This is a genomic window from Chryseobacterium sp. S90, assembly GCF_047444895.1.
GTDB lineage: Bacteria > Bacteroidota > Bacteroidia > Flavobacteriales > Weeksellaceae > Chryseobacterium.
This window is the reverse complement of sequence record NZ_JBLGCX010000005.1, coordinates 288,357-346,027: the sequence shown is the minus strand read 5'-3', so window position 1 is coordinate 346,027 and position 57,671 is coordinate 288,357. Positions and strand designations below refer to the sequence as shown.

Annotated in this window: 55 protein-coding genes and 1 tRNA gene (2 of these 56 cut by a window edge); 23 read left to right on the top strand and 33 right to left on the bottom strand. The window is 36.6% G+C overall.

Annotated elements, in window-relative coordinates; genetic code table 11:
• The 5 genes in view from ACLMCG_RS15430 to ACLMCG_RS15410 are tightly spaced (at most 59 nt apart) and all read left to right on the top strand, a layout consistent with a single transcriptional unit that may run on beyond the window.
• Positions 1-278: the 3' portion of a 3'-5' exonuclease gene (locus ACLMCG_RS15430; protein ID WP_047378883.1), read on the top strand. 487 nt of this gene lie to the left of the window's left edge; only the last 278 of its 765 coding nucleotides appear in the window; its start codon lies beyond the left edge, outside the window; it ends in the stop codon at positions 276-278.
• Positions 279-280: 2 nt separating this feature from the next.
• The gene (locus tag ACLMCG_RS15425) at positions 281-679 is read left to right on the top strand and encodes a hypothetical protein (protein ID WP_413960000.1); all 399 of its coding nucleotides are present in this window, start codon (positions 281-283) and stop codon (positions 677-679) included.
• 8 nt (positions 680-687) lie between these two features.
• Complete coding sequence (locus tag ACLMCG_RS15420) at positions 688-1,248, top strand: hypothetical protein (protein ID WP_413960001.1); 561 nt, start codon at positions 688-690, stop codon at positions 1,246-1,248.
• A gap of 7 nt (positions 1,249-1,255) precedes the next feature.
• The gene (locus tag ACLMCG_RS15415; protein WP_413960002.1) at positions 1,256-1,861 is read left to right on the top strand and encodes a fumarylacetoacetate hydrolase family protein; all 606 of its coding nucleotides are present in this window, start codon (positions 1,256-1,258) and stop codon (positions 1,859-1,861) included.
• A gap of 59 nt (positions 1,862-1,920) precedes the next feature.
• Positions 1,921-2,358, top strand: a complete 438-nt coding sequence (locus tag ACLMCG_RS15410) for a universal stress protein (protein WP_142717734.1) — start codon at positions 1,921-1,923, stop codon at positions 2,356-2,358.
• A gap of 83 nt (positions 2,359-2,441) precedes the next feature.
• Here the strand turns inward: ACLMCG_RS15410 and ACLMCG_RS15405 are convergent, their stop codons facing one another.
• Positions 2,442-2,675 carry a DUF6341 family protein gene (locus ACLMCG_RS15405; protein WP_149833408.1) on the bottom strand — a complete coding sequence of 78 codons (234 nt, stop codon included), beginning with the start codon at positions 2,673-2,675 and terminating at the stop codon, positions 2,442-2,444.
• 42 nt (positions 2,676-2,717) lie between these two features.
• Here ACLMCG_RS15405 and ACLMCG_RS15400 point away from each other — a divergent pair, with 42 nt between their 5' ends.
• On the top strand, positions 2,718-3,623 hold the full coding sequence (locus ACLMCG_RS15400; RefSeq protein WP_047386638.1) for a DUF6427 family protein: 906 nt from the start codon (positions 2,718-2,720) through the stop codon (positions 3,621-3,623).
• A gap of 6 nt (positions 3,624-3,629) precedes the next feature.
• Complete coding sequence (locus ACLMCG_RS15395) at positions 3,630-4,214, top strand: DUF3109 family protein (RefSeq protein ID WP_047378893.1); 585 nt, start codon at positions 3,630-3,632, stop codon at positions 4,212-4,214.
• A gap of 75 nt (positions 4,215-4,289) precedes the next feature.
• Here ACLMCG_RS15395 and ACLMCG_RS15390 read toward each other — a convergent pair whose 3' ends face one another.
• From ACLMCG_RS15390 to ACLMCG_RS15320, 15 genes are all read right to left on the bottom strand, one after another.
• Positions 4,290-7,154, bottom strand: a complete 2,865-nt coding sequence (locus tag ACLMCG_RS15390; RefSeq protein ID WP_413960003.1) for a M16 family metallopeptidase — start codon at positions 7,152-7,154, stop codon at positions 4,290-4,292.
• Between the two features lie 151 nt (positions 7,155-7,305).
• Entirely contained in the window at positions 7,306-7,992 is a 687-nt protein-coding gene (locus tag ACLMCG_RS15385; protein ID WP_223599972.1) for a hypothetical protein, read from the bottom strand.
• A gap of 160 nt (positions 7,993-8,152) precedes the next feature.
• Positions 8,153-9,487, bottom strand: coding sequence for a trigger factor (locus ACLMCG_RS15380; protein WP_413960004.1), 1,335 nt, complete (start codon positions 9,485-9,487; stop codon positions 8,153-8,155).
• 136 nt (positions 9,488-9,623) lie between these two features.
• A complete protein-coding gene (locus ACLMCG_RS15375; protein ID WP_223599970.1) occupies positions 9,624-10,196 on the bottom strand; it encodes a hypothetical protein in 573 nt (190 codons plus the stop codon).
• Positions 10,197-10,248: 52 nt separating this feature from the next.
• Positions 10,249-12,633, bottom strand: coding sequence for a TonB-dependent receptor (locus ACLMCG_RS15370; RefSeq protein ID WP_413960005.1), 2,385 nt, complete (start codon positions 12,631-12,633; stop codon positions 10,249-10,251).
• 252 nt (positions 12,634-12,885) lie between these two features.
• A complete protein-coding gene (locus ACLMCG_RS15365; RefSeq protein WP_184557038.1) occupies positions 12,886-13,242 on the bottom strand; it encodes a hypothetical protein in 357 nt (118 codons plus the stop codon).
• A 145-nt stretch (positions 13,243-13,387) separates the two neighbouring features.
• Positions 13,388-15,313 (bottom strand): ABC-F family ATP-binding cassette domain-containing protein, encoded by a 1,926-nt coding sequence (locus tag ACLMCG_RS15360; RefSeq protein ID WP_413960006.1) that lies wholly within the window; start codon positions 15,311-15,313, stop codon positions 13,388-13,390.
• A 136-nt stretch (positions 15,314-15,449) separates the two neighbouring features.
• Positions 15,450-15,698 carry a hypothetical protein gene (locus ACLMCG_RS15355; RefSeq protein ID WP_223599967.1) on the bottom strand — a complete coding sequence of 83 codons (249 nt, stop codon included), beginning with the start codon at positions 15,696-15,698 and terminating at the stop codon, positions 15,450-15,452.
• A 42-nt stretch (positions 15,699-15,740) separates the two neighbouring features.
• Positions 15,741-16,478, bottom strand: coding sequence for a hypothetical protein (locus ACLMCG_RS15350; protein WP_223599966.1), 738 nt, complete (start codon positions 16,476-16,478; stop codon positions 15,741-15,743).
• Between the two features lie 253 nt (positions 16,479-16,731).
• On the bottom strand, positions 16,732-18,084 hold the full coding sequence (locus tag ACLMCG_RS15345) for a T6SS phospholipase effector Tle1-like catalytic domain-containing protein (protein WP_413960007.1): 1,353 nt from the start codon (positions 18,082-18,084) through the stop codon (positions 16,732-16,734).
• Positions 18,085-18,234: 150 nt separating this feature from the next.
• Complete coding sequence (locus ACLMCG_RS15340) at positions 18,235-18,912, bottom strand: response regulator (protein ID WP_223599964.1); 678 nt, start codon at positions 18,910-18,912, stop codon at positions 18,235-18,237.
• Positions 18,881-19,462, bottom strand: a complete 582-nt coding sequence (locus ACLMCG_RS15335) for a sensor histidine kinase (protein ID WP_223599963.1) — start codon at positions 19,460-19,462, stop codon at positions 18,881-18,883. The genes ACLMCG_RS15340 and ACLMCG_RS15335 overlap by 32 nt, the downstream gene beginning before the upstream one ends.
• Before the next feature lie 200 nt (positions 19,463-19,662).
• Positions 19,663-20,292, bottom strand: coding sequence for a hypothetical protein (locus ACLMCG_RS15330; RefSeq protein WP_413960008.1), 630 nt, complete (start codon positions 20,290-20,292; stop codon positions 19,663-19,665).
• Between the two features lie 17 nt (positions 20,293-20,309).
• On the bottom strand, positions 20,310-21,089 hold the full coding sequence (locus ACLMCG_RS15325) for a hypothetical protein (RefSeq protein ID WP_223599961.1): 780 nt from the start codon (positions 21,087-21,089) through the stop codon (positions 20,310-20,312).
• Between the two features lie 63 nt (positions 21,090-21,152).
• On the bottom strand, positions 21,153-21,773 hold the full coding sequence (locus ACLMCG_RS15320; RefSeq protein WP_413960009.1) for a DUF5715 family protein: 621 nt from the start codon (positions 21,771-21,773) through the stop codon (positions 21,153-21,155).
• A gap of 217 nt (positions 21,774-21,990) precedes the next feature.
• Between ACLMCG_RS15320 and aqpZ the strand changes: the two genes are divergently transcribed.
• Entirely contained in the window at positions 21,991-22,707 is a 717-nt protein-coding gene (aqpZ, locus tag ACLMCG_RS15315) for an aquaporin Z (RefSeq protein ID WP_413960195.1), read from the top strand.
• A 295-nt stretch (positions 22,708-23,002) separates the two neighbouring features.
• Here the strand turns inward: aqpZ and ACLMCG_RS15310 are convergent, their stop codons facing one another.
• From ACLMCG_RS15310 to aceB, 9 genes are all read right to left on the bottom strand, one after another.
• On the bottom strand, positions 23,003-23,548 hold the full coding sequence (locus ACLMCG_RS15310) for a hypothetical protein (RefSeq protein WP_413960010.1): 546 nt from the start codon (positions 23,546-23,548) through the stop codon (positions 23,003-23,005).
• A gap of 236 nt (positions 23,549-23,784) precedes the next feature.
• Positions 23,785-24,777, bottom strand: coding sequence for an acyl transferase (locus ACLMCG_RS15305; protein ID WP_413960011.1), 993 nt, complete (start codon positions 24,775-24,777; stop codon positions 23,785-23,787).
• Positions 24,778-24,970: 193 nt separating this feature from the next.
• Positions 24,971-25,741, bottom strand: a complete 771-nt coding sequence (locus tag ACLMCG_RS15300) for a UDP-2,3-diacylglucosamine diphosphatase (protein WP_223599959.1) — start codon at positions 25,739-25,741, stop codon at positions 24,971-24,973.
• Positions 25,742-25,761: 20 nt separating this feature from the next.
• Positions 25,762-26,208 (bottom strand): 6-pyruvoyl trahydropterin synthase family protein, encoded by a 447-nt coding sequence (locus ACLMCG_RS15295; protein ID WP_142717749.1) that lies wholly within the window; start codon positions 26,206-26,208, stop codon positions 25,762-25,764.
• A 73-nt stretch (positions 26,209-26,281) separates the two neighbouring features.
• Positions 26,282-27,724 (bottom strand): serine hydrolase, encoded by a 1,443-nt coding sequence (locus ACLMCG_RS15290; protein ID WP_413960012.1) that lies wholly within the window; start codon positions 27,722-27,724, stop codon positions 26,282-26,284.
• 129 nt (positions 27,725-27,853) lie between these two features.
• On the bottom strand, positions 27,854-28,240 hold the full coding sequence (locus ACLMCG_RS15285) for an acyl-CoA thioesterase (protein WP_413960013.1): 387 nt from the start codon (positions 28,238-28,240) through the stop codon (positions 27,854-27,856).
• A gap of 139 nt (positions 28,241-28,379) precedes the next feature.
• Positions 28,380-28,952 (bottom strand): OmpH family outer membrane protein, encoded by a 573-nt coding sequence (locus tag ACLMCG_RS15280; protein ID WP_413960014.1) that lies wholly within the window; start codon positions 28,950-28,952, stop codon positions 28,380-28,382.
• 168 nt (positions 28,953-29,120) lie between these two features.
• Positions 29,121-30,401 (bottom strand): isocitrate lyase, encoded by a 1,281-nt coding sequence (gene aceA, locus ACLMCG_RS15275; protein ID WP_413960015.1) that lies wholly within the window; start codon positions 30,399-30,401, stop codon positions 29,121-29,123.
• A gap of 119 nt (positions 30,402-30,520) precedes the next feature.
• Positions 30,521-32,095, bottom strand: a complete 1,575-nt coding sequence (gene aceB, locus ACLMCG_RS15270; protein WP_413960016.1) for a malate synthase A — start codon at positions 32,093-32,095, stop codon at positions 30,521-30,523.
• A 126-nt stretch (positions 32,096-32,221) separates the two neighbouring features.
• Here aceB and ACLMCG_RS15265 point away from each other — a divergent pair, with 126 nt between their 5' ends.
• The 3 genes from ACLMCG_RS15265 (at position 32,222) to ACLMCG_RS15255 (ending at position 35,669) form a co-directional block, all read left to right on the top strand.
• Positions 32,222-33,700, top strand: coding sequence for a helix-turn-helix domain-containing protein (locus ACLMCG_RS15265; protein ID WP_413960017.1), 1,479 nt, complete (start codon positions 32,222-32,224; stop codon positions 33,698-33,700).
• A gap of 454 nt (positions 33,701-34,154) precedes the next feature.
• Positions 34,155-34,808 carry a ComF family protein gene (locus tag ACLMCG_RS15260; RefSeq protein ID WP_413960018.1) on the top strand — a complete coding sequence of 218 codons (654 nt, stop codon included), beginning with the start codon at positions 34,155-34,157 and terminating at the stop codon, positions 34,806-34,808.
• Positions 34,809-34,982: 174 nt separating this feature from the next.
• Entirely contained in the window at positions 34,983-35,669 is a 687-nt protein-coding gene (locus tag ACLMCG_RS15255) for an alpha/beta fold hydrolase (RefSeq protein ID WP_413960019.1), read from the top strand.
• 1 nt (position 35,670) lies between these two features.
• On the opposite strand, the gene upp is transcribed toward ACLMCG_RS15255, so the two are convergent.
• Positions 35,671-36,321, bottom strand: coding sequence for a uracil phosphoribosyltransferase (upp, locus tag ACLMCG_RS15250; protein ID WP_047420720.1), 651 nt, complete (start codon positions 36,319-36,321; stop codon positions 35,671-35,673).
• Between the two features lie 243 nt (positions 36,322-36,564).
• A complete protein-coding gene (der, locus tag ACLMCG_RS15245; RefSeq protein WP_413960020.1) occupies positions 36,565-37,875 on the bottom strand; it encodes a ribosome biogenesis GTPase Der in 1,311 nt (436 codons plus the stop codon).
• A 372-nt stretch (positions 37,876-38,247) separates the two neighbouring features.
• Between der and ACLMCG_RS15240 the strand changes: the two genes are divergently transcribed.
• Together ACLMCG_RS15240 and ACLMCG_RS15235 are read left to right on the top strand one after the other, a co-directional pair.
• A tRNA-Gln gene (locus tag ACLMCG_RS15240) sits at positions 38,248-38,318 on the top strand.
• A 142-nt stretch (positions 38,319-38,460) separates the two neighbouring features.
• The gene (locus ACLMCG_RS15235; protein ID WP_413960021.1) at positions 38,461-38,712 is read left to right on the top strand and encodes a hypothetical protein; all 252 of its coding nucleotides are present in this window, start codon (positions 38,461-38,463) and stop codon (positions 38,710-38,712) included.
• A gap of 102 nt (positions 38,713-38,814) precedes the next feature.
• Here the strand turns inward: ACLMCG_RS15235 and katG are convergent, their stop codons facing one another.
• On the bottom strand, positions 38,815-41,094 hold the full coding sequence (katG, locus tag ACLMCG_RS15230) for a catalase/peroxidase HPI (protein WP_413960022.1): 2,280 nt from the start codon (positions 41,092-41,094) through the stop codon (positions 38,815-38,817).
• A 372-nt stretch (positions 41,095-41,466) separates the two neighbouring features.
• Here katG and ACLMCG_RS15225 point away from each other — a divergent pair, with 372 nt between their 5' ends.
• Positions 41,467-41,934 carry a heme-binding domain-containing protein gene (locus ACLMCG_RS15225; RefSeq protein ID WP_413960023.1) on the top strand — a complete coding sequence of 156 codons (468 nt, stop codon included), beginning with the start codon at positions 41,467-41,469 and terminating at the stop codon, positions 41,932-41,934.
• 4 nt (positions 41,935-41,938) lie between these two features.
• A complete protein-coding gene (locus tag ACLMCG_RS15220; protein WP_223599946.1) occupies positions 41,939-42,349 on the top strand; it encodes a thiol-disulfide oxidoreductase DCC family protein in 411 nt (136 codons plus the stop codon).
• A 243-nt stretch (positions 42,350-42,592) separates the two neighbouring features.
• Here the strand turns inward: ACLMCG_RS15220 and ACLMCG_RS15215 are convergent, their stop codons facing one another.
• On the bottom strand, positions 42,593-44,032 hold the full coding sequence (locus ACLMCG_RS15215) for an alpha-amylase (RefSeq protein WP_413960024.1): 1,440 nt from the start codon (positions 44,030-44,032) through the stop codon (positions 42,593-42,595).
• Positions 44,033-44,219: 187 nt separating this feature from the next.
• Here ACLMCG_RS15215 and ACLMCG_RS15210 point away from each other — a divergent pair, with 187 nt between their 5' ends.
• Complete coding sequence (locus ACLMCG_RS15210) at positions 44,220-44,891, top strand: DUF4290 domain-containing protein (RefSeq protein WP_149833446.1); 672 nt, start codon at positions 44,220-44,222, stop codon at positions 44,889-44,891.
• A complete protein-coding gene (murA, locus tag ACLMCG_RS15205; protein ID WP_223599944.1) occupies positions 44,891-46,198 on the top strand; it encodes a UDP-N-acetylglucosamine 1-carboxyvinyltransferase in 1,308 nt (435 codons plus the stop codon). The genes ACLMCG_RS15210 and murA overlap by 1 nt, the downstream gene beginning before the upstream one ends.
• A 222-nt stretch (positions 46,199-46,420) precedes the next feature.
• Here murA and ACLMCG_RS15200 read toward each other — a convergent pair whose 3' ends face one another.
• Both ACLMCG_RS15200 and ACLMCG_RS15195 read right to left on the bottom strand, forming a co-directional pair.
• A complete protein-coding gene (locus ACLMCG_RS15200; RefSeq protein ID WP_047378941.1) occupies positions 46,421-46,732 on the bottom strand; it encodes an NIL domain-containing protein in 312 nt (103 codons plus the stop codon).
• Between the two features lie 157 nt (positions 46,733-46,889).
• Positions 46,890-47,558 carry a YiiX/YebB-like N1pC/P60 family cysteine hydrolase gene (locus tag ACLMCG_RS15195; protein ID WP_413960025.1) on the bottom strand — a complete coding sequence of 223 codons (669 nt, stop codon included), beginning with the start codon at positions 47,556-47,558 and terminating at the stop codon, positions 46,890-46,892.
• A 101-nt stretch (positions 47,559-47,659) separates the two neighbouring features.
• Between ACLMCG_RS15195 and ACLMCG_RS15190 the strand changes: the two genes are divergently transcribed.
• On the top strand, positions 47,660-48,364 hold the full coding sequence (locus ACLMCG_RS15190; RefSeq protein WP_413960026.1) for a response regulator transcription factor: 705 nt from the start codon (positions 47,660-47,662) through the stop codon (positions 48,362-48,364).
• A gap of 24 nt (positions 48,365-48,388) precedes the next feature.
• Positions 48,389-49,750: an ATP-binding protein gene (locus ACLMCG_RS15185; protein WP_413960027.1), complete on the top strand. Its 1,362-nt coding sequence runs from the start codon at positions 48,389-48,391 to the stop codon at positions 49,748-49,750.
• Positions 49,751-49,834: 84 nt separating this feature from the next.
• Here ACLMCG_RS15185 and ACLMCG_RS15180 read toward each other — a convergent pair whose 3' ends face one another.
• Entirely contained in the window at positions 49,835-50,686 is an 852-nt protein-coding gene (locus ACLMCG_RS15180; RefSeq protein ID WP_413960028.1) for an EamA family transporter, read from the bottom strand.
• A gap of 404 nt (positions 50,687-51,090) precedes the next feature.
• On the opposite strand from ACLMCG_RS15180, the gene ACLMCG_RS15175 reads away from it, so the two are divergent.
• From ACLMCG_RS15175 to ACLMCG_RS15160, 4 genes are read left to right on the top strand one after another with little or no spacing between them, the layout of a single operon-like run.
• Positions 51,091-51,573, top strand: coding sequence for an MgtC/SapB family protein (locus ACLMCG_RS15175; protein WP_413960029.1), 483 nt, complete (start codon positions 51,091-51,093; stop codon positions 51,571-51,573).
• 4 nt (positions 51,574-51,577) lie between these two features.
• Positions 51,578-52,678, top strand: a complete 1,101-nt coding sequence (locus ACLMCG_RS15170) for an efflux RND transporter periplasmic adaptor subunit (protein ID WP_413960030.1) — start codon at positions 51,578-51,580, stop codon at positions 52,676-52,678.
• 26 nt (positions 52,679-52,704) lie between these two features.
• Positions 52,705-55,800, top strand: coding sequence for an efflux RND transporter permease subunit (locus ACLMCG_RS15165; RefSeq protein ID WP_413960031.1), 3,096 nt, complete (start codon positions 52,705-52,707; stop codon positions 55,798-55,800).
• Entirely contained in the window at positions 55,790-57,055 is a 1,266-nt protein-coding gene (locus ACLMCG_RS15160; protein WP_413960032.1) for a TolC family protein, read from the top strand. The genes ACLMCG_RS15165 and ACLMCG_RS15160 overlap by 11 nt, the downstream gene beginning before the upstream one ends.
• A 298-nt stretch (positions 57,056-57,353) precedes the next feature.
• Here the strand turns inward: ACLMCG_RS15160 and ACLMCG_RS15155 are convergent, their stop codons facing one another.
• Positions 57,354-57,671 carry the 3' portion of a DUF1801 domain-containing protein gene (locus tag ACLMCG_RS15155; RefSeq protein WP_413960033.1) on the bottom strand. 138 nt of this gene lie beyond the right edge of the window, so 318 of the gene's 456 nt are visible here — the last part of the coding sequence; the start codon falls outside the window, past its right edge — the gene reads right to left on this strand; it ends in the stop codon at positions 57,354-57,356.

The following is a 57,671-nucleotide window of genomic DNA, read 5'->3' as shown; positions in this document are numbered from 1 at the left end:
AAGTTCTAGATGCACAAGTAGGAAAATACGATGATATTCCGAATGAAATAGCACCGCTAAGTGAGTTTACATTCCATAATAAGAATGCAGATCTTGCCGGATTTATCGGATATAACGAAAAAATGGAAGAAGTTTTCAACTTTGGAAAATATAAAGGCCAGGGCGTGAAAGCGGTATTCCAAAAAGATTTAGGATATTTCGGATGGCTTCAGAATGCTGACTTTCCGTTGTATACGAAGAAAGTTTTTACAAAAATTCAACTCTCAAGCAGATTTTAAATATGTCTGATCTGGTTCGTTTTAAATTTTATGAAACTGCCCTTGAAGCTAACAGGGACAAACAGATATTGGCTGAAAACGATATCAACAGCTTCATTGCGAATGAACAGCTTATCCAGTCGGATTGGCTTTTGTCACAAGCGGTAGGCGGAATACAACTTCAGGTTTTTGAAGAAGATCTGGCAAAGGCCAAGCAGGTATTGCAGGATTATAAGGACAATGAACAGTATTCGCTGGAAGTAGAACACACCATTGAAGATCCTGAGTTTGATTTTGTCTGCCCGAAATGCGGTTCCAATCATATTTACAGAGATGACAGCGCCACCAGCTTCTTTGGAATTTCTTTTCTGACGAGTCATAAATTCAAATGTTACTATTGCGGAAATGAGTTCTCCCATTAAGGTTTAATATGGTCAAAAAAATTGGAAAGATTTTTCTCATTGTTATTCTTGGCTTTCTTGTTTTCATAATAGGAAAATTCTTATTGGTATGGAACAGTGTAGAAGTTGATCGTAGTTTAAGCCAGAAACCTCTTTTTAAATCTTTTGATCAGCAAAAACAAACAAATATCTGGGGTTCAGAGAGTGAAGATATTAAAACCAATGATTTTAAGACAAAATCAGACAGTATAAGTCCAGCATATTATATGTGCTCTATTAATGAAAATCCAATGCTAAACGTTACATTTTCTGTTGGAGATGGTTTCAGCGGTGGTGGTTTTCAGATAGATATTTTTCAAAACAGATATAAAATCTCTCCCTATTCTTATACTGACGATATAAAACTTTTTGATTTTTTGGACACGGGAGAATATTATAAAGTTTTGGACAGTAAACTTATTCTGGATAAAGAATCTTATCAAAAAGGAGATAGCATCTTCGGATATACTGAACTCAAAGTTCAAAGAAGATATGGTCCTGAAAAATATATAGAAGAAGGTAAAGGATATTTTAAAGGTAAAGTAAATTAATTAAGTTATGAAAATAATCTGCATAGGAAGAAACTACAGTGAACACGCGAAAGAATTAGGAAATGAAATTCCTGAAAATCCCGTTATTTTTATGAAACCGGATACAGCGGTTCTGAAAGGAAATGATTTTTACATCCCTGAATTTTCAAATGACATTCACTACGAACTTGAAGTGGTATTAAAAATTTCCAAAGGGGGAAAATATATTCAGAAAGAAACAGCCAATAAGCATTATGAGGAAATAGCTCTGGGAATAGATTTCACAGCGAGAGATCTTCAGAGTGAGCTAAAATCAAAAGGGCTTCCATGGGAGCTTGCTAAAGGTTTTGACGGTTCTGCAGTAGTAAGCAGTTTCTTTAAAAAAGATAACTTCAGCCTTGAGACCCTTCAGTTTTCATTGTTAAAGAACAAAGAGAAAGTACAGGATGGTAATACAAAGGATATGATGTTCAATTTTGATGAAATCATTGCCTTCGCTTCTCAGTATTTTACGTTAAGAGTAGGTGACCTTATCTTCACAGGAACTCCAAAAGGAGTTGGAAAAGTAGATGAAAATGATATTCTGGAGGCTTATCTTGAAGAAGAAAAAATCCTTGATATCCGAATATTATAAGTATTTAACATCAGAGTCTGACAAATTTTCCCTATCTTTAGGTAACAAAATTAGAGGTTATGATAAATATTGTAGTACCCGTAGATTTTGGGGACAAGACAGACCAATTGGTAGACGGTGCCATAAAATTTGCAAAACAGCTTAACGGCAGAATTTACCTGATTCATGTAGCGCCATCAGATATCGGCTTTGCCATTGGCGATATGGGATTTCAATATTTTCCTGAAGTAGAAGCCAATGAAATCAGAGAAGAGCTGGTACAGCTTAATAAAATTGAGCAGAGAATCATTGCTCATGATATTGATTGCGAACACCTTTTAAAACAAGGGCTTGCCAAAGACATCATTCTGGAACATGCAAAGGCAAAAAATGCAGATTATATTGTGATGGGATCTCATGGCAGAAGCGGAATTTATGATGTATTCGTGGGAAGCTTAACCAAAGGAATTACTAAAAGTTCAAGTATTCCTGTTTTGGTACTTCCAATTCACGACTAAGAAAAAGAAATTTTAATCGTTAGTAATAAAAAAACCGATCAGAGCATATTGTCTGATCGGTTTTTTACTATATAACCAATTAATTAACCTTCTTTTTTGTAGATATTCGGATCGTAGTAAGGGTGCTTACCTTCCGTTGGAGAATAATAGTCTTTGTCTTTGTCTCCACCTAATGTTACTACAAGTACATAGCACCAATAAGTAAATAATACACAGCAAACTGCAAATAAGATCCAGTTTAAAACATTACCGAAAGTATCAAAGAAACCGAAAGTCCATTTGAAAACTTTACTTAAGAATAGAAAGAAAGACGTCATTATTTTCCTTTTTTAAATTAACTTTGTACAAATTTATAAAAAATGTTTAAATTACTTTCAAAAGAAAGCAATATTTTTTCAATTCCTGTTTATATTGGTTTTCTTCTTTTAGTAGTCATAATATTTAACATACTGAATTTCAACACTTATGAAGCCATTGTTGCCGGAATAACTTTTCTGGGAATTGCTTTGGGATATTTTTGTTTTCACAGTATTGCCCTTAATTATCAGACGCATCTCCCATTATTTTTATATACTTTTTTCATTTTCGGGCTGTATCCCGGAAATCTGGATATAGGAATTGCGGTTTCGCTGCTTACAAACTCCTTTCTTATCCTTCTTCTGACCAGTGCGGATGAAGATATCAGAAAGAAGTCGTATGTATTGGTAGGATCTATTGTAGCATTAAACTTTATTTTCCTTCCTACCACGTGGCCGATGGCTGTTTTTGTGATCATTCATGTGATTGCGACCTCTGCTAAAATCACATTGAACCTTTTCAGATTCCTGCTGGGAATTGTTCTGATTACCTTCAGTTATTTCTCTGTGATGTATTTTGTTCAGTTTACTTCCTGGAATATAGATTATTTCCCGTTTGGAAAGATGAAACCAGTAACGGATTATACGGAGCTTCTGCCACTGATCCCTGTGGTTCTGATGCTTATTTATGCAGTATATGACCATTTTAAAAATTATAATAAAAAAAGCCCGATAAGCAGATATAAATATACTTTCCTGTTGGTCTTTTCGATGGCACAGCTTGTTTCCATCATCCTGTATATGAATAAGAGCTATGAATATCTGCTGCTTCTGGCATTTCCTTCAAGCATTATCTTAAGCAGAATGATGAGATTTTTGCCTAAATACTGGATGCGTGAAGCCAGTGTATGGCTTATTATTATTAGTTTACTGACCTTTAAAGCAGGTACAGTTTTTGATTTATTTTAGAAAATTATGATTCAGATAGACGATAAATTGATTTCTGAGGAAATTTTTTCCGAAGAATTTGTTTGCAACCTTACAAAATGTAAAGGTGCATGTTGTGTGGAAGGAGATGTAGGAGCTCCGTTGGATAAAAACGAGCTTGAAATATTGGACAGTATTTTTGATAAAATAAAACCTTACCTTACTCAGGAAGGCATCAAAGCCCTTGAAGAGCAAGGAACATGGACTACTGACCCGCACGACGGAATGTATGTTACTCCTATGGTAGAAAACCGCGAATGTGCTTATGTAACATTCGACGAAAAAGGAATTACCAAATGTGGTATTGAAAAAGCCTATGAAGATGGTGCTGTAGACTGGCAGAAGCCAATTTCCTGCCATCTCTATCCTATTCGCGTTACAGAATATTCTGCATTCACTGCTTTGAATTATCATGAATGGAATGTATGCAGCGATGCGTGTACGCTTGGAAAAGAACTTCAGGTTCCTGTCTATAAGTTTTTAAAGACTCCATTGATCAGAAAATATGGCGAAGAATTTTACAATGTTCTGAGCGGGGCTGCTGATGAATGGAAAAAAGAATATGGTTCTTAACCGATCAGGATTTGAATTAAATAACAAAAACCGCAGATTTCTCTGCGGTTTTCTTATTGTAAGTAAAAAGTATGACTAGTTAACAGCTCCTGCTTTTACAGTAGTAACTTCTGCTTTTTTAGTTTCCTCTTTTTTAGCTTTTTCCCAACCGTCTTCCGGCATCAAAGTCGCTACAATTCTACCTTTTGTAAGATATTTTTTAGCGACATCCTGAAGATCCTTTACGGTAAGCGCTTTTACTTTTTCCTGATAATTCAGGATGTCATATTTATCACTTCCGTCTAGCTGGTTTTTAGCAATAGCATTCATCCAGAACATATTGTCTTTCAATTCTGTTTTATTGTCATTGTATTCTCCTTCTTTGTACTTATCCAGATCTTTTTGCTCCGGGCCATTATCAATCAGCTTCTGAAGCTCAGTAATAGCACTCTTTGTCAGTTTATCTGCATTTTCCGGACCACAAGGGAAGTTAATTCCAAAGCTGTAAGTACCATAAGGAATTTTGTTCATACCTCCTCTTGCACCTCCACCGTAGATACCGCTTTCGTCTTCTCTAAGTTTTTCGATAACTTTTATGGTAGCCACTTCTCCAAGAGCTGATAATGCTAAAGCTTCTTTTTCATTGTACGGAGCTTCTCCACTATACGAGATAGATACCATACTCTTAGGATCTTTTCCTTTTTTATACACTTTTGTATAATCTCCGGTCATTGTTCTGTATCCGGTATCTTTGAACATTGTAGCTTTCCCTGATGATGGTAAGCTTGCAATATACTGAAGGACTTCATTTTTAAACTTCGCTTCGTCAATATTTCCTACAAAATAGAACTGGAAGTTTCCGGCATTGGCAAATTTATCTTTATAGATATCGTATGCTTTTTTATAGTCGGTATTGGCCCAGTCTTTTTCCATTGGGAATACACCAATAAATCTAGGGTTCTTTTGATTCATGAATTTAGCATGCTCGTTAGAGAAATAAGCCTGAGGGTTAGACAACAGGTTATTCAGCATTGCAGACTGCTTTTCTTTGTATGCATTGAATGAAGCCGGGTTGTAATTTAAGTTTGTAAAATAAGCATACATCAGCTCCATGGCTGTTCCTAAATCTTTTTGGGTTGTTCTTCCGGAAACCCCCTCAAAAAGTGAGGTTACCATAGGATTTACATTCACCTGCTTACCGGCAAGATAGTTGGTAAGATCCGCTTTTGAGAATCCGCCTACTCCAGCTTCTGTTAATGCAGAGAAAGCAAATTGTGTCTTATTGTAATCTGCATCCGGAATAAGAGAACTTCCTCCTAAGCTTCTTGCAGTAAATACAATTTCGTCATCTTTAAAATCAGTTTTCTTGAAAGTTACTTTAGCACCATTACTTAATGTCCAGGTTGTTGTTCCCAGCTTGGTATCCGTTTCTGTTTTAGCAATTTTTCCTTCAGATTTGAAAGGTTTTACTAAATTTTTGATGGTAGCCTTTTCTTCATAAGGTTTCAGATCAGCCATTTTTACAGCGTCGAATGTATTCAGAACCATTGCTTCTGTAGGCATGGTAATATTATCTTTTTTAGGACCTGTAATCACAATCACCCTGCTGTCATCTTTCACCATTTTTTTGATGATTTCGTTGGTCTGTGCAAGGGTAACCGATGGTAAGAAAGACTTGGTGTCTTCATATTCCCACGCAATTCCAGGTATTGGCTCCTGCTCCAGGAAATTTCTTACATACTCACCTACCAGCATATCGCTTTCTGTCTTATCTCTGTTGTTATAAGATCTCTCAAGGTTGGATAATACCTGAGATTTCGCTCTATCGAGTTCAGATTGGGTAAATCCGAATCTTTTTGCTCTTTCAACCTCTTCCAGTAAAACTTTCAGTGCATTCAGCTGGTTTCCTTCTTTCACCATGGCAAATCCCTGGAAAGCTTCCTTGCTTCTTGCATAAGTTCCTCCGTGATATACTGATCCGAAAGTAAAAGGCGGGTTTGTAGAATTGATCAGTTCTCTCAATCTATTGTTAAGCATCGTTGTTGAAAGATTTTCAACAAGACTCTGATTGTACTGCTCTACCGTTACATCCGGTTTGTAGGCATCAGCATCTTTCATGATAAACTGTACCATAGAATTGGTAGCATCAGGATCTGTTTCAATAGCTACCAGAGTTTCTTTGTGGTTCGGAAGATCGAAAGATTTTCTTTCTCTGGGTTTTGAAGGGTTTTTATATTTGCTGAAGTTATCTTTTATCTTTTTTTCAATTTCATCCACGTTGATATCTCCTACAACAATGATGGCCATCAGATCCGGTCTGTACCAATCCTGGTGAAATTTTCTGATCACATCAGGTTTGAAGTTTTCCAACACTTCTTTTTTGCCAATCGGAAGTCGGTCTGCATATTGAGATTTATATAAAAACTTCGGAAGATATTTATCCATCATTCTCTTATCAGCTCCAAGACCCAATCTTAGCTCTTCCAATACTACTCCTCTTTCTTTATTGATCTGTTCATCAGAAAGGGTTGCATTGAAGGCCCAGTCTTCCATTACTTTCAGTCCGGCATCCAGGTTTCCTGGTTTATCCAATGGAACGGGAAGCATATAAACCGTCTCGTCAAAGCTGGTATAAGCGTTAAGGTGCTGTCCGAATTTCACTCCGATAGACTGTAAAAAGTCTACTAATTTATTATCTGGAAAGTTTTTAGTTCCGTTGAAGTTCATGTGCTCCATAAAGTGAGCCAATCCTCTTTGATTTTCATCTTCAAGAATAGATCCGGCATTGATAGCCAGACGGAAATCTACTTTCTTTTCCGGTAACGTATTTTTTTTGATGTAGTACTTCATTCCGTTGGAAAGGGTACCAATTCGTACAGAAGGATCCACTGGAATATTCTGTCCAAAGGCATTTACTGACATCAAAAAGATGACCGCAAATGAAGATAAGACTTTTTTCATGGTATTTGATTTTATTTACGGCTTAAAACTAACAATTATCCACAATGTGAAGAAATTACAGAATTCATTTTATAGTTAAATTTGAGTTAAACTTCTCCATATACAAAAAAAACCGGGAAATACCCGGTTTAATATCTTTAAAAGCGATTTTCTATTTAAAATCAGCATCCGTAACTCCGGAGTTGATTACAACTTTGTTCGTTTTAATTGTCATTTTCTGACCTCCACCTTCAGCATCCAGTTCAGCAGGGAACTGTATTCCATCTACAGTCATATAACTTTTAATGGTTGCATTTCCTTCTCCTGCATCCGTCTTATATAAAAGTCCGGTTCCTGCATCAAAATAAAACTTTCCTTTATCCGAAGACAATACATTATAGTCTTTTCCGTCTAATTTCTCTGTAGATACAGTCTGGAAGTTTGAAGCATCAAAGGCCAGAGCATCAATGGGTTTTCCTTTTTTCAGGTCAGCGATCTTATCAGCAGGAATATCTGTTTTAGTTCCCATCTGATCAAAGTATCCTTTCTCACCGTCAAACAACTGAATCATTTCCTTCCCCATAAAAGCTTGTACGGATTTGAATTTATTTCCTAATTTCTTAGTTGTCATTTGGATTTCCATTCCCTGTACAGCTACTGTGTTGTCAGTAATGGTAGATTTTACAGCTTCCAGTTTATCTTTCCCTCCTAATGCCTTGAAATAATTATCAATAACTTCTTTAGAGGTAAGTTTGGATTTTACAGCTTCTGTTTTAGCAGATGCAGCTCCTTTCTTCTGAGCGGCTGCCGGTACCGAAAAAAGTACAGCACAGAAAAACGGAATGATGATCTTTTTCATATTTATAATAAAGTTTAAAGGGTAAATATAGGAATATTGGCGGACATACGGATAAATAATGAATGATGAATGATAAGTGATGAATGATGAGTGATTAATATTTACATCATAAAAAAAACCGCCAAAAATGACGGTTTTCAAATATTTATATCAGATATAATTATTTCTTAAGTTCTTCTAAAAATTCGTCGTGAGAAATTTTAGTTTCTTTTTTGCTGGCTTTTTCAAGAATTACATCTTTCAATTTAGCCATAGCTACTTCAGAAGAAATTTGTCTTACCTGCTCCTGGTCTTTCAACATTTCAACAGCATATTTCTGGATTTCTTCATCACCTAAGTGGTGGATTCCGTAGATTGCCAATTGATTTTTAACTAACTGTTCAGCCTGAGCCAATACATCAGCATAGTCAAGGTTGATTTCGTTTTCAGTCATCAGTTTACCTTCGATGATCTGATATCTCAATTGGTTTTTCTCAGCTTCAAGAATTTCTTTAGCCTGATCTTCAGACTGGATGTTCTGGTTAGAGAATAATAACCACTTCACAAGGAATGATTCAGGAAGTTTTACTTCTTCTTTATCAGTTACCTGCTCTAATACTTTATTCACAAAGTGAACATCAGCATTTTGCTGGAAGTACTCGTCCAATTCAGTTTTCACTTTATCTTTAAGTTCTTCTTCAGTCTTGATATTTCCTTCTCCGTATACTTTATCGAATAAGTCCTGGTTAAGTTCAGCTAAGTTTAATGTATAGAAATCTTTTACTTTTACTTCTAATTCATTGTGGTGTAGGTGCTCTACTTCTTCTTTGCTGAATCCTAATTCTTTAGCTAATTCTTCGTCACCTGCAAGAGTTTCTTTCGTTACTTTTACAGAACCTTCCATTTTCAAACCTTTTACCAATTTGAAAGCTTCTTTGTTTTCAGCTGTTACGGTAAGGTTTTTTGGGTGGTGGTGGTGCTCTCCTTCAGCATCTTCTTCCACAACCTGAGAAACTTCTAAAGCAATGTAAGAATCTTTAGTGATTTTATCTTGAGGAACCTGCTCAGCGAAACGCTTCTGCATGTTTTCAATACTCTTGCTGATTTCTTTGTCAGAAGCTTCTACTTTGTAGTGAGGTGCTTCATATTTAGCTAAATCTATAGTGAATTCAGGCTCATATCCTACTTCGAAAGCAACTTCTAATTGATCAGCATTGTAATCTAATTCGTTTACTGGCTGAGGAACAGGCTGACCAACTAATCTTAATTTGTTTTCATTAACATAGTTGTTTAAAGCATCAGAAACCTGTCTGTTGATTTCTTCAAATGCAATACCTGCTTCATATTGTTTTTTAACCATACTCAAAGGCACTTTCCCTTTTCTGAATCCAGGAACTTGCGCATTTTTAGCATAATTAATCAACTGCTTCTCTACTTTTTCTTTGTAGTCAGATTTTTCCAATGTTACTGTAAGCAATGCACTTACGTCATCATGGTTTTGTGCGGTAACCTTCATTATTGATTAAAATTTTAGGTTGCAAAAATATGAATTTTTTATGAAAATCACCCATTTAAAATCAACTTATAACGCCAAATATTGTTAAATAAAAAACCACCGGAGAATTCCGGTGGTCCAAACAAGATTAATTATCCTAATTACTTAGGTTATATTTTGCCTCAGCATCAGTTTCTCCTCCTACTACACTTCCCCAGGCAGTTCCTGATTTAGCATCATTTACGCTTTGAGGAGAGTGAATAAGCGTTAATTTTAAGAATGGCGCAGTTCCGTCAACAGCTTTTACTACGGTCCATTTTGTTCTTAATCCTACTCTCTTTCCATCGCTTCTAAGATCACTTCCATCTACTCTTTCTACTGTAATATTAGATTTTGGAAAATCAAAAATTAAAAAGTGTTCGTTTTTAGCATCAATAATTTCCTGAGTAGCATCTTCATTTCCGTTTTTAAATTTTGCCTGAACAGTATAGGTCTTACCATTTGTAAGCGGAATGGTAGGTGTTCCTCCTGCCCCGATACTGTAATCATAAGTCTGGGTAGTTCCTGCAGCATCGTCTGTCACCAACAAAAGGATGTTGGTAAGTTCTTCCTGAGGAAGGTCATCTTCTTCTGCAGATCCATTCCTCTGACACGAGGTCACAGCAGTAACAGTAATAAATAAAACAGCTAATAATTTGATGATATTTTTAGTATTGAATAGATTTTTCATTTTTTAAGAATTTTAAAATTGTAAAATTTTGATTGAATTGTTTTTGAAATTTTTAGAATTTGTATCTAAAATTTAAAATAAAGTTTCTTCCTGCCTCATCTGCAAAGAATCTCAAACGGTTCAGATATTCTCTGTACGAAGTATTGAAAAGATTATTTACGATAAGTCCTGCAGAAAGATTTTTGCTGATGTTGATTCCGGTTTGTATATTCCAAAGTGAGTATCCATTGGGTGGCGTACTGAAATCGATTTCTTTATCTACCAATTCGCCATTCACATAGAGTTCCAATGGTGCATTTCGAATCGGAAATCTGGTCTGCTTTACAAAAGTTTGATTTTCAACAGTGAAATAGAAATTATTCCATTTCTGTTTTTTGAACTGCAATGCATTGGAAAAATTAGGTGGCATCATTAAGATCAACGGTTCATTGTGAGTATCATCCTGTCCATATACATAACTTCCTTTTCCTACATAGGTAAGATCATCCGCAAGTTTCCAGTTGATATCCAGATCTACTCCGTACATTTTCGCATCAATCTGCTGATACACCCATTCAGGGAATACTCCTCTGATAGTTCCTTTAATCCCCACCGGAATTTCATTAATGAAGTTTTTAGTGATGAAGAAATAAGGATTCACAGAAATATTCAAGCCTTTCAGAACATTAAACCTTGAATCTATATTTAAATTAAACTGATGACCCTGCTCATTTTTCAATCGCATATCTCCCGTTTCGATCACTCCTGCAGAGTGATGCAGCCCGTCTGAAAATAATTCAGCAACATTCGGAGATCGTCCCACCTTTGCATAATTAAATTTCAGATCAAAATTAGCATTAGGACGATATTCCAAACCTGCATTGAAAGAAACATTGTTGTAATTAAGCTGAGGACGTGTCAGTACTCTGTTCTGATCGGTTTTCACATAAAATTGTGGATAAGTATCTGCATATGATTTCTCCCAATCACTTTTATCATACCATTTGGTAACATCATAACGGGTAAAATCATATCTCGCTCCTGCTTCAAAATTGAATTCAGGGGAAATCTTATATTTAAAAACAGAATATGCGCCTGCAGAATATTTATCATAATTCGGGATCAGACGTCTTGCCTTGGTTGCCGGATCTGAATAATTGTTTTGAAAACCTGCATCAATTCCGGTTTCTAAAGACCATTTTTCTCTTTCTAATAAATCATTAAGATTAAACTGATGTGTCATCAGTTCCAGGTCCAGTGAAGGAGTATCACTCAGCTCACCTCTTCTGATATCATATTCCTGTCTGTGGTTATACTGATAGCTGTATGTTGCAGATAGTTTTCCTATATTTTCAAACCTTTTAAAAGCGGAAACTTTTGCAATATGATGTTCAATAACCTGTCTTGGATTATCAATATCATAACTGAACTTACCTGAATAAATAGGAGGATTAGCAGTCATTGCCCTGTCATAATCTTCAGAAGTTGAAACGTGTGAGTCTCTTAAAATCCCAATATTCTGATTGGTCAGATAATAATCAAAAGAAATTCCTCTTTCATAGGTATTATTCTGAACGGTAAAATTGAAGGAAGAAAAGTCCATCCCCGTATTTTTCAGATTATAGTTCGGAGCACTCTGGTCGCCCAGTTTTTTGATACTTCCACCAGACTTCACTGCCCATCCGTTTTTCCAGACTTTGGCAACATCCACGTCAAGGCCAAGACCTCTTCCATTGGAAATTCCGGTAAGCCCTACTGAGCCTTTGATAGTATCTTTTTTAGGGAAAACTTCCGGCTCCATTACCACGACTCCACCAATGGCATCGCTTCCATATTTCAAAGCAGAAGCCCCTTTTATTACATCAATATGCTGAAAATTATTGATATCAACATTCGGTGCATGTTCTACACCCCATTCCTGTTCAGCAAGACGTACCCCATTGTTCAGAATGCTGATACGGCTTCCATAAAGACCATGAATAACGGGTTTTGAAATATTATTTCCCGTTTTTAAAGCCGTCACCCCTGAAATTTTAGATAATAAATTCCCCAGATTGTCTGTAGAATTTTTCTCAATATCAGATTTATTGACTGTTTTGACCACCAGAGAACCATTATTTTTATGATTTCCATGAATGGTAACTGTTTCAATATCCTTGACATGGTGTTCCAGCGTAATAACCAGCTGAACATCCTGATCAACTCCTATATTTTCAGTATAATCATCGCAATCAGGATGCTGCGCAATGAGTGTATACTTCCCTGCAGGAATCTTGTCAAAAGAAAATTTACCTTTCTTATTGGTTTTAGCTGTAAAGTTTCCGATTTTAATAACAGCATTTTCCAATAAGCTTTTATCGTGAAAATCCTGAACGGTTCCTTCTACAGTATAGGTTTTTTGTGCACTTATAAATACTGATCCGCAAAAGATCAGCAGCAGGCAATATATCAATTTCATTGTAAATAGATTGATTGCGCACCCTTTTCAATAGGGTACATTTTTCGTTAAAATTTGTGGGAAGGGCTAATTTAATTGTAAAATGTACATTGTACAATATAAAAAGTATAATGTCTAATGAGAAATTAAAGGTTAGAAATCAGAAGCTGTAATTAAATATCAATTACAAACTATCAGTCGTTTTCCAACAACTTTAAACCTTAAACATTGAACTTTAAAGTATCAAACTTTAAACCCTATAGAATCTATGAATTATGAAATTGCGGGAGGTCCCCGAAGCTGAAAAGTGAATTTGGTCTGAGACCAGATTTTCTCCTGGATGGCAATGATTTGTTTTACCTCGTGGCTGTAATGCTCAAAAGTAAAACTGAATTCTTCAGGAGCTAATGTATGTCCGGTCACCAAAAAGTGGCAGGCCAGACAGTCGCCAGCTTTCTCTTTAGTAACTGCTTTCGTCACCGTGTTCTCAACTTTTTTAAGATTAAAAGCCTTAAAATAGTCTACCGAATCATGATGGTGAAAGCTTTGAGAAAGCAGCGCGAGAAAATATACCCCAAACAATAGCTTGGAGATAAAACTCTTTAGGTTTCTGCTTTCTTTAAAAATCATGGTTCAAAATTATGAAAATAATTTAATTGTTTCCTTAAACTTTTATTAAATTACTTGTAACTATTGATAATTGGTAGAAATGAAAATGATTTTGTTACAAAAAAATGCTTCATAATTTTTAGTTTATGAAGCATTTCTATTTTATTTAATCTAGCTGTGTACCAAGGTATTCCCACTCCTGCAGAGCTGTATCCAGCTCTTCCTTAGTTTTATTGTATTTTTCCAAGGTTTCATCAGATGGATTTTCTTTGGCAAAGGAAGCTTCCATCTCTTCTACTTTTGTTTCAAGCTCAGAAATTTTTTCTTCTACCTTTTTGATTTTATTCTGAATATTTTTCTGTTCTTTACTAACGATATTTGAAGATTGGCTGTTAACAGCTGGTTTTTCTTCTACTTTCTTAGGTTCTACCTTTACTTCCTGATGAAGTTTGGCTTTTTCTGCAGAAATCTCCCTGATCGTTTCCTTTTGTCTGTATTCAAGATATTCGTTGATATCTCCAAGGAATTCTTTCATTTTCCCGTCACGGAACTCATAGATCTTATCACAAAGTCCCTGAAGAAATTCCCTGTCGTGCGAGATAACAATTAAGGTACCTTCAAAGTTTTGCAGTGCAAGCTTGATAATTTCCTTAGACTGGATATCCAAGTGGTTGGTAGGTTCGTCCATGATCAACGTGTTGAAAGGACGAAGTAACAGTTTACAAAGTGCCAGACGGTTTCTCTCTCCTCCGGAAAGCACTTTGGTTTTCTTGGTAACCGCATCTCCCTGGAAAAGGAAAGATCCTAATAAGTCTCTTACTCTAGGTCTTGTCTCTTCCGTTGCAGCATCTTCCGCTTCTTCAAGAACCGTTTTATTAGGAGTTAAAACCTCTTCCTGATTCTGTGCGAAGTATCCGATATTAACATTATGTCCAAGATTCCATGTTCCTGAATAATCTTTAATATCTCCCGCCAAAATTTTAGCTAAAGTTGTTTTCCCCTGTCCGTTTTGCCCCAAAAGAGCAATTCTGTCTCCTCTCTGAACGATAAAATCTACATCATCAAAGATTTGTTTTTGTCCGTAAGCTTTTCCCAGATGTTCTGCTTCAAAGATGATCTTTCCGGGAACCATAGACTGTACGAAACGGATATTGAATTTTGAAACGTCTTCGTTATCAACTTCAATACGTTCTATTTTATCTAGTTTCTTAATAAGTGACTGCGCAAAAGATGCTTTTGTAGCACTTGCACGGAACTTATTAATGTTATCTTCCATCTGCTTGATCTCCGCATCCTGATTCTTTTTAGCCTGAATCAGTTTTTCACGGCGATCTTCTCTCATGACAAGATATTTGGAATAGTTGGCTTTATAATCATCAACTTTTCTGTTGTTGATATCGAAAGTACGGTTACACACCGCAGTCATAAACTGTTTATCGTGACTTACCAGAACAATTGCTCCCGGATAGTCTTTCAGGAAGTTCTCCAGCCAGATGATAGATTCCATATCCAGGTGGTTGGTAGGCTCATCGAGAAGCATGATATCATTCTTCTGAAGAAGTAATTTTGCCAATTCGATTCTCATTCTCCATCCTCCGGAAAATTCATCGGTAATTTTCTGGAAATCATCTGCTTTAAATCCTAAACCAAATAACACTTTTTCCATGTCACCCTCAAGATTGTAGGCATCATGGTTCATCAAAAGGTCATTCAGTTCGGTCATTTTATTAATCAGATCCGTATAGGAATCACTTTCATAGTCCGTTCTGACCGTCATTTGGTGATTCACTTCTTCAAGCTCATTTTTCCAGGCGTTGATCTGCTCAAAAGCCTGCATGGTTTCAGCCCACACCGTTCTTCCTTTTACGAAATCAAGATCCTGTTTTAAGAAACCAATGGTAACACTCCCTTCAGTCACCACTTCTCCTTCGTAGAAATTAATTTCTCCGGACAGCATTTTCAATAAAGTGGATTTTCCCGCTCCGTTTTTACCAACGAGACCTACTTTATCATCCTTTTTAATGGTGAAATTGACATTTTGAAATAAATAATTTCCTGAATGGTGTAATCCTAAACTTTGAACCGAAAGCATCTTAATTAATAATTAGTAATGAATAATGAATTTTCGGGTGCAAAAATACGGAAAAAGAAATGAATAGCCCAGAAATAAAAAAACTGCCCAAAACGGACAGCTTTTGATTTATAATACAATTGATTTATAAGAATTGTTATCCAGGGATAAGTGGTGGTGTTTTCCATCCTGCTTTTACCATTCCGATCATTTCTATTAGAATATCTGAAGCATCATTATAGCTAACCGGTGCGATTCCGTGGCGATACCCGATTTCATCCTGCAGCTCGTGCAAAGTATCAGATTGACTCACTGTTAAAGCTTTCTTACCATTTCTAATACTGATCTCGTAATTACAAATATCTAAAAGTCTTTTGGCTTTATCCAGCCATTCTGAAACGGTCATATTGTTATTTTTTTAGTTAATGTTAAAAATTTTCCGGAGGTTTTATTTGATATTGAGAAGCTCTGCCAATGAGGTTCCGCGAGGTATAGATTTCACTGGTACTTTTCCTGGCACATTTCTAATACCGTAATTTCTGTGAATCATCTCTAACTCATATTTTACATTCTGTGCACTGAACGCAAAGTTACATCCAGATCCTGTTGTACACTTAGTAACAGATCCTGGAGTAGCACCTGTCTGGGCAGCAAACAGAACTATATTTTCATTAGGTTCCATGATCACTTCTCCTTGCGGGGCACATGTAAATGCACAGAAAGGCTGGAATCTTCCTTCTACTTCCGCAGCTAATCCTATTGTAATATCTGACGTATTAACCCCTCTTTCATTTTTTACAGTGATGGCTTCTGCCGGGGCTCCTGAAGTAGCAGAAAAAGAACCATCCTGGTGGAAAGTTACCGCTGTACCTAATGGAATTTCATCCGATATGGCATGCATTTGAATGGTTGTATTGATATCTATAACTCCTTTATTGTAAACATATACTTTATATTTTGGTTCACAATAAATATCTTCACATCCAAACATTTCATAATAATAAATTGAAAACCACGTTGGTACACCTGAGGAAACCTGATTGGGTCCCGATGCACCCTTATATCCTACAAGCTTATAATTATTTGCCTGCAAATCTCTTAGAATCTCTTGCTGATCATTTGAGGTAAAATCAAAATTAATTGTGAATAATGTAGTCTCCGATTGTTGAATGAGTGTCTTTTCCATTGTTTTAATCTTTGGTGTTCTTACTCTTTTGATATCAGGCTTTTCAGAAAACGCCTTTGTTCATGTTATACTATTGAAGCTTCGTGAAATGAACAATTCAAAATAACGAGAATTAAAATCTAAAAACTACAGTATAATATACCAAATATAAAATTCAGTACTTATACTCAATGGAATTCAATCTGTTATAATTAAAAGGGAACACCTTTAATGATGTCCCCTAACCTAAATTTAAAACTGAGAAGTGTAGGCACTAATTCTTAATTCCATTTAATGTAATGACTGCCGGTGTTTTTAAAATAGAACGATCCCATACATCATTATTGGGAACACTGGTTCCGTAAAGAAAATCTGCAACAAAACTCTCTTCCGGCAGATGAAGCTCAGCGGAAAGCCGTGTCTGGCTGGTTTGGTCAACAGATGTACTGCTGGAAACATTTAATCCATTATTAATCAATTCAATATTAATTTCCCGCTGGGATCTTTTCAGAAAGCTGTTGCTGTGTAATCCGAAATTTGCTGAAATATGGGTATAATCCGCAAATTTCCAAAAATCATAGATTGGCTTTTTACCCGCAGCAAGATCTTTTACATATTCTTTTATTTTGATGTAAAACCGACTGAGAAAAGGATGTTTATTATAATCTATTCCAAAATATGCATCGTTTTCTGCACTGAAAACGGATACTTTAGCATTGGTTTCTTCCAGCATCAGTTTCCCATATACTTTTGAAAGGTCATTGTATACTTTATCCCGGCACACATATGCCTGTGAAAGACCATTAGCGGTCTCCACTTCATATCCGGAAAGCAGAGCATTCCAGATTTTAACACCTTCAACATTGGTTTTTTCATTCCTGATATCTGAAACATAATGATGCAGATCATCACTATTAATGAAGTCTGTAGAAATATAAACAGACTGCGGCCCTTCAAGATATCCTCCTCCGATATCCGCATGATCACCCGGTACAAAGATCTCTTTCCAAACGGCAGATGCATTTTCCGATTTCTGATCTTCCATTATTTTTGAGTTCTCAAAAAATCCGGTAAGCGGAAAGAAAAAACGACTCTCATTCACTGCGCAGACATGTAATGCATTCTCTACCTGAGCAGGGATATTCAAATTATAAGTATTAAAAGGTTTGGATTCTACTGTATCAAAAGCTCCTAAAAATTTTATTCTGCAATTTCCCAGAGAATAATGCGTTAAAAGCTGATTGCAGAAAGTCCTTGCAAGCATTCCTCCTCTCCCGAATCCGTATATATAAAAATGGTATTCTTTTGTCTGATCATGGATCATCTGCTGCACAAAATCTCCTGCTTTCTGAAGTTTATCATCAGAAGAATATCCGTTGTCATAGGGTGGATTTGCACATGTTGCCATAGCAAAATTATTATCTTCACTGCCCGTTACGGTTCCAATTCCTTCGATATATATTTTTTCATCTCCAATAAATAAACTGTATAATTTATATATATTGGTGAATGTACCATAATAACTTTCATTGTTGCTCAGCGGCTTATCCGGTGAAAGAATATTTACTCCATTATTTCCTGTACCGTCAAAGAAAATCCCGACGGAAATCACTCTACTGCCATTCATGTTTTTACTTTAATTTTTTATTACCGATCCTGTTTGTGTTTTTTTCAAATAAAATCCCTAAAAGAGACATTTCAAAATAACAGAAGAAAAACAAGGTTAGGTAGAGTGAAAAGTACCAAATAAAAAATTCCGTATTTCTACGGAATCAGATTACATTTTTTCAAGGGAATAAATATTGTTAATAATAGCATAAATTACTATTCCCACGGTATTTTTTGCTCCTATCTTCTCCAAAATTCGCTGCCTGTGGCTTTCTACGGTTCTGGGGCTGATAAAGAGTTTTTCCCCTATTTCGTTATTGGTAAATTCCTGACAGATCAGTTTTACCACGTCTTTCTCTCTTTCAGAAAGCTCATCTTCCATTTCAAAAAGAGAATTTTTCTTTGCAGAACCATTCATGTAGGTAAACAACATCTGATGGTCTTCTGCCGTGAAGAAAACTCCATTTTTATCTACCATTGTAATGGCATCAATAAATGTTTTTTTATTGGAGTTTTTAGGAAGAAATGCTGATACTCCCAACTTGACCATATATCCGAGAATAGAGGTTTTATAATGGGATGAAAGGATAATAATTTTGAGATCAGGATATTTTTCTTTCAGGATTTCTACCAGTTCAAAACCGTTCATCGGTTTCATCTGAACATCTACAAGGGCAATATCAGGAAATTCATTTTTTGAAAGTTTTCCGAGGTCATCTATAAAATCGGGGCCGTTATCTGCGGTAAGGCATACCGATATATTTTTTTCATTGGACAGCAACATTTTTACCCCTTCGAGGATCAGCTGTTCATCATCAATCAGTGCTAGTTTGATTTGGGAACTCATGATATTTTGGAATTTTTATGATTAAACGACTTCCTTTATTCGAAAAAGTTTTTTTCCATTTGTGTGTTGCGTTCATAGATTTGATACGGGATTCTATGTTTTTTATTCCCATTCCTTTTTTTACTTCTTCATATTCAAAACCCTGTCCGTTATCAGAAATAATAACAGCCGTATTTTCAGGATAATCTTTAATATAGATCCAGAGATCTTCTGCCTCAGAATGCTTGATTACATTGGTAGTAAATTCCTGAATAATCCGGTACAGCTGCACTTCTGCGAAAAGATCTTTCTTTTCATATCCCGGCATCACCTGCAGGGAAATATTAATTTTATGGGAAAGGTTGGCTATTAATTCTTCAACGTATAACACCAATCCTACCGATTCAAGATTTACAGGGTACAATGAATGGGAAATACTTCTGGCAGCATCAATCAGGGAAGACATCTGGCCGTAGATATTTTTTTTAATCAGCTCATCACCCTGGGTATCAAGATTATTCAACCATAAAGAAAGAATATTGAGGCGGTTTCCGATATCATCATGAATCATCACTGCAATTCTTTTTCTTTCTTCTTCCTGAGCTTTGATATTTTCCAGTACTAATTTCTTCTGATGAAGAACTTCAGCTTCGTGCTGTACGTTTTTCTCTTTGATAATTCTGGTTATAAAAGCTCTGTAGGCTAGCAGAATAAAAGATACTATAACTGTTATGGTAACAATTATAAGGATCAGCAGATTGATATTTAAAGTTACTTCTTTAATCTGATAAAAGTATATAAAAATGAACAGTACAAAATACTCGAAAGAATATTATTGGCACTGAGAATAATATAATAATCGTTTTCTGACAGTTCTGCAATCTGGTGCTGGATGATAAAAATAAATACAGAAACAGAATAGTAGAAAAAAATACTGGCATCAACCAGAATAAAACGATTCTGATTCTGTACAGATGTGTTTTTAATCTCACGGATCAATGTAAACCCGGAAAGACAAATGATTACAATATTGGAAACCACTTTTGCAATATCTGCATTGGACGGATAATCAAACCCATATTTTGAAATCATAAAACCTCCCGCCAGCACGCCTGTAAGCCCCAGAGCATATTTTGGCCAATCTAGTTTTCTGATAAATAAACCTGTCAGCAAAAAAAACTCGCCTGCAATATAAAAGGGATAAAGAAATGATGTATCATTGAGTCTGAAGATATAGGGCAGCGCCAGATTCAGCAGTTCAATAAAAAAAAGAAAAGCAATACAATAAAAATACTGCTTTTCTTTTTGGTTTAATATGCGGTATTTTGCTGCTCCCAGCAGTATAACAGATAGAAGCAGTGCATAATTCAGGAATAAAATTGCTTTATAAAGTCCAGCCATTCCTCAGTTTATCGTTTTTAAAATCCACTTCCTACATCTACATCCGGAATACGGCAGATAGGAGGACATGGTTTTGCCCAGTCATAAGTATTGGAAATAGTCTCTGCTCCCAGTTCCGAATTTCTAAGATTTGCTCTGGAAGAAATAAAAATAAGAGTTACCAGCATTTTTCCATAGATATCATTGTATCTAAGGCCAAAAGAACAGGTAATACCTAGTAAACCATCATCCTCAAGGCAAAGGTCTGCGGTAGGAACATAGAATTTTCTGAAAATCCCAATGCCTTCATTTTCTCTGCATTCTTTATAAAACCACTCCATACCTTCGGTTCTCCAACGTTCAATAGCTGATACAGCTATATCCTGCTCAAGAATTGGTGCATTGGAAACCGGGAATCCCATATTAGCATTCTTCTCTGTACTCTCAAGATTTTTAGAAAGAACGGCGTTTCTAATAACAGTATATTCCTGAACTTCCTGTAGTCTCAAGTCTTTATCAAGCTCTGTAAGGAAACTGTACGGATATTCTTTAACGTCTATTTTTACCCCTTCATTATTCATAGGATAAAAAATAAGGATCATACGATCTCTATAAACTCCTACTGCTGCACAAAAGTCTTTATAATCCTTAAAGCCCTTCATCCACTCAAGGTGCTCACTGGAAATATTAAAAACATAGTTGGTAGGAATCAGCTTTTGAATTTTGGAAAAGTCAGAGAAATACGCTTTCCATTCGTTTGATGCAGCTCTGCATTCTTCTACAGGCAGCATGTAGTCTACAATGTTTAATGTTGACATAAGCATAGTTTTTAGTCCTATAAAAATATATAAACTAAACATGCTATGCAAGTAAGATTTTAATTAATAATTTTTCACAGTAATATGATAACAGCTCTGTTGTCTTTCTTTAATGTAATATATTCTACCGGCATTCTGATAGTACTTTAAAACTTTCTCCAGTGCTATTTCCATTTTCGGATTGTACTTCAGAACGTTGTTGAATCTTACATAAGAAATGTCAAAAGAGTTGCCATAATTGTGAGAACTGATCCCTAGCGAGGCGTTAGAATTCACTCTTCTCAGCCTGCACTGGTCTTCAAGAGTACGGGTAATGGATGAAACGGTAAAAGTACCTCCTTTTGTATCTTTACTGAACTTGGAAGCTATTTTCTCAAGGGTGGTTTTAGCCTTGGATACCATATAAGCCCTGCTGTAATCCAGTCTCTGAACCTGATATCCTTTCCCTGATTTTTTTATTTTGTGGAATTTACCTTTGTTAATATACTTCTGTACTGTTTTGGAATCTTTCAGAAGCTGTATTCCAAAACTCTTTGAAGCATCAAGATGAGGTTTGTAAAGCGGTGTAGGTTCAACCTTCAATACAGTAGTAAGATCATAGCAGGGAAAAGCTTTTTTTGCTGCCTGCGAATAATGTAAACTATAAATAAAGGGTACAAAGACCACACAGAAAAACTTTCTCATTCACCTCCTTTTAAATTACAAATGAAAGATAAAACATTTATGTTATATCTTTCAAAACCTACTATAATACTCTATAAATAAATCCCAAACAAACTTTACACCAAATTACCGATTTTGTAATTTTTGTTCACTCTTTTTTGAATTTTTTTTTCAGTTTTAACTTTTTACTTTAAGATTTAAATTTTACATTTGAGATACATAAATAATAAACAACATGATAAAAAAACTTTTCGCTGAATTTTTCGGCACATTTTGGCTTGTTTTCGGAGGGTGTGGAAGCGCTGTTTTCGCAGCCGGCGTTCCCGACATTGGCATCGGACTTTTAGGAGTTGCTTTAGCCTTTGGTCTTACTGTTCTTACAATGGCTTATGCTGTAGGCCACATTTCAGGAGGACACTTTAATCCGGCAGTTTCTTTTGGACTTTTAGCAGGAGGGAGATTTCCTGCCAAAGATCTTATCCCTTACATCGTAGCCCAGTGTCTGGGAGCTATTGTAGCAGCAGGATGTCTGTATACAATTCTAAACGGTGCGGGAGCGGTAGAATTCTCAAAGCCCGGAGATTTTGCCACGAATTTTTACGGAGAGGCCGTTTATAACGGAAAAGCTTTCAGCATGGGAGCCGCGTTCCTGGCTGAGTTTTTATTAACTGCCTTTTTCCTTATTGTGATCATGGGAGCTACAGATAAATGGGCCAACGGTAAATTTGCCGGGCTTGCTATCGGTCTTGCGCTTACTTTGATTCACCTGATTTCTATTCCTATTACGAATACTTCTGTAAACCCTGCAAGATCACTTTCACAGGCTGTCTTCATGGGAGGAATTGCCATGTCACAGCTTTGGCTGTTCTGGGTAGCACCTATTTTGGGAGGAGTTGTAGGTGGATTGATCTACAAGTTCTTACTTCAGAGAGACTCTGCAGAAATTGCAGATTAATTTTTTTAAATAAAATTCAATGATAAAATCCTGTCAGGCGGCAGGATTTTTTTATTTTTCTGATTTGAAGAAATTATTCTAAATTTTTTAAAACGCAAAGTTTTTATATGAAAATGTTTTTATTTAAAGGGAGCAAAGTGATAACAACTGCGTCGTTGATTGAGCGATATGATAGCCTTAGCTTAATCAGAATCAATTTCATTGATTTCTTCTTTGCTTCCTTAAAATATTAAAAAGAGTAAACTAAACTTTGCGTTTAAATCATACTGATAAGCTTACCAGAAATCTTTTAGCATTATTTCAGTTTTTTGATATCAAAAGGGTTCTTGAAAATAAGTTCTTCGTGCTTTCCTTTAATTTCCATTTTGCGCTGGAGAAGATTTAAAGCCATTTTTCTGATAAAAAAGTCTTTATCATTCAGTTTCCAATAGGAATCTTCATGAAGTTTTTTGGGCGGCCGGATCAGATAAAATTCGGTTTCCCAGGTATCTGCATTATGGTAAAATTCAATGATGCCACAATGTTCGGGGATAAGAGTAGCATCTATCATACCCATCGGGAGTAAAAAACTAAAAGAATTACAGATATAATCGCCACAGGAAATCTTATCATGTTTCAGAAATTTTTCGCCGGTATCTTTATTGAGATATGATTTTTTGAAATCATTTTTAAAATCACTTTTCGAAAACTTAATCTCAATTTCATGACTTTCCCCTTCTGAATTAATGATCAGAATATCAGCTTCCCAATCGGCCTGGAAATAATTGGTCAGTACGATTTCTTTTTCAAAATCGCAATGGGAATGGATGTAGGCGTGTATGAGTTCTTCTATTTTGATCATTGGTTATAACTGTAAAATGTACAATGTAAAAAGTATTAATGATAATGCGCTCTCCTAATAGTCAATATTATAAACGCAATGTTCACAAAGTATCTATTTACTGCTGTTAAATGTTCACAAAGGCGTTTCACTCAGCAAAAGTTACGGGCTATCTTTTCTTTAATTTATTACGATTAGAAAAAATTGACAAGCGAAGCAAATTGACTGTTCACAATTACTTTCTGAAGTTCATTTTTCTAGCTTACCAGCAGACTGCAACCTCTGATATCAGAGTGGTCTATTCTTCCCAATACCTGAAATTTATTGCCTACAATTTTCCCTAAATCCTGTGTCGCTATAAACGAGCAGGAATGGGTATTGGCAAGATCAATGATATTAATAGCTCCGGTTCTTCCTTCTTTTTCATAAGCCAGAGGATCTTCTGCATTCCGAACCATGATTTTCATCCAGTTGGGACATTCATATTCATTATTTCCAAGGGAATAAGCCTGCGAAAGAAGCTCTGTCATGGAATATTCTGAATATATTTTGTTTGTTTTAAGACCTTCCTGTAAGATTTTCAACAATTCATCTTTGGTCATTTCTTCTTTTCGTCCTTTCATTCCTCCGGTTTCAATCACTATTAAATTTTCAGGAAAATTCATGGATTCTTCGCTTTGCTTAGCATGACAGTAATCAAGAAAATCAAGAAGAGCAAAGGAAACTCCGAAAAGAATTACTTTTTTGCCCTGCAGGTTGTTCAATAGCTCAAAAAGTTCAGAATGGTTATAAAGAAAATACCCGTTTTCCGGTTTGGCAGATTTTTTCATCAGATAATCTACCATATAGATCAACGATGAATTCTGTTTTTCCAGATAACTTGGAAGCAGCCCTAAAAAGATAAAATCCTCCGGCTTCCCAATAAACTGTTCAAAACTTTTATAAATACTTTCTTCATAAAGTTCAGGATCTGCAATGAAATGCTTTGACAGATTCATCTGCGTTGTTCCTGAGCTTTGAAAAAACAGATCAGTTGTCATATTTTTATCCAGAATCTTATGATTTTTAAACATTTCGATCGGCAAAAACGGAATCTTCACCAAGCCATCCACCTCATCAGGATTAACATTCAGAAAGTCGACGAATTTCCTGTATATTTCAACATTTTCATATTGATAACGGAACGTTTTCAATGATGCATTCAGGAAATCCTGTTCAGTCTGTATATTGAATATATTTTTTAATTCCATAACCTTTGAGCATCTTATTACCTCAGGATAAAGTAATTATAAAGATAAAATATTGATATTTAATAATTTTTTAATCTACAAAACCTATTTTGGTAAGCTTCTTGCACATACTTAAATGGAATATGGATTAAAAACAAGAGTGGGTTTCGGCCCGTTCGAAAGTTACCTCTTTTTAGGGGTAATTTTTTTTGCTTTATTTTTCAAAAGTCTTCAATTCAAAATCTTTTTCAAAAACCCCATAGGTAAAATAGGAAATCCAGTCTCCGAGGTTGATATATTTTGAATTCTGTCCCAAATCAAGCACCATTGGCAGGTGTCTGTGTCCATAGATGAAATAGTCTATCTTCTCAGATTTCAGCTTTTCTTTGGAATAAATGATCAGAAACTCTTTATCTTCTCCCAGGAATGCTTTGTCTTCTTCTCCGGAAATCATTTTATTTTTTTGGGAAAGGTATAATGCAACTTTCATTGCAATATCGGGATGCAGCCATTTGAAGAACCATTGTGCTACCGGATTTGTGAATAATTTTTTCATTCTTTTATATCCTTTATCACCAGGCCCCAGTCCGTCTCCATGGGCAAGCAAAAACTGCTTTCCTCCCATTTCAAAATATTGTTTCTGATAAAACACAGTACAGCCAATTTCCTCTTCCAGATAATCTTTCATCCACAAATCATGGTTTCCGACAAAGAAATAGATATGAATTCCTCTGTCTTTAAGTTCTGCAATTTTTCCGAGCACTCTGATATATCCTTTGGGAACTACGTGTTTCCATTCATGCCAGAAGTCAAAAAGATCACCCATTAAAAACAAAACCTGAGCATCTTCTTTGATCTCATTCATCCAGCGTATAAATTTTTCTTCACGCACTTTACTCTCACTTGGAGTGGGAGCTCCAAAATGCTGATCTGAAGCGAAATATACTTTTTTTCCAGGTTCTAAATTAATTGTTGTTTTTAACACCTTCTGAGTTTTGGGGTAAATTATTGATTATCTTCTGCAAACCATTCTCCATAAGAGTTTTCTGTCTCATGAAGTTTAAGATAGGCTAAAGAAATTCCATCAGGAAGTTTTGATTTGATTTTAGCAGCAATAGCATACAACATGTTTTCACAGGTGGGCTGGAAACTGCAATAGATTACTTTATGCCCTTTCTGTTCCAGATCATCCCCCAATTCTTTGTGTGGAGACAGAGCATTTACAAGAACCGCATGGTCCCATACATCTACAATTTCGGAATTAACGATACTTTTGATATCTCCGAAATCTACCACCATTCCATTTTTAGGATTTTCAATATCATTGATCGGTTTTCCTTTCACTGTTACAAACAGCTTATAGGAATGTCCATGCATATTTTTACACTTCCCATCGTAGTTGTAAAGCACGTGAGCTGTTTCAAATGTAAAAATTTTTGTAATACGTATCATACTGCAAAGATATGATAAAACCGCTTAACACAGAAAAGACTGTTTCTATTACAACAATATTTAAATATCTTTTTTAATCTATTTTAAAGGTCAAATTATTATCCGGAGTTCCATCTACATTGATTGCATTGTAAGGTACAGAAAGCCAGCCGTTTTTATTCATTACAAATTTGAACTGATAGGTTTTTCCTTTTTCAAACTGAGATTTTGGCAAAACCAGCTCAAAGGTATTGTTCTTTTTCAGATTCATATAGTAGGTTTTATCATCAGGATTCCAGTCATTAAATGAACCGGTAACTGAAATATTTTTGATAAATTCTACGCTTTGCTTTTCAGGAAATTGGTAAGAGAAAATAACATTGTCTTTTTCTATGCGATATCCATAGATTTCTTTTTTAAGATCAGGGTGAACAAGAGGTTCAGATTTTGTATGTTCTTCTGACAACGTGTAAGGATTCAGCAAGCGCTTATCCATAATCCCGGCAATCTGATTGAGCATCTGATACATCACAGCAGATTCTTTATATCCGTTGTACATCAGCACAACAGCCATATTTTTATCCGGAAAAATTCTGTAGGCACTTACATTTCCACCGGAAAAGTGATAAGACTTTATATTATTAAAAGTTCCCATATCCCAACCATGAGTAAAGATGATATTTTTATCTTTATATTCAAAAGGTTTCCACATCAGCTCTTGTGTGGCAGGTTTTAGAAAATCATTCTTGCTCAAATGAATACTCCATTGTAAAAACGCAGGTAAGGTAATCGCCAAACCATTGGCTGAATGTGCTCTTCTCCCCTCTACAAATGTAGATTTATCATATTGATGGGTGTCCTTATTGTAAATATACTTTACGATTCTGTTAGGGATTTTTTCAATAGAATTAGATGAAAACACAACCTGGTTTCTGGAATCTGAAAACTGATTGTTCACGATATAGTCTTCAAATTTTTCTCCGGTAACTCTTTCAATGATCATCATGACCAGCATGTAGTTGGTCTGATTGTATCTGTAATCACTTCCTGTTTCAAAGTCCATTTTTTCTTTTGACAAACGATCAATAACTTCAGCATTGGAAGCATCCACCGGAATATCGTTGAAACGAATCCAGTCTGGTAATCCTGAGGAATGGGATACAAGGTTTTTTACCTGAATACTTCGCCACTCTGCCGGTACATTGTCAATATATTTTGAAATTTTATCTTCTAAAGATACTTTTCCTTGTTCTACAAGCTGAAAGAGCCCGACATTTGACATTAGTTTTGTAGTAGAATAGATCCTGAACATGGAATTGGCATCTACTTTTTTATCACTCTCTAAAGTTTCCGTTCCATAGTATTTCTGGAAAGTAATTTTATTATCCTTAACGATTCCTACGGCCATTCCAGGTATCTCATTGATTTGAATGACCTTTTTTATATAGCTGTCAATTGCTTTTGTCTGGTCAGCTGTCTGACTATGACCGGTAAAGAAAAAACTTAAAAAAAGTATTGTTAAAATAGATAGTTTCATGGGAATGTCTGTTTTTCGTTTCTCTATTAAAACAATTGTGGGCTTTATGATATTACATTGAAGAAAAAAAATATTTTTTATACTCAAACTCCATGTTAATAAATTAAAATCAGCCTATTTCTTCCCTTATTAGAAAAATTTCTCGAGCCAGTCACTTCCCAGACGTTTGATTTTCTTGGTTTCCGGATCGAACAGAATCCATAGTGTACTTGAATCTACCACAAGCTCATCATTGCAGTAGAATTCAACTTTTCTTGGCTGTTTGGCACCTTCAGGAGCCATGGGATAGGTTCTTACTGTAATCGTATCATTCAGATAAACCTGTTTTTTATATTGGATATGGTGATCCAGAAGCATCCAGGCATCATTTACATATTCGGTTTGATGTTTTAGAAGATCCCAGTGTTCTGCTGCCACTTCTTCCACCCAATGCACGTATTGTACATTATTTACATGATTGTTCTGATCAATATGCTCTTCTGTTACCTTTATCTGTTTTTCGTACATTAAATTCATGCTCCTGAAAGTTTACTCAAATTTATCATTTTAAAACAAAACTTCCTTAGTCCTGCAGAACAAAACTTTACTTTAGAAAATAAAAAAAACGGAATCAGATGTTCTCTGATTCCGTTCTATATTCAATATATTGAAATTCTTATTTAGTTTTTCCGGCAGGTTTGGCAGCAGTTGCTGTAGCACCTAATTTGGTTTTTACAGTAGCAGTAATATCCTCACTCCCGTCTGTATAAAGCAGGTTATTGGATTCCTGTGCTGCTGTATCAAATACATAGCTCAGATTTTTTTCTTTAGCTACAGCAAAAATAGCTTCTCTTACTTTTTTTTGCAGTGGAGTAAGCATTTCATTTTGCTTGGCAGAAATATCTTTAGCAGCCTGTGCTCTTGTTTCCTCTATTTTTTTACCTAAACCTTGTAATTCTGTTTGCGCTGCAATCAGTTCTTTAGTTACCGCTTCTTTGTTAGCCTCACTTAAAGTTTTTTCTTTATCCTGTGCCGCTTTCAGCTTAGTCTGATAATCGTTGATCAGTTTTTCAATTTCAGTCTGCTTTGCTTTAGTCAGATTATCAATCGTAGTTCCTATAGTTTTTACTTCAGATAAGCTTGCAAAAATTTCTTCCGTGTTTACACTTCCAATTTTCTGTTGAGCATTTGCAACACCCGCAGTAAGCGTTAATCCTAATGTAATAAAAAGTACTTTAATTAAATTCATTTTTTTAATAATATTTTTCGTCCCCAAATATAATTCAAATTTCAATTACTTATCATATGACCTTTATTATTTGAAAATCCGAAAGAATTAAAACAGGCTCAAAGCTTTAAATAAAGAAAAACCTCCCCAAAAAGGAAGGTTTAACATCAAAAAATATGGAAAAAATGACTAATGGAATTGTGCTGTTTCCGTAGAATCTTTCATCGCTACGGTAGCTGAAGAACCGTTAGTAACAACATTCTGTACTTCATCAAAATACCCTGTTCCTACAAAAGACTGATGCTTCACCGCTCTGAATCCTTTCTGCTGCAGGGCAAATTCACGCTCCTGCAGTTCTGAATATCCAGCCATTCCTCTTTCTTTATAAGCTAAGGCCAATTCAAACATTGCCGTATTCAAAGCATGGAATCCTGCCAATGTAATAAACTGGAATTTATACCCCATTTTTGCCAGCTCTTCACGGAAAGTAGACATCTCCTCTACACTAAGCCTTGCCGCCCAGTTGAATGAAGGGGAACAGTTATAAGCAAGCATTTTCCCAGGGAATTTAGCATGAATCCCTTCTGCAAATCTTCTTGCCTGCTCCAGATCCGGATTTGAAGTTTCCATCCAGATCAGATCCGCGTATGGAGCATAAGACAGACCTCTATCAATTCCCTGCTCTACTCCGTTTCTTACCACATAAAATCCTTCAGAAGTTCTTTCTCCTGTTACGAATTTTTTATCCCTGTCATCAATATCAGAGGTCAGCAGATCTGCTGCATCTGCGTCTGTTCTTGCAATAATAAGACTTGGAACTCCCAGTACATCGGCTGCCAGACGTGCCGCAATCAGTTTGTTGACTGCCTCTTGCGTTGGCACCAATACTTTTCCGCCCAGGTGACCGCATTTTTTTGCAGACGAAAGCTGATCTTCAAAGTGTACACCGGCTGCACCAGCTTCTATCATTTGCTTCATCAGTTCAAAGGCATTCAGATTACCTCCAAAACCCGCTTCTGCATCTGCAATGATGGGTACCAGATATTCTTTATCTCCCGTTCCACTCACAGATTGTACCTGATCTGCTCTCAGTAACGCATTATTAATTTTCTTTACCACAGAAGGAACTGAATTGGCCGGATACAGCGATTGATCGGGATACATTTCTCCTGATAAATTGGCATCTGCAGCCACCTGCCATCCTGAAAGATAAATAGCTTCCAGTCCGGCATCTACTTCCTGCACGGCCTGATTGCCTGTAAGTGCTCCAAGTCCTGCCACATAATCCTGAGTATTTAATTTATTCCAGAATTTTTTGGACATTTCCGTCGCGATGGTATATTCTATGGTATAAGAACCGCGAAGTTTCAAAACTTCTTCTGCTGTATACGGTCTTTTTACACCATTCCAACGTGGGTTTGTCAGCCAGTCTTTTTCTATAGCCTGGATTTGTTCTTGTCTTGTTTTCATAATATTTGGATTTTGTTTGATTAGATTTAAAAGTAATTTTGTTGCTAGTTGCTGGTTCTATTGTTAATTCATGATCTGGTTTTTAACCAGCAACTATAAACCAGCAACCAACATTTTTCCTAAATAAAAGGATATGCTTTAAGCGTTAAAAATTCTTCAAAATTTTCAGAGAAGATCAGCTCATTGAAAAGTTCTTTCGCAAGATTGAATTTTCCATTTTTAAAACGGATTTCTCCTACATAGTTTTCAATATTGTCCATTTCTTCACTTTCCCACTGTAAAATCATGTGGCGGGTAAGCGTTCTATCATCACTTAACACGGCTTCGTTTTTCAGCCATTGCCAGATCTGTGTTCTTGAAATCTCTGCAGTTGCGGCATCTTCCATCAGGTTATAAATAGCCGCAGCACCAGTTCCCATCAGCCAGCTTTCAAGGTAAAGAATTCCTACGTTGATATTTTTTCTGACTCCTTTTTCGGTAATATCGCCCTTGGGAATTTCCAGTAAATCACTTTCTGTTATATGATATTCAAATTTTTTATCGATTTGATTTTTGGAAGGCATATACTGGTCAAAAATTTCTTTTGCCACTGAAACTAATGCAGGATGTGCCACCCAGGTTCCGTCGTGACCGTTTTTCACCTCTCTTTCCTTATCATTTCTTACTTTTTCAAAAGCAAGGTTATTGGCTTCATCATTGTCCTTTACCGGAATTTGGGCTGCCATTCCGCCGATAGCATGTACATTTCTTTTGTGACATATTTCAATAACTCTTTTGGAGTAGGCGCTCATAAAAGGAGAAGTCATGGTCACCTGATCTCTGTCCGGTACGATAAACTCCGGAAGGTTTCTGAATTTTTTGATATAGGAAAAAATATAATCCCATCTTCCACAATTCAGTCCTGCACTGTGTTCTTTTAATTCAAATAAAATTTCGTCAATCTGAAATGAAGCAGTAATGGTTTCTATCAAAACTGTAGCTTTAATTGTCCCCTGCTGAATTCCCAGATAATTTTGGGCAAAGACAAAAACTTCATTCCACCAGCGGGCTTCTTTATAATGTTCCAGCTTCGGAAGGTAGAAGTAAGGGCCACTTCCCTTTTCTAAAAGCGATTTTGCATTTCTGAAAAAATACATTCCAAAATCAATCAGCGAGCCGGAAGCTTTTTCACCATTGATTTCAATATGTTTCTCCGGAAGATGAAGCCCACGCGGACGAACCAGCAAAACTGCGGTTTTTCCGTTAAGAGTATAAGCTTTTCCTGCTTCGTTTACAAAATCAATAGTACGGTTAATAGCATCAGAAAGATTAATCTGCCCCTGAATGCAGTTTTCCCATACCGGCGAGCTGCTGTCTTCAAAATCTGCCATAAAGGTAGAAGCCCCGGAATTCAAAGCATTGATAATCATCTTGCGGTCTACAGGTCCAGTAATTTCTACTCTTCTGTCCAGCAAATCTTCAGGCAAAGAGGCACATACCCAATTTCCATTCCGGATTTCTTCTGTTTCTTTTAAAAATTCAGGAAGATTACCCTGATCAAAATTCTGCTGTGTATTTTTTCTTTCTTTTAAAAGTTCAAGCCTTTTATGATTGAAGTTCTGATGAAGTGCAATCAGAAAATCTGCCAAATCCGGAGTAAAAACTGCTTCAAACTGCTTCTGTGCTTTTATTTCTAATTGAGTCTTGGTTTCCATAACATATTGATTTTGTGATTTGATGTTACAAACATAAATAAAAATTTTCACAATTAGCGAACGTTCGCTAATTTTATTTAAAATTTATTATGCGAATAATCGCATCTAATTATTTATATTTGAGTAATGAATTCAGAAAGCGACTTTATCAAAACAGTTTTCGGGCTAAAACTGAAACAGCAGAGACAAAAGAAAAACTGGTCTCTGCAGGATCTTGCTGTAAAGACAGGATTATCAAAATCTTACCTTAACGAAATTGAAAACGGAAAAAAATATCCAAAACACGATAAAATCATCCAGCTTTCTGAAGCACTGAATTGTACTTTTGATGATCTGGTTTCTACCAAACTCGATAAGAGTCTGGCTCCTTTCAATGAAATTCTGCAATCAGATTTTTTCAAAGAAGTACCATTGGAGCTGTTCGGGATCAACAAAAACAATCTTATCAGCATTATCAGTGATGCTCCCAAAAAGGTGACAGCTTTCATCAACGCACTGATCGAAATTTCCCAGAATTATAATCTTGGTAAGGAAAGATTTTATTTTGCTGTATTAAGATCATTTCAGGAACTGTACGACAATTATTTTCCGGAAATTGAAGAAAAAGTAATTCTGTTTACTCAGGAAAATCAGATAAAACCCGGAAAAAATTTAAAATCTGAAGTTCTGGAAAAAATTCTTGCAGAAAAGTTCAGCTATACGATTCAATCTGAAGATTTTGAAAAATATGGAACTCTGGATAACCTTCGTTCGCTTTTTATTCCGGAGAAAAAACTATTACTGCTGAACCAAAAACTGGAAAAAGACCAGAAAACATTTATCCTCGCCAAAGAAATCGGATTCAATGTTCTGGAACTAAAGATACGTCCGAATACGTATTCATGGCTTGACTTTGGAAGTTTTGAGGAAATTCTGAACAATTTTTATGCGTCTTATTTTGCAGGTGCTTTATTAATTTCAAAAGATCCGGTCATTGAGAAAACATCGGAATTTTTCCAAAATAATACGTGGGAATCTAAAAATTTCGAGAATCTTATCAACAGTTTTACCCGTTCTCCTGAAACATTCTACTATCGACTGACTAATATTCTTTCGGCAGAAATGGGAATTAAAGATTTATTTTATCTGTGTCTGGTAAAAAAGAAAAATTCGGATAAGATTCAGATTTTAAAAGAACTTCATCTGAACCATCAGCAGGCTCCTCATGCCAATGCAACTAATGAACATTATTGCAGAAGGTGGATTGCTGTAAAAAATCTTGACCATTTAAAAGAAAATGAAACTCTTACGGATGCTCAAATTTCTCATTATAAAGATCAGGGAATAAGTTATCTTGTCATTTCCACTTCACAAAAGAATCCTTTTTCTGATGGAAGCAACAGAAGTTATTGCCTGGGTATTTTATTGAATTCCCAAACGATCAAAAAGATAAGTTTTATAAAATCTCCTTCTCTGAAAACCATCAATGTTGGAGTAACCTGTGAATCCTGCAGCATTGCGGATTGTGAAGTAAGACAAGCGCCGCCGGTAAGACTGGAAAAGGAACATTTCAATCTGAGTATGAAAAGTTCTGTGGAGAAGATAAGGAAGAGGTTTGAGGATTAAAGGTGAATAGTGAATCGTCAATACGCTTCGCTTGTCAATTTTTTATACCGCTATAAATTGTTCGCTTATAAACTTCTTACAATTGACTATTCACTTGCGGAACAAAATTCACTGTTGACTTAATTTTAAGATGAATGGTAAATCGTTAATGTTTTTTGTTGGGTGCGGTGGTACGCGGTGCGTGATTTGGGTTGTCAATAATCGGGTTGATATTTTTAGTCTAGGTATAACTTCTTAAACGCTGAATTCGCAAAGTTTGCTATTTTCGTATATCGTTCGCTAGGGCATTTCATTTAGCAGAGGAAAAGCCTTTTCGGTGCTGATTAAAACGCCTTTGCGACCAAGTATTCTAAATTATAATAGAAAACTCTGCGAACTCTGCGTCAATAATAATTCACTATTGACTTTGCGAAGCAAAAATTGTCAATTTTTTATATCTTAGTAAAAACACACTATGATATTAGATATATTATTTCCCAACCGCTGCATCCACTGCAATAGAATCATTGATTCTGAGCTTTTGGTATGTGATCTTTGTTTCAGCCAGATTTATTTTACCCACTATTCCTATTTTGAAAATAATCCGATTAAGGAAAAATGCAGCTTGTTTTTCCCTGTTGAAAACACCTTTGCTTTATTACAATTCGAAAAGGAGAGCTTAAGCCGGCAGATTATCCATGAACTGAAATACAAAAGCCGGGAAAAAGTAGGAAAGATCATCGCCAACTGGACAACAGAACGCCTGGACTTCAAAAATGAGAAACCTGATCTTTTGGTAAGTGTACCGCTTCATCCAAAGAAACTCAAAGAGCGCGGATATAATCAGCTTCATTTATTCACAGAAACTTTATCAGCATTTTATGACATCCCTTTTGATCATCAATTAATCAAAAGAAATCATTATTCAAAAGCACAGGCATTAAAAGATAAGAAACACAGATTGGAAGCTGTCAACACATTCTCTGTCACACAACCGATTTCAGGAAAGCATATTCTTCTGATTGATGATGTTTTTACCACAGGAAATACCGTTTCATCGGTTGCATGGGAGATTTTAAATGCCGGAAATAATAAAGTGAGTGTATTGGTAATGGCGATGGATGTTTAGAGGGTACGGGATACGCGTTTTTCGGGATGCGAGTTTCGAGGTATAAGTTTAGGGATTTGTGATCATATTCAAAAATATTCTCAAACTCTAGAACTCTCAAACCCTCGCACACACTTACCGAATCTATTTTCATCATTCAATTCTTTTTCCTAATTTTCCGGAAACTAAACCACTATGCCACATCTGCTTTTATTACACGGAGCTTTAGGTCACAGCGATATTTTTACGCCTTATCTGAATACTTTATCTCAATATTTTACGGTACACACTCCTCTGTTTTCAGGACATGGAAACCTTGAACTTCCATCCGAGGGGATTAGTATTGAAAAATACACTCAGGAACTATCAGAATATTGTGAAGTGAATAACTTGACAGATGTATTTATTTTCGGGCACAGTATGGGAGGTTACGCAGCGCTTTGTTACGCAATGAAAAGTCCTGAACATGTAAATTCTGTTATCACACTGGGAACAAAGTTTGACTGGAGTGAAGAACAGGCTTTAAAGGAAAGTAAAATGCTTAATCCTGATGTCATTCTTGAGAAAATTCCGCAGTATGCCCAACTTTTAGAATCACAGCACGGATCAAAATGGAAGCAGCTTCTTCCTGCTATTGCTGATTTAATGATTGATTTAGGTAAAAATCCTCCTTTGGAAAATAATCTTGCGATGATTAACATTCCTATTCAGATCATGGTAGGAGATAAAGACAATATGGTAACAATCGAAGAGAGTTCAAGAGTTTACAGAAGTCTTCCGAATGCAAAACTGGCCGTACTTCCAGATACAAAGCATCCTCTTGATAAAGTACGACCAAGTCTATTGTTGAACTTAATAAAAGATTTTTGGAATCTTTCTTAAATTATCTTTGAAGTTTTTCTCCGTAGCTAAGATCTCCGGCATCTCCTAAACCAGGAGTAATATACCCTTTTGATGTCAGCTCTTCATCGATGGCTCCTACCCAGATGTGAGCTTCAGGATAGGCATTTTGAATGGTTTCCACGCCCTGTCTTGAAGCAATTGCCGCTACAATATGAAGCTGGGTTGGATTTCCATTGGTTAATAAATCTTTAATTGCTTCAATTAAAGAAGCTCCTGTTGCCAGCATCGGGTCTGCGACAATCAAAGGCCTGCCTTCAATGCTTGGGCAAGTCAGATAATCCTGTTTGATTGAGAAATAATCGTTGGCATCGTGTTTTCTATAGGCTGCTACAAAACCACAGTCTGCTCTGTCGAGATAGTTCAGAATTCCTTCAAACAATGGAACTCCTGCTCTTAAAATAGTTGTAATAACCGGCTGTACAGCAATTTCCCTGCTTTTAATTGTATCTAAAGGAGTTTGAATTTCAACTTCTCTGTACTCCAGACCTTTACTGATTTCAAAAGCGGCAATCTCTCCAATTCTTTCCATATTTCTTCTGAATCTCATTCGGTCATGCTGGATGTTAACGTTCCTAAGTTCGTTAATCCATTCATTGACAAGAGAAAAGTGTTGCGATAAAATAGTAAGCATGAAAATTTTATTTTTAATTTCAGTTAATTGATATTAATTCCTGCAAAATTACAACTAAAAAACGAATTGAAAGATTGAGCCTGGAGAGAAATAATAAATGCTAATGAAAATAAACCTATGCTATAGACTACAATTATTTAATAATATAAAGTCTGATTTCAGGGATGAACGCTTAGTTTTTTAATTTAAAATAAAAAATCCGGCAAGTCAACTTACCGGATTTTCTATGAACAATTGTTCCTATTATTTTTGTCTGAAATATACTTCAATCGGAACTCCGGTAAACCCGAATTCTTTTCTCAGCTGGTTTTCAGTAAATCTTTTATAAGGTTCCTTCACGTACTGTGGAAGGTTACAGAAGAATACAAATTGTGGTGAAGGCGTTGGAAGCTGCACACAATATTTGATCTTGATATATTTTCCTTTCAATGCCGGTGGCGGTGTATTTTCGAAGATTGGAAGCATTACTTCATTCAGTTTTGAAGTTTTAATTTTCTTCTTACGGTCTTCATAAACCTGCATTGCCACTTCTACAGCTTTTAGGATTCTCTGCTTCGTTAAAGCTGAAACAAACAGGATTGGAATATCCTGGAACTGACCGATTTTATCTTTGATTGATTTTTCGAAATCACGCATTGTATTGGTCTGCTTGTCTTCGATCAAATCCCATTTATTCACAAGAATTACAATTCCTTTTCTGTTTTTCTGAGCCAGTCCGAAGATATTCATATCCTGAGATTCCCATCCCTGTGTAGCATCCACCATAATGATCACTACGTCAGAATACTCGATAGAACGGATAGATCTCATTACAGAGTAGAATTCAAGGTCTTCATTTACCTTGGACTTTCTTCTCATCCCCGCTGTATCTACCAATACAAATTCATGTCCGAATTTGTTATATAAAGTCTGGATACTGTCTCTTGTAGTCCCTGCAATATCCGTTACGATATTTCTTTCAACATCCAATAAAGCATTGGTCATTGTAGATTTCCCTACGTTTGGGCGGCCTGCAATAGTAATTTTAGGTAATCCTTCGAAAGGATCTTTATATTCTGTTGTTGGAAAGTCTTTAACGATATCGTCTAAGATTTCTCCTGTTCCTGAACCGGTAGCAGAAGAAAGAGTGTAATATTTATCAATTCCTAACTGGTAGAATTCTGTTGCCGGAAGTTCTTCTTTGGCAGAATCTACTTTATTGATAACGATATAAATTGGTTTATTGGATCTTCTTAGTAAACTGTAAATTTCGTAGTCTGTATCAGTAAGTCCTTCTTCCACGTTCATCATAAAGATAATAGAAGTAGCCTCTTCTACGGCTAATTGTACCTGCTTACGGATTTCTTCTTCAAAGATATCATCTGTACCTACATCATAACCTCCGGTATCAATTACAGTAAAATCTACCCCGTTCCAGTCTGATTTTCCGTAGTGACGGTCTCTGGTAACACCAGCTGTAGAATCTACAATAGCTTCTCTTCTTTCTAATAAACGATTAAAAAGCGTGGATTTTCCTACGTTGGGACGTCCAACGATTGCGACAATATTTGACATAAAAAATGTTTAATAATCCTTCTGCTTATGCTCAGGATATGTTATTAATGGGTTACTCCAACTTTTGGAGCCCAATTTTTTGCAAAGATAAGATTTTATTATTTAACGGGGCTTTTAAGGATGGAAGCCGAAGGAAGGGGCTGGAAGTTATTATCCATCGGATAAATTAGTATAAACCTGACTCTTCAAATTGGGCAGAGAATATTCACCAACCTGCTGCTTATGGGTAGGAACAGATTTTTTAAAATTTTTATTAAAAATAATTATTTGGATATCAACAAGTAAAGCGTTTTACACTCTTATTATGTTAATTAATCTTTAATTTAGATTTTCATATTTAAAATAAATTCTATAATTTCGCATCATCGAAACAGACCTATAGTGTAACGGTAGCACTCCGGTTTTTGGTACCGTCAGTCGGGGTTCGAATCCCTGTGGGTCTACAAACCATCCTTTTTTAAGGATGGTTTTTGTTTTTATATCTTCATGACAAATCTTTAAATTGTAATTTGGTTCAGGAATAACGACAGAACAGGTCGAAAAAATTATTTAATCCTATAAAGAATCCGGCTAAAACTAAGTAAAATGACAGAATTAGAATTAAAAAACATCATGGAAATATGTAATAAGGCGACTCCATCTCCATGGACATCATATATTGAAGGAAGAAATCTTAATTCCGGATCCGGTTTTATAATGACCGGAGAAGAAGAAAACAGGGATTATGATATCGAATTCATTTCAATAAAACCCGAGGATCAGGATTTCATTGCCATGGCAAGAAACGTAATTCCACTATTAGTAGATGAAATTATTAAATTAAAAAGAGATCAATAAAATAAACAAGATTTCCATTGCTCCTTCAAAATCACCGATAAGTATACAAAAACGGGCTGCCTTTGGAAAGACAGCCCGTTTTTTATTTTCATTTTTTATTTATTAAACCAGATCAAACCTGTCCAGATTCATCACTTTCGTCCATGCTGCTACAAAGTCTTTTACAAATTTACCTTGTGCATCGGCGCTTCCATATACCTCAGCGATTGCTCTCAATTCAGAATTGGAACCGAAAACAAGATCGGCACGGGTAGCGGTCCATTTTGGCTGACCGGTTGAACGGTCACTTCCCATATAAAGTTGCTTATCGTCTGACATGGCTTTCCATTGCGTTCCCATATCTAAAAGATTCACGAAGAAATCATTGGTAAGAACTCCCGGACGGCTGGTGAATACGCCATGTTTTGAACCGTCAAAGTTGGTATCCAAAGCACGCATTCCACCTACTAATACTGTTAACTCAGGAGCTGTAAGCGTTAATAGCTGAGCTTTATCAATCAGTAAAGATTCTGTAGATACAGTGAATCTTCTTTTCAGGTAATTACGGAATCCATCGGCAACAGGCTCAAGATATCCCATAGATTCTACATCAGTCTGTTCCTGAGAAGCATCCATTCTTCCTGGAGCAAAAGGAACTTTTACATCCTGTCCGGCATTTCTTGCAGCAACCTCTACTGCGGCATTACCTGCCAAAACAATCAGGTCAGCCAATGATATTTTTTTACCTCCGTTTTGAGAATCGTTGAATTCTTTTTGAATTCCTTCCAGCACGTTTAATACTTTATTCAATTGAGAAGGATTATTTACTTCCCAGCTTCTTTGAGGTTCCAGTCTGATTCTCGCTCCATTGGCACCACCACGTTTATCACTTCCTCTGAAAGTAGATGCTGATGCCCAGGCAGTAGATATAAGCTCAGAATTACTTAATCCAGAATTTAAAACTTTTGATTTTAATGCCTCCACATCATTTCCATCTACTAATTCATGATTCACTTCCGGAATAGGATCCTGCCAAATTAATTCTTCCTGTGGAACATCCGGTCCCAGATAACGGGCACGTGGTCCCATATCTCTGTGTGTCAGTTTAAACCATGCTCTTGAAAAAGCATCGGCAAAGGCATCAGGATTTTCGTAAAAATGTCTTGAAATTTTTTCATAAACAGGATCCAGTCTCAATGAAAGGTCTGTTGTAAGCATTGTTGGCTTATGCTTTTTGTCAGCATCAAATGCATCAGGAATAATATCTGCTCCATCCTTTGCTACCCATTGGTGAGCTCCGGCAGGGCTTTTTGTTAATTCCCATTCATTTTCAAAAAGATTTTTAAAGAAGTAATTACTCCATTGAGTCGGAGTTTCTGTCCAGGTCACTTCCAGGCCACTGGAAATAGCATCTCTACCACTTCCGGATTTATAGCTGCTTGCCCATCCTAATCCTTGTTGTTCAATTCCTGCTCCTTCAGGTTCTTTTCCTACATGATCTGCAGGACCTGCTCCGTGTGTTTTACCGAAAGTGTGTCCTCCAGCGATCAAAGCAACCGTTTCTTCATCATTCATTGCCATACGGCCAAAAGTATCACGGATATCTTTAGCGGCAGCAATAGGATCTGGATTTCCGTCCGGACCTTCAGGGTTTACATAAATAAGTCCCATTTGTACGGCTGCCAATGGATTTTCAAGATTTCTTGAATGAATATCTCCGTCTGCATTATCATCGGTAGGAAGAACTGCTGATTGTCCTTCTACTACTCCTTCAGAACCGTGAGCATAACGTAAGTCACCTCCCAGCCATGTTTTTTCTGATCCCCAATATACATCGGAATCCGGTTCCCAAACGTCTGCACGTCCTCCGGCAAATCCAAATGTTTTGAAGCCCATAGATTCAAGAGCAATGTTTCCGGTAAGAATTAAAAGGTCTGCCCATGAGATATTTCTGCCATATTTCTGCTTGATTGGCCATAGTAATCTTCTGGCTTTATCAAGACTTACATTATCCGGCCAGCTGTTTAACGGTGCAAAACGTTGTTGTCCAGCTCCTGCTCCACCTCTACCATCTCCTACTCTATAAGTTCCGGCACTGTGCCATGCCATACGAATAAATAAAGGACCATAATGACCAAAATCTGCCGGCCACCAATCCTGGGAATCTGTCATTAATGCATGAAGATCTTTTTTAACCGCCTCAAGATCCAAGCTTTCAAATGCTTTGGCATAGTCAAAATCCTTATCCATAGGATCAGAAAGGGAAGAATGCTGGCGAAGTAGATCTACTCTAAGCTGATCCGGCCACCAATCAGAATTCTGGGTTCCGCCACCTGCTACACTCTTTTTCATTGTTCCGTTATGAAACGGGCATTTGCTGATGTCATTCAAATCTTTTTCCATTGTCGTTTATTTTATTTTTTATGTTGATTAATACAGTTTCAATTTTTTGTTGTAAGAACATGACAAACCTACAACGTTTAACTTATAAATACAATCTATTAATTTTTATTTCAATGATAGTTAAAAACTATAAACATGTATTTCTGACAGCATCAGAACTAAGGCAAAATTGTGGTATTAAGTTAATCATTTTTCAGATTAACTTAATTAAAAACAGCAGTATAGCGTTCAATTTAGAATTACTCAACGTAAGTATTTATAAAAAAAGGAAGAAAGAAGCTTGGGGAAGGAAGTATAATAGCATCTTCCAACTTTATATCACTAAAAATAAATTAACTACCTTTATCTTTACCAAACATGAATACTATCTCTATGAAAAAAATAATCGTTGTTCTGCTTGTTGCTTTTATTATCATTCAGTTTTTTCCGATTGACAAAACAAATCCACCTCCTACTCCTGGCATGGATTTTCTGAAGATTAAAAACACTCCGGAAAAAATTGCCAGTACTATAAGAACCTCATGCTACGACTGTCATTCCAATGAAACAGAATACCCATGGTATACTAATATTTCACAGGCTTCATGGTGGGTAAAAAATCATATTAACGAAGGCAGGAAACATCTTAATTTTTCTACCTTTGCAGTATATGAGCCTAAAAGGCAGCTTCATAAACTGGAGGAATGTATAGAGATGGTTGAGAAAAAAGAAATGCCGCTTGAGTCTTATTATTTGGGACATCAGAACGCCAAACTATCGGATGAACAGCGTGCAGAGCTTAGCCAATACTTCAAAAAGGTTAAAGAAGATACAGAAAGAAGGATCATGTTTAATAAATAAAGTCGTGGAAAACTGGGAAAATAAACATATTGTATTTTTTGACGGAGATTGCGGAGTCTGTAATTTCTGGGTGCAGTGGATTTTGGAGCGGGATAAGAAAGACAAATTCATGTTTGCTTCCCTTCAGTCTGAATTCGGACAGCAATTTTTATCTGAAAGAGGTCTGGAAACCAATGTCTTTAATACGATGTACCTATGGAAACCGGGACAATATTATCAGATTAAATCACGGGCAGTACTGGAAATCGCCAACTTACTGGGAGGAGTGTATAAACTTTCTTTTGTAGGAAAAATTCTGCCGGCATTTCTGAGTGATAAGGTATATGATATCATTTCCAGAAACAGGATGAAACTGGCTAATCAAAAATGTTATTTACCGGATCAGCACCAGAAGAAAAAGTTTATTCAGGTGTAATTTTATCTTATAGAAAGTTTCTTTCTAATTATTATAAAATATCATTCCGTAAGAGTTTCCTACAATATGTATTATAAATAATGCATTGTAGAGATTCCTACGGAATGACAAATAAAACGTATAGTTGTTTTTATTTAATGTTTAATGGAAGTTAAACTGAAGAACAGTCTTTTACCAGCTTAATCAATTATCAATTATCAATTATCAATTATCAATTATCAATTATCAATTATTACTCATTACTTATAAATTAAGCGACCATACAGAATAAGAATTCGGCGGACACTGGATTTTCACCCATTTATCACCTTGAGTAGTCGGGTACCAAGTTGAATTTCCGGTAAAATCTTTAATCTGCTGACTGCTCCAGTTGGTTTCTATCCATCTTTCCTGCCAGCTTGATGATGTATTGATATAAACAACCAGCCCGGGATTTCCATTGTATCCGTTTCTTCTTGCGATATATTCATCATTATCGGTGTAGAGAATAGAAGTTGTTCCGGTAGCTTTATTATTGTGAATCCAGATCAGATTGTTCAGTCTTTCTTTGTTCAGCCATTCTTCATAATCTCGGTAAAAAATGGTCGGATATCCTTCATGGGTTAAGATATAGGCATAGGCCGGCATTTTATTGTAAATGATATCTGTGTCATGATTGGCCACAAAAGTGACTGCTTTGTATGGATTTCTTTTCCACATCATATCATCATTCAAAACGTTTAAATTTCCGTTATCAAAAGCTTCGTCCATTTTATAATAAGCCGCAAAATCAAATACTGAACTGTTGGCATTATTGGCCCACCACTCCAGTGTATTTACGTTAGAATCCCACAATTCGCCGACAGAAAATCCACCTACTTTTGAATTCCAGGTATTGACCACCCAAGGTCCAAAACCTTTAACGTAATCGAATCTCCAGCCATCAAATTTCATTACATTTTTATAATATTTTGCGACAGAATCATCCCTTCCCCAAAGCCAGTCCTGTACATGAGGATTCGCATGAGAGAGATCGGGAAATCCACCAAAAGCACCTTCGTCATTGTTTCCGTAGGCGTTTTTATAAAAATCATTGTAGTTTCTCTGAAATTTTCCTGAAGCAACACCTGAGAAATCAGTCCAGGTATTGGTTCCGGTAAAAGGATTCGCTTCAGATTGTCCGCCACTGTTATGATTGATCACTATATCTGCGTACACCTGCATACTTTCTGCGTGCGCTTTTGTAATCAATGCTTCAAGCTCTGTTCTTGATCCGAAACGTGTTTCCACACTTCCATTCTGATTAAAATTTCCAAAATCATAATAATCCGTAGGATCATATCCCATAGAGTAAGCTCCGTTCTGTGCTTTTGAAGCAGGAGGAAGCCATACGGCACCAATTCCGGCATCGGACCATGCGGTTAATTTATCTTTAACAATATTCCACCAGTTGCCCCCTTCAGGAACATCCCAGTAAAAACCTTGCATCAGAACTCCTCCACCCGGCCCGGATACAAATTTACCGTTTGTAGATCCGGAATCCTTTCCGGTACTGAAAGGACGTCCGTCATGATGAGTGACATTCACCGTTTTGTTATGAACTTCTTCCTGTCTGGAAGTTTCATTAATCAATTCATCTCTGTTCTGGCAAGAGCTGACTAATGCTAAAGCCAATAGGGAAAGGAAAAAATATGTTTTTTTCATCGTAATAATTAATTATCAATCTATTAAACAAGATACAATTTTATTGAAAACAAATTCAATTGAATGGGAAATATTTTAATTTTCAACAATAAATCAAGAAGAAAATCATTTAAAAATTTCATTAAAAAATCATAAATTTTTCAGATTCTCGAAACAATTTTTCTTTTAATCCATATATTTGCATACTATGGAATACAATACCCAAAAAACTCAGCTTCATATGCCGGAATACGGCAGAATTATACAACAGTTGGTTGAGCGCTGCAAAGAACTTCCTACCAAAGAGGAAAGGAACGAAATGGCTATGGCAATCATCGATTTTATGGGTCAGAGAAACCCACAACTTCGCGACGAGGAAAATTATAAACATAAACTTTGGGACCATCTTTATATTCTTGCTAATCATGATCTGGATGTAGATTCTCCATATCCGTTCCCTACTCCGGAACAATTGGCAGAAAAACCTAAAAGAATGGAATATCCAAAACTTCAGGGTGACTTTAAGTTTTATGGAAAAAGTATTCTTCAATTGATAGAAAAAGCAATTGAACTGGAAACGGGTGATGAAAAAGAAGCCCTTATCGAGGTAATTGCCAACAATATGAAGAAATCTTATAATGTCTATAATAAAGAACATGTGACGGATGATGTTATTTTCCGCCATCTGAAAGAACTGTCTGAAAACAGGCTGGACCTTACCGGAATAGATTCTCTTGAAAAAAGTAAAATCTATTATACCAGCAATAACAACAACAGAAATAATAACAATAACAACAGGAATAACAACAGTAATAAAAATAACAACAGCAACCAGCCAAACAAAAGAAGGCATAATAACAATCATAAAAACAGAAAATAATGAGTGGAACATTTCAAATAAGAGGAGGAAAAAGACTGCAGGGCGAAATAACTCCACAAGGGGCCAAGAATGAGGCTCTACAAATTTTATGTGCGGTACTCCTTACGGACGAAGAGGTAAGAATCAAAAATATCCCGGATATTCATGATGTGAACAGACTGATTGAAATTCTTGGAGATTTTGGGGTAAAAATTACTAAAAACGGACAGGGAGATTATACTTTCAAGGCTGATCAGGTAAATTTTGATTACATAAAATCTAACGAGTTCAAAAAAGACGGAGCAAAATTACGTGGATCCATTATGCTGATGGGCCCGATGCTTGCCCGTTATGGAGAAGCTTATATGCCAACTCCGGGAGGTGATAAAATCGGAAGAAGAAGACTGGACACTCACTTTCAGGGACTTGTTGAATTAGGTGCTGAATTCAATTATGATGAAGATGAATATTTCTATTCTTTAAAGGCTAAAGAATTAAGAGGAAAATTCATCTTATTGGAAGAAGCTTCTGTTACCGGAACTGCTAATATTGTAATGGCAGCAGCTTTAGCAAAAGGAAAAACAAGAATCTATAACGCAGCCTGCGAACCTTACCTTCAGCAATTATGTAAAATGCTGAACAGAATGGGGGCTAATATCTCAGGAATCGGGTCTAATCTTCTTACCATTGAAGGAGTAGATTATCTTAGAGGAACAGAACATACAATGCTTCCGGATATGGTAGAAATCGGATCATGGATTGGTCTTGCAGCCATGACGAAATCTGAAATTACCATCAAAAATGTAAACTGGAACCAGCTTGGTGTTATCCCGAATACATTCAGAAAATTAGGAATCGAACTTGAGCAGAGTGGTGATGATATCTATATTCCTGCTCAGGAACATTATAAAATTCAGAAGTTTATTGACGGATCTATCCTTACTATTTCGGATGCTCCATGGCCTGGATTTACGCCGGATTTATTATCTATTATTTTAGTGGTAGCTACTCAGGCAAAAGGAAGTATTCTGGTTCATCAGAAAATGTTTGAATCCAGATTATTCTTTGTTGATAAATTAATTGATATGGGAGCTCAGATCATTTTATGTGATCCGCACAGAGCTACGGTAATCGGGTTGAACCAGGAAGCTCCTTTAAGAGGAACAACAATGGTTTCTCCGGATATCAGAGCCGGAAATGCACTTCTTATTGCGGCACTTTCTGCAGAAGGGAAATCAATTATCCACAATATCGAGCAAATCGACAGAGGATATGAGAATATTGATGGAAGGTTGAAAGCAATTGGTGCTGATATCGAAAGAATTTAAAATTATTTTATTTAATAATAGGAAAGCGTTCAGATTACTCTGAACGTTTTTTTCTTTTTTACCACCCCGTCAAAAATTCTTTGAATTTTCGCCACCCCTCCGGAGGAGGGGAATTTTGTCCCGGCCAATAATTATTCTGTTTTAATTTACTTTTAGTGTAAAATAAAAAGTGCCCGGTAATAAACCGGACACTTTGAGTAATTAAAACTATATGAATCTCACTTAAAAATACTTTCTGCAGATATACTCCACCGTTGTATTCATAAGTTTATTTTTATTCAGATAGATCTCAAGCTGCTGAAAATCTTCTGAACTTACATTAATATATAACTGTACTGAACCAAAACTATATCCGTTCACATACTCTACATTAGCGGATAACACTCTATGACAGATGCCCAATTGATTGTAGATGGTATTCATTAAATGCTCAAATTTCATTTTGCCATTCAACTCTATTTCCAATAACAATTCTTTTTTAGGCAGGTTAATTTTATTTTGTAAAACCTGCAGGCCCGGATTAGGTGTAATCATCGCTAAACATTTTTTGGTTAAACTTCTATGATCATATTGCGTTCTGCATTAAATCTGTGACAAAAATATAAAAAAATATTAGTCCACCAAATTAGTAGACTAATATTTTTAAAAATTTAACATAAAAAAAGAAGCCTGTCCAGCTTCTCTCAGTATTTTAATAGTTTCTTAGCCTTTCTAATTTATCAGACCCGGCAAGTCCGTTAGGGTTGCAACCCGGCTCTCCTTCAGGGACTTTGAGACTTTTTTTGGTATAGAATTCTTCCCAGAATGCATTTGTTTTTCCTGTTTTGGGATCAATGAATGTCATAGGTTCCAGTTTGAAAATATTTCCTGCCCGAAAAGATCTTTCCACAAAATCTGAACAGTAATACGAATTTTCATCCAGGATATAATTGAAATTATAAGGCTTCCCCAACATGGAATGCGCTTTTTTAATAGCTTCAGGAATTTTATTCTGATATTCCGGTTTTAAACGATAAACAATCACCTCCTGCCCGTCTTCTTTTTGATCCTTTATAAAATCCTTCAGATCCTGTTTTTGAGAACCTCCTTTCGGAGCAGCATGCAAAACAAACATTTTGCTGCCTTCTTTTTCCAAAATTCCTATATGATCAAATGAAGCAGTTTTTTGTTTTTGAGTAACATTATTAATAGCACCAGAAAGCCCCGATTCTTTAGCTGTTACAAAAAGCAGATCCCCGTTTTTGAGCTGTACATTACCGGAATAAGAACTTTTACACTGCATCAATAATATCATCAGACAGGATAAAAGGCCAACAACAGTAATTTGCTTTATTCTTTTTTTAATTCTAAATTCAAACATTCGATTATACTTTCGGGACCAAAATTACAAAATAGAATTCATTACATTTGTGGGAATATTGATCTATTCTTCACATCAACCCAAACATTTCCAAGATTCTTATGCCACATATTTTATTAGTTGAAGACGATGACAGACTTTCCAAACTGATTGCAAAAGGATTTCAGGAAGCTGAATTTGAGGTAACCGTGGCTTATGATGGAAACACAGGCATGAAGCTGACTTTGCAAACGAATTTTGATCTGATAGTGACTGATATTGTATTACCTAAAAAAGACGGTCTGGAATTTTGTAATGAAATCAAAACTCTGAAACCTGATCTTCCGGTCATTATGCTGACGGCATTGGGAACCACTGATGACAAACTGGAAGGCTTTGATGCCGGAGCCGATGATTATCTGACCAAGCCTTTTGAAATGCGTGAACTGGTCGCAAGGATCAAAGTACTTCTGAAACGCTTTTCGCAACAGAGACAGCAAAAAGTTTCCGCTCTGAAATATGAGGGTATTGAAATGAATCTGGAACAGAAAACAGTAAGCCGGGATCATACTCCTATAAAACTGACTCCGAAAGAATTTAATCTTTTAAAATTCATGCTGGAGAACTCAGAAAGAGTGCTTTCCCGAAGTGAAATTGCAGAGAAAGTTTGGGAGACCCATTTTGACACGGGCACAAATTTTATTGATGTCTATATCAATTATCTTAGAAAAAAAATAGATAAAGATTTTGAAACGAAACTGATCCACACCAAAGCCGGCATGGGATTTATTCTGAAAAAAGACTACGAATCAGGCCTTGTACAGTAAGCATTATGAACTAAAAATACCCGGATGAAAATAAGAACCCGACTTACGCTGCTTTTTACCTTAATCACTGCAATGCTTTTGGGGGTTTACAGCGTTTCGATCTATTATTCATCCAAAGAAGCCAGAGAGAAATCTTTTTACAGTGAACTTCAGAACGAAGCCATTGCCAAAGCGGATTTGTTTTTCCGGAGTTCATTGCCTGAACAGGAAATGCACAAGCTTTATAAAAACAATACCAGAACGCTTAATGAAGTTCAGGTAGCGATTTATGATATTAATAAGCAACTCGTTTATCATGACGATGCCAAAGTAGATTATGTAAAGGAAACTCCGGAAATGCTTTCGCAGATATTCCAGAAAAAGAGAATCAATTTCTTTTTAAACGATTTACAAGTGATTGGAATGGTGTATCATTATGAGGGAAAAACTTACGCAGTCACTGCAGCCGCTTATGATCAATATGGGTATGAATATCTCACTCATCTTCTTACCATCAGCATTATCGCCTTCTTCAGTATTTTAATATTGATTTATCTGGCCGGGATATTTCTCTCTAAAAAAGCATTGAGCCCACTGAGTGAAATGGTCAATCAGATAAAAAAAATCACAGCCGGAAAATTACAATTAAGACTTAAAACAACGAAAGAGAAAGACGAACTTAATGAGCTTGCCCAGAACTTTAACGGAATGCTGGAAAGACTTGAGAACTCTTTTGATTCTCAAAAACATTTCGTATCCAATATTTCACATGAACTGAGAACGCCATTATCTGCGATTATTGCCGAACTGGAACTGGCTTCCGAGAAGGATAAAACCAAAGAGGAATACAAGGAAACCATTCAATATGCCCTGAATGACGCCCGAAATATGGTAAAACTATCCAACAGCTTAATGGATCTTGCCAAAGCAAGCTATGACCCCAATGAAATCAGTTTTTCCGAAGTGCGCCTGGATGAAGTTCTTCTGGAATCTTACAGCAAAATAATAAGAGAAAATTCAGAATATAAAGTATCACTGAACATCGAAGATTCAATAGAAGAACACCAGCTGGTCATTCAGGGAAATGAATATCTGCTGCAGGTTGCTTTTAATAATCTTATTGACAATGCCTGTAAATATTCTCCGGAACACAGTTGCCTTATAGATGTCAGATCTCATTCTGAATGTCTTAAAATAAGCTTTATCAATTCAGGGAATATGATTCTTAAGGAAGATTTACAGCATATTTTCGAGCCATTTTTCAGAAGTGAAACAACCAGACAGGAAAAAGGCCACGGAATAGGATTGTTCCTCACCAAAAAAATTATTCTGCTCCACAATGCAAAAGTGACAGCAATATCGGATCATAACGAAACTATTTTCACGGTAGAGTTCATGATTAGTTGATGTATCAACACTTCATTCAAATTTATTTGAATCTTAATTTCCCTTAAAGCCTTAATTAGCTTAATGGTTTAAAATTCCATAATTCTACTCATGAGAAAGAGATTTCTTATTGAAAACTGTAGTTCCTATGCTGGCAGCAATCACACATGCGATAGAAATCCACTGTAAAAAAGATAATTCTTCAGCAAGAAAAATCAATCCTGAAAGTGCTGCAAATGCTGGTTCAAGACTCATCAGAATACTGAAAGTCTTAGCAGGAAGTCTTTTCAAAGCCATGATTTCCAACGAAAAAGGTAAAGCACTCGAAAGAATAGCCACACCGAGACCTTTTACAAAAATAGCAGGAGTAAGATTAAAAACCGCTCCATCCCAAATCGTAAAGGGAATAATTACCATACTCGCAAATATCATCCCGGTCGTCACCGCATCTTTTCCATCCATTATTTTTGAAACCTTTCCACCCATGATGATGTAAACAGCCCAGAACATTCCCGCAAGAAAAGCAAGCCCAAGTCCCAGCAAATCAACGTGATCATTTTGCCATGGAACAATCAACAGAATTCCAACACAGGCAAGTAATGCCCATACAACGTCCAGCAATTTCCGGGACAAAGCCAGGGCAAGAAATAATGGACCTGCAAATTCCACAGTAACCGCCAATCCCAACGGAATCCTTTGAATCGCCATATAAAAAATAAGATTCATAGCGGCTAGACCTATTCCGTACATCGCACAGTATTTCCATTTCAGTCTGTCAAACTGTAAAAATTTCGGACGGTTAATCAACGTAAGCAAAACAGCAGAAAGTACAATTCTTAAAGTAACCGTACCAATAGCTCCAATGGCAGGAAAAAGCTGCTTCGCAATGGAAGCTCCTCCCTGTACACAAATGATCGCTAAAAGCGTAGCTGGTATTGCTATGTTTGATTTTTTCATTTCTAAAATATATAATTCTAAAGATTTTGGAAAGAAGTTTCCGAGATTCAACAGACTTTCTTTTATACAATAAATCGTGAAATTCATCATATAAAACTAACTGCCCCAAATGTATTGAAATTTTATCTTTTACAATGGATACAGTTTGCATTTATTAATAGGATCTAAAAAATAATCAGTTCTCATTTCACCATTAAAAAAAACAGGAAAACATTTTCTCTAATGATTTTATAATAATATTCTAAAGCTTTTCTAACGGTAAAAAAACGTATTACTATTTACTTTTGCACAGTAAAAATAAAGCATATGGACGCAGATCCTTACAGTAATTATCAATCTTAAAAGCTTTAGTTGTACTCACTTTTCCCGTACAGCTGAAAAGCTTTATAAAAACAGGAAAAGTTATGAATACATTTGAATTTACCCTTCGTTTACTGACCGCATTCTGCCTGGGAGCCGGTATAGGCTTTGAAAGACAGTGGCGCAAAAAAAATGCCGGTCTCAGAACCAACACTCTGGTATGTATCGGTTCTGCTGCATTCGTATTGATTGCTATCAGAATTGGTGGCGATGCAGCCGGAAGAATCACCTCTTATATTGTCAGCGGAATAGGTTTCCTAGGTGGCGGTGTCATCATGAAAGACGGTCTTACCGTAAGAGGATTAAATACTGCCGCCACATTATGGTGTTCCGCAGCCATAGGCGCATTGTGTGCTTTGGGATATCCTATAGAAGCCCTCATCACAGTTCTCTTTATTGTTTCTACCAATATATTCCTGAGACCTGCTTTATCCTCTCAGAAGGAAACAAGGGGCAAAAAATGGCTCAGCACTAAGAAAAATAACAAAGAAAAAGTAAAAATCAGCAATAGTACACAATTGTATTAAGATCATGAAAAAGATAATCGTAAGTAGTCTTATTCTCTTTGCAGTTTCCTGTAAGGACAATACACCTCAGCAAAACAAAGAACCGGAAATAATGATAAAAGGCGATCACGTGACTGTTCCGGAAAACAATCCCATTTTCAAAAAAATTAAAACACAGGTTGTTACCGAACAGGAACACAGTGATGAAGTAATCTCAGCAGGAACTATCCAGGCAATTCCTAATCACTATGCACAAATTGCCAGCCCTTTTTCCGGAAGAATTACCCGATCATTTATTCAGCTCGGACAAAATATTTCTGCCGGAAGCCCTCTTTTCGAGATCCTTTCTTCAGATTATTTTTCAGTTCAGAAAGATTACACAGATGCTCTGAATGATGTACAGCTTGCCGAAAAAAATTACAGACGCCAGCAGGACCTCGTTAAACACGGAGTAGGCATCCAGAAGGAACTGGACGAGGCAGAAACCGATTTTAAAAATAAAAGAACATCTCTTTCCAACGCATCTTCAGCTTTAAAGGTTTATAACAGCAAAGGAGGAGGGATAGGAAGTCCTCTCATTGTACGAGCTCCTATCAACGGCGAAATTATTTCCAACAAAATTGTAAACGGACAATATCTGAAGGGAGATGCAGATCCGGTAATGATTATCGCAGAATTATCAAAAGTCTGGATTTCCGGTGATGTAAAGGAAAAAGACATTCGCTTTGTCAACACCGGAGATCAGGTTTCTGTAAAGGTAAGTGCTTATCCGGACAGAAATATTACCGGAAAAGTATACCACATCAATGAAATTGTAGACGAAGATACCCGAAGTATCAAAGTACTTATTGAATGCGATAATCCTGACAGAAAATTAAAACCTGGAATGTACGCTACCGTGAACTTCTCAACAACTCCTGAAAAAACAGTGATGATTCCCGTAACCGCTTTGATGCAACAGGACAGTTCTCAATATGTCTGGGTAAAAACAGGAAAGAGCCAATTTACCAGACGTCCTGTGACAACGGGAGAAACAGATCAGAAAACAGTAAGGATTATATCAGGATTAAAACCTGGAGAAACCATCATGACTGAAGGAGGAATTTATATGCTGGATGCGAAATAATGTAAAATGATGCGAAATCAAGAACTATGAAAAAATTACTAACAATCTCTATACAGAAAAGATGGCTGATGCTGGCTCTCTTCCTTTTACTGGGATTCTTCGGGTATTATTCCTGGACCAGATTATCCATAGAAGCCTATCCTGACATTGCGGACGTAACTTCCCAGGTGGTAACACAGGTTCCCGGACTCGCTGCTGAAGAAGTGGAACAGCAAATCACAATCCCTTTGGAAAGATCTCTGAACGGACTTCCCGGAATGCATGTGATGAGAAGCAAAAGTACCTTCGGACTTTCCATTATCACTATGGTTTTCGATGACGGGATAGATGATTACTGGGCAAGGCAGCGTATTCAGGAAAGACTGACGGATGTGGAGCTTCCTTATGGTGCACAACCAGGATTAGATCCCCTCACCTCTCCCATTGGCGAAGTCTATCGTTATATTATCGAAAGCAACAACCACAGTCTGCGGGAATTGACGGATTTACAAAAATTTGTTATCATTCCCCGTATCAAACAGGTGTCAGGAATTGCTGATGTAACCAATTTTGGGGGAATTACCACGCAGTTTCAGATCGAGCTGGATCCGCATAAGCTTGAACAATACGGATTATCTCTGTCTGAAGTTACCGAAACAATCTCCAAAAACAATGTAAGTGCAGGAGGAAGCATGCTTCCAAGAGGAAATCTTGCCTATGTTATCCGTGGAATAGGTTTGGTAAAAGACTTGGATGACCTTGGAAAAATTGTAGTCAAAACCCAAAATGGAGTTCCTGTTTTTCTTAATGACGTAGGAACATTGAAATACGGAAACCTTGAAAGAAAAGGAATTCTTGGCTATACAGACCGAAAACGAAATTATTCTGAGAGTGTGGAAGGAATTGTACTTTTATTAAGAGGACAAAACCCTTCACAGGTCCTGGAGGGTGTGCATGAAGCGATTGAAGAACTGAATAACGAAACACTTCCTCCCGGAGTAAAAATTCATCCTTTTCTGGATAGAACAGATCTTGTAAAAACTACTCTTACTACCGTTTCCCATACCCTTACCGAAGGAATTGTACTGGTTATTATCGTTCTGATTGTATTTCTTGGAAGCTGGCGGGGAGCATTGCTGGTGGCGATTACCATTCCGCTTTCTTTATTATTCGCTTTTATACTCATGCATTTTACCAATATTCCGGCCAATCTCCTTTCATTGGGAGCTATTGATTTCGGGATCATTGTAGACGGAGCTATCGTCATGCTGGAAACCATTCTCAAGAAACGGGAAGAAAATTCGGAAGAAACACTGGAAGAAAAGACCATTACCCAAAGAGTGATTGAGGTAGCAAAACCTATTTTCTTTTCAACCATTATTATCATTACCGCCTATCTACCTTTGTTTGCATTTGAAAGAGTAGAGAAAAAATTATTTACCCCTATGGCTTTTACTGTTGGATATGCACTATTGGGAGCCCTTGCCGTTGCACTGCTTCTAATTCCTGGATTAGCTTATGTGATCTATCGGAAACCACAGAAGATCTATCACAATAAATGGCTGGAGAAAATAAGCACAGCCTATGGAAAAAGCATTGAAAAAATAATGCAGACTCCTAAAAGAGTAATCATTCCTATTATGATAGTTCTGATTTCTGCCGGAATTCTCTCCTGGCATGTGGGAAAAGATTTTCTTCCCGAATTAGATGAAGGTTCCATCTGGCTGCAGGTGCAGTTACCTCCTGGAATTTCTTTAGCCAAATCAAAAGAAATGAGTGATACTTTGCGTGCCCGTACCCTGAAGCATCCTGAAATCACTTATATGATGATTCAGGCAGGACGTAATGATGATGGTACCGACCCATGGACCGCTTCCCACTTTGAAGTATCCATTGGAATAAAGCCTTACAGCGAATGGCCTTCAGGAAAAACAAAAGCAGACCTCATCAAAGAACTTGCCGCAGATTATAAAGACATGCCGGGATTCACCGTTGGATTTTCACAGCCTATGATTGACGGAGTCATGGATAAAATCTCCGGAGCACACAGTGAGCTGGTGGTAAAAGTATATGGAGAAGACTTTAAGGAAACCAGGCGAATTGCAGAGAATGTATTATCCACTTTAAATACAATTCCGGGTTCGGCAGATCTTGCTATCGATCAGGAGCCGCCGTTACCTCAACTGCAGATTATTGCCAACAGAGACAAGATTGCTCAATATGGACTGAATGTAGCAGATGTTGCCGACCTTATTGAAGTAGCATTGGGAGGAAAAGCCATTTCTCAGATCTTTATCGGCAATAAAGTGTATGATATTTCCTGCCGTTATACAGAAGACAGCCGCGATACGCCGGATAAAATCGGAAATCTGATGTTGACTTCAGCTTCAGGAGCAAAAATACCACTGTCTCAGGTGGCAGAAGTAAAATTAAGCACAGGTGAAAGTACCATTACCAGAGAAATGAACAAACGTCATCTTACGGTAAAGCTGAATCTGAGAGGAACTGATCTTTCTTCTTTCCTGAAAAAAGCACAGGATAAAATTGAAAAAGATATCAGATACGATCACGAAAAATACCAGATCAAATGGGGCGGGCAGTTTGAAAATCAAAACAGGGCTTATTCCAGACTGGCATTTATCGTTCCGCTGGCATTAGCTATTATGTTTCTGCTGCTGTATGGCGCATTTGGAGATTTCAGACAGGCTTTGGTACTGATGTCTATTGTTCCACTGGCATTATTTGGCGGAATGCTCGCTCTCAATATCCGGGGAATGTCTCTGAATGTATCTTCAGCCGTAGGATTTATTGCATTGTTCGGAGTTGCCATCCAGAACGGAGTCATTATGATTTCTCATATCAACGATCTGCGTAAGAAAGGATATGAACTGAAAGAGGCCGCCATCAAAGGAGCAAAAGACCGTTTCAGACCTGTACTGATGACCGCAACAGTTGCTGTAATCGGATTATTTCCGGCATCATTAGCTACAGGAATAGGTTCTGATGTACAGCGTCCACTGGCAACTGTCATTGTTTATGGACTGATGTTCTCGACTATTTTAACCCTATTCGTATTGCCGGCTATTTATTTTATGGCTGAACGCCGAAACGAAAAACAAAATTTAGAAACAGATGAAAATTAGAGTTCGTTTTATCATATTATCTCTCGTATTGCTTTGCATCACAGGGATGAAGGCACAGAAAAAAGAACTTTTATCATTCGAAGAATACCTGAGCCTTGTCGGAAATAAAAATCTGGGATATGCTTCTCAAAAATACAATGTAAGTATGGCCGAAGCTGCTATCCAGACGGCCAATATGTTTCCTGACCCTCAACTGGAAATGGAAACCACCAATAACGGTGTGAATCAGAATATGGGATATGTGTATGGTGCATCAGTCGGTTGGACCCTTGAATTGGGTGGTAAAAGAAAAGCCAGGGTAAATCTGGCAAAGAATCAATCGGAGCTGAGCAAAATACAATTGCAGGATTTTTTCAGAAACCTTCGTGCAGATGCAAGTTTAGGATATATTGACGCTTTAAAATCCAGGGCTTTGCTTGAAGTACAGCAGGATTCTTATAAAAATATGCAGCAATTGACAAAGTCCGACAGTATCCGTTACAGATTGGGAACTATATCACTTGTGACGTCCAAACAAAGTAAGCTGGAAGCTGCTTCCCTTCTTAACGAAGTATATCAGGCTGAAAGTGCAGAACAGCAGGCGCTCACCAGTTTATTGGTTTTTCTTGGAGAAAGCAAAATTACAGACAGAGATGTTGCCGGAGACTTTAATGCATTCAACAGGGATTTTAGTATTGATGATCTGATTCTTCAGGCATTGAATGAACGGGCAGATTTATTGGCAGCCAGACAAAATACAGAGGTTGCCAAAAGTCAGATCAGCCTTGAAAAAGCTAATAGAGTTATAGATTTAGGCATCAGTGCCGGAGCAGAGCGACATACCGAAGCTACGAATGAAATTGCTCCTTCTCCCACCGTAAATGCTGTAAAAATGGGCATTAGCATTCCATTGAAATTTTCCAACAGAAGAAATGCCGGATTGAAAATAGCAGAAATGGCCCATTCGCAGGCAGAAGTTGAATACAAACAAATCGAACAAGGGATAAAAGCTGAAGTCATGCAGGCTTATCAGCAATATGCAGCCACTCAGAAACAGCTCAGACAATTTCATAACGGAATGCTTACGGAAGCACAAAGTATTCTGGAAGGAATCACCTACAGCTACAAAAGAGGAGAAAGCTCTATCCTTGAAGTACTGAATGCCCAGAGAACGTATAACAATGTAAGAAAAGATTATTATCAGACTCTTGCAGATAATGCAGCTGCTTTGATTGAGCTAGAACGTAAAGTGGGAATCTGGGATATTCATTTTTAGAAAGGAAGAGGGAAGCTGGAGGATGGAAGTTTCCGGATATCGATGGATAGATGAAAATCATTTTATTAATTTGGAGACTATATACAATTTTACACCATTGTCATTCTGACAAAGGAAGAATCCCACGTAAAGCTTAGATTCTTCATTTCACTACGTTACATTCAGAATGACAGACGGTAGCAAGATTAATGTAAAATTGTATATAAATATCAATAATTCTAAAAACACAAATATGGCTTCATCCTTCCAGCTTCCAGCATAAAAAAGGCCCTGAAATCTATTGATTTCAGGGCCTTTTTTATCTTTTATACTGAGATTCATAAATTCCGATCCAGTCATCAGGAGTCATTTTCTGACTCAGCTCGGCAATCAGTTCAAAAGGAATATCTTCCACTTTTTTGAAGCGGACACAGGATTTACCCATATCCAGCTTCTTTTTGGAATGTTTAGGATATTCTCCTACGAACCAATCCAGAAGTTCCGGTTTTGAATACAGACCCATATGATACAGTGCTATAAAATTCTTCTGAGAAGCCAGATTGATGAACGGCAGCGGTGTTCCGGGTGCACAGTGATATCCGGCAGGAAATATTTCCAAAGGAACTACCCAACCTAT

What these genes read in the sequence shown, in the direction of transcription:
- ACLMCG_RS15425 (WP_413960000.1), top strand. Translation starts at nt 281, where the DNA reads ATGTCTGATCTGGTTCGTTTTAAATTTTATGAAACTGCCCTTGAAGCT.
- ACLMCG_RS15420 (WP_413960001.1), top strand. Translation starts at nt 688, where the DNA reads ATGGTCAAAAAAATTGGAAAGATTTTTCTCATTGTTATTCTTGGCTTT.
- ACLMCG_RS15415 (WP_413960002.1), top strand. Translation starts at nt 1,256, where the DNA reads ATGAAAATAATCTGCATAGGAAGAAACTACAGTGAACACGCGAAAGAA.
- ACLMCG_RS15410 (WP_142717734.1), top strand. Translation starts at nt 1,921, where the DNA reads ATGATAAATATTGTAGTACCCGTAGATTTTGGGGACAAGACAGACCAA.
- ACLMCG_RS15405 (WP_149833408.1), bottom strand. Translation starts at nt 2,675, where the DNA reads ATGACGTCTTTCTTTCTATTCTTAAGTAAAGTTTTCAAATGGACTTTC.
- ACLMCG_RS15400 (WP_047386638.1), top strand. Translation starts at nt 2,718, where the DNA reads ATGTTTAAATTACTTTCAAAAGAAAGCAATATTTTTTCAATTCCTGTT.
- ACLMCG_RS15395 (WP_047378893.1), top strand. Translation starts at nt 3,630, where the DNA reads ATGATTCAGATAGACGATAAATTGATTTCTGAGGAAATTTTTTCCGAA.
- ACLMCG_RS15390 (WP_413960003.1), bottom strand. Translation starts at nt 7,154, where the DNA reads ATGAAAAAAGTCTTATCTTCATTTGCGGTCATCTTTTTGATGTCAGTA.
- ACLMCG_RS15385 (WP_223599972.1), bottom strand. Translation starts at nt 7,992, where the DNA reads ATGAAAAAGATCATCATTCCGTTTTTCTGTGCTGTACTTTTTTCGGTA.
- ACLMCG_RS15380 (WP_413960004.1), bottom strand. Translation starts at nt 9,487, where the DNA reads ATGAAGGTTACCGCACAAAACCATGATGACGTAAGTGCATTGCTTACA.
- ACLMCG_RS15375 (WP_223599970.1), bottom strand. Translation starts at nt 10,196, where the DNA reads ATGAAAAATCTATTCAATACTAAAAATATCATCAAATTATTAGCTGTT.
- ACLMCG_RS15370 (WP_413960005.1), bottom strand. Translation starts at nt 12,633, where the DNA reads ATGAAATTGATATATTGCCTGCTGCTGATCTTTTGCGGATCAGTATTT.
- ACLMCG_RS15365 (WP_184557038.1), bottom strand. Translation starts at nt 13,242, where the DNA reads ATGATTTTTAAAGAAAGCAGAAACCTAAAGAGTTTTATCTCCAAGCTA.
- ACLMCG_RS15360 (WP_413960006.1), bottom strand. Translation starts at nt 15,313, where the DNA reads ATGCTTTCGGTTCAAAGTTTAGGATTACACCATTCAGGAAATTATTTA.
- ACLMCG_RS15355 (WP_223599967.1), bottom strand. Translation starts at nt 15,698, where the DNA reads ATGACCGTTTCAGAATGGCTGGATAAAGCCAAAAGACTTTTAGATATT.
- ACLMCG_RS15350 (WP_223599966.1), bottom strand. Translation starts at nt 16,478, where the DNA reads ATGGAAAAGACACTCATTCAACAATCGGAGACTACATTATTCACAATT.
- ACLMCG_RS15345 (WP_413960007.1), bottom strand. Translation starts at nt 18,084, where the DNA reads ATGAATGGCAGTAGAGTGATTTCCGTCGGGATTTTCTTTGACGGTACA.
- ACLMCG_RS15340 (WP_223599964.1), bottom strand. Translation starts at nt 18,912, where the DNA reads ATGAGTTCCCAAATCAAACTAGCACTGATTGATGATGAACAGCTGATC.
- ACLMCG_RS15335 (WP_223599963.1), bottom strand. Translation starts at nt 19,462, where the DNA reads ATGATTCATGATGATATCGGAAACCGCCTCAATATTCTTTCTTTATGG.
- ACLMCG_RS15330 (WP_413960008.1), bottom strand. Translation starts at nt 20,292, where the DNA reads ATGGCTGGACTTTATAAAGCAATTTTATTCCTGAATTATGCACTGCTT.
- ACLMCG_RS15325 (WP_223599961.1), bottom strand. Translation starts at nt 21,089, where the DNA reads ATGTCAACATTAAACATTGTAGACTACATGCTGCCTGTAGAAGAATGC.
- ACLMCG_RS15320 (WP_413960009.1), bottom strand. Translation starts at nt 21,773, where the DNA reads ATGAGAAAGTTTTTCTGTGTGGTCTTTGTACCCTTTATTTATAGTTTA.
- ACLMCG_RS15310 (WP_413960010.1), bottom strand. Translation starts at nt 23,548, where the DNA reads ATGATCAAAATAGAAGAACTCATACACGCCTACATCCATTCCCATTGC.
- ACLMCG_RS15305 (WP_413960011.1), bottom strand. Translation starts at nt 24,777, where the DNA reads ATGGAATTAAAAAATATATTCAATATACAGACTGAACAGGATTTCCTG.
- ACLMCG_RS15295 (WP_142717749.1), bottom strand. Translation starts at nt 26,208, where the DNA reads ATGATACGTATTACAAAAATTTTTACATTTGAAACAGCTCACGTGCTT.
- ACLMCG_RS15290 (WP_413960012.1), bottom strand. Translation starts at nt 27,724, where the DNA reads ATGAAACTATCTATTTTAACAATACTTTTTTTAAGTTTTTTCTTTACC.
- ACLMCG_RS15285 (WP_413960013.1), bottom strand. Translation starts at nt 28,240, where the DNA reads ATGAATTTAATGTACGAAAAACAGATAAAGGTAACAGAAGAGCATATT.
- ACLMCG_RS15280 (WP_413960014.1), bottom strand. Translation starts at nt 28,952, where the DNA reads ATGAATTTAATTAAAGTACTTTTTATTACATTAGGATTAACGCTTACT.
- aceA (WP_413960015.1), bottom strand. Translation starts at nt 30,401, where the DNA reads ATGAAAACAAGACAAGAACAAATCCAGGCTATAGAAAAAGACTGGCTG.
- aceB (WP_413960016.1), bottom strand. Translation starts at nt 32,095, where the DNA reads ATGGAAACCAAGACTCAATTAGAAATAAAAGCACAGAAGCAGTTTGAA.
- ACLMCG_RS15265 (WP_413960017.1), top strand. Translation starts at nt 32,222, where the DNA reads ATGAATTCAGAAAGCGACTTTATCAAAACAGTTTTCGGGCTAAAACTG.
- ACLMCG_RS15260 (WP_413960018.1), top strand. Translation starts at nt 34,155, where the DNA reads ATGATATTAGATATATTATTTCCCAACCGCTGCATCCACTGCAATAGA.
- ACLMCG_RS15255 (WP_413960019.1), top strand. Translation starts at nt 34,983, where the DNA reads ATGCCACATCTGCTTTTATTACACGGAGCTTTAGGTCACAGCGATATT.
- upp (WP_047420720.1), bottom strand. Translation starts at nt 36,321, where the DNA reads ATGCTTACTATTTTATCGCAACACTTTTCTCTTGTCAATGAATGGATT.
- der (WP_413960020.1), bottom strand. Translation starts at nt 37,875, where the DNA reads ATGTCAAATATTGTCGCAATCGTTGGACGTCCCAACGTAGGAAAATCC.
- ACLMCG_RS15235 (WP_413960021.1), top strand. Translation starts at nt 38,461, where the DNA reads ATGACAGAATTAGAATTAAAAAACATCATGGAAATATGTAATAAGGCG.
- katG (WP_413960022.1), bottom strand. Translation starts at nt 41,094, where the DNA reads ATGGAAAAAGATTTGAATGACATCAGCAAATGCCCGTTTCATAACGGA.
- ACLMCG_RS15225 (WP_413960023.1), top strand. Translation starts at nt 41,467, where the DNA reads ATGAAAAAAATAATCGTTGTTCTGCTTGTTGCTTTTATTATCATTCAG.
- ACLMCG_RS15215 (WP_413960024.1), bottom strand. Translation starts at nt 44,032, where the DNA reads ATGAAAAAAACATATTTTTTCCTTTCCCTATTGGCTTTAGCATTAGTC.
- ACLMCG_RS15210 (WP_149833446.1), top strand. Translation starts at nt 44,220, where the DNA reads ATGGAATACAATACCCAAAAAACTCAGCTTCATATGCCGGAATACGGC.
- murA (WP_223599944.1), top strand. Translation starts at nt 44,891, where the DNA reads ATGAGTGGAACATTTCAAATAAGAGGAGGAAAAAGACTGCAGGGCGAA.
- ACLMCG_RS15200 (WP_047378941.1), bottom strand. Translation starts at nt 46,732, where the DNA reads ATGATTACACCTAATCCGGGCCTGCAGGTTTTACAAAATAAAATTAAC.
- ACLMCG_RS15195 (WP_413960025.1), bottom strand. Translation starts at nt 47,558, where the DNA reads ATGTTTGAATTTAGAATTAAAAAAAGAATAAAGCAAATTACTGTTGTT.
- ACLMCG_RS15190 (WP_413960026.1), top strand. Translation starts at nt 47,660, where the DNA reads ATGCCACATATTTTATTAGTTGAAGACGATGACAGACTTTCCAAACTG.
- ACLMCG_RS15185 (WP_413960027.1), top strand. Translation starts at nt 48,389, where the DNA reads ATGAAAATAAGAACCCGACTTACGCTGCTTTTTACCTTAATCACTGCA.
- ACLMCG_RS15180 (WP_413960028.1), bottom strand. Translation starts at nt 50,686, where the DNA reads ATGAAAAAATCAAACATAGCAATACCAGCTACGCTTTTAGCGATCATT.
- ACLMCG_RS15175 (WP_413960029.1), top strand. Translation starts at nt 51,091, where the DNA reads ATGAATACATTTGAATTTACCCTTCGTTTACTGACCGCATTCTGCCTG.
- ACLMCG_RS15170 (WP_413960030.1), top strand. Translation starts at nt 51,578, where the DNA reads ATGAAAAAGATAATCGTAAGTAGTCTTATTCTCTTTGCAGTTTCCTGT.
- ACLMCG_RS15165 (WP_413960031.1), top strand. Translation starts at nt 52,705, where the DNA reads ATGAAAAAATTACTAACAATCTCTATACAGAAAAGATGGCTGATGCTG.
- ACLMCG_RS15160 (WP_413960032.1), top strand. Translation starts at nt 55,790, where the DNA reads ATGAAAATTAGAGTTCGTTTTATCATATTATCTCTCGTATTGCTTTGC.